The 56,019-nt window shown below is 63.8% G+C and carries 56 protein-coding genes (1 of these 56 only partly in view); 26 read left to right on the forward strand and 30 right to left on the reverse strand.

The genetic code is table 11. The features are described from left to right. Both D8Y22_RS02780 and D8Y22_RS02785 read right to left on the reverse strand, forming a co-directional pair. Positions 1-522: isocitrate/isopropylmalate family dehydrogenase (locus tag D8Y22_RS02780; protein ID WP_246084339.1), on the reverse strand; the 522-nt coding region annotated here is incomplete at its 3' end. A 249-nt stretch (positions 523-771) separates the two neighbouring features. Beyond that, a complete protein-coding gene (locus tag D8Y22_RS02785) occupies positions 772-1,101 on the reverse strand; it encodes a hypothetical protein (protein WP_141463197.1) in 330 nt (109 codons plus the stop codon). 334 nt (positions 1,102-1,435) lie between these two features. On the opposite strand from D8Y22_RS02785, the gene map reads away from it, so the two are divergent. Further along, positions 1,436-2,335: a type II methionyl aminopeptidase gene (gene map / locus D8Y22_RS02790; protein WP_141463198.1), complete on the forward strand. Its 900-nt coding sequence runs from the start codon at positions 1,436-1,438 to the stop codon at positions 2,333-2,335. Positions 2,336-2,367: 32 nt separating this feature from the next. Here map and D8Y22_RS02795 read toward each other — a convergent pair whose 3' ends face one another. Continuing rightward, positions 2,368-2,949 carry a DUF456 domain-containing protein gene (locus D8Y22_RS02795; protein ID WP_174811732.1) on the reverse strand — a complete coding sequence of 194 codons (582 nt, stop codon included), beginning with the start codon at positions 2,947-2,949 and terminating at the stop codon, positions 2,368-2,370. Positions 2,950-3,213: 264 nt separating this feature from the next. Between D8Y22_RS02795 and D8Y22_RS02800 the strand changes: the two genes are divergently transcribed. From D8Y22_RS02800 to D8Y22_RS02815, 4 genes are all read left to right on the forward strand, one after another. Continuing rightward, a complete protein-coding gene (locus tag D8Y22_RS02800; protein ID WP_141463339.1) occupies positions 3,214-4,563 on the forward strand; it encodes an Nramp family divalent metal transporter in 1,350 nt (449 codons plus the stop codon). Positions 4,564-4,786: 223 nt separating this feature from the next. Continuing rightward, positions 4,787-4,984 (forward strand): hypothetical protein, encoded by a 198-nt coding sequence (locus D8Y22_RS02805; protein ID WP_246084340.1) that lies wholly within the window; start codon positions 4,787-4,789, stop codon positions 4,982-4,984. Positions 4,985-5,039: 55 nt separating this feature from the next. Further along, positions 5,040-6,290, forward strand: coding sequence for a Glu-tRNA(Gln) amidotransferase subunit GatD (gatD, locus tag D8Y22_RS02810; RefSeq protein WP_141463201.1), 1,251 nt, complete (start codon positions 5,040-5,042; stop codon positions 6,288-6,290). 99 nt (positions 6,291-6,389) lie between these two features. After that, positions 6,390-7,343, forward strand: coding sequence for a GNAT family N-acetyltransferase (locus D8Y22_RS02815; RefSeq protein ID WP_141463202.1), 954 nt, complete (start codon positions 6,390-6,392; stop codon positions 7,341-7,343). A 63-nt stretch (positions 7,344-7,406) separates the two neighbouring features. Here D8Y22_RS02815 and D8Y22_RS02820 read toward each other — a convergent pair whose 3' ends face one another. Then, positions 7,407-7,703: a ubiquitin-like small modifier protein 1 gene (locus tag D8Y22_RS02820; protein WP_141463203.1), complete on the reverse strand. Its 297-nt coding sequence runs from the start codon at positions 7,701-7,703 to the stop codon at positions 7,407-7,409. A 150-nt stretch (positions 7,704-7,853) separates the two neighbouring features. Here D8Y22_RS02820 and D8Y22_RS02825 point away from each other — a divergent pair, with 150 nt between their 5' ends. Beyond that, a complete protein-coding gene (locus D8Y22_RS02825; RefSeq protein WP_141463204.1) occupies positions 7,854-8,252 on the forward strand; it encodes a hypothetical protein in 399 nt (132 codons plus the stop codon). A gap of 91 nt (positions 8,253-8,343) precedes the next feature. Here D8Y22_RS02825 and D8Y22_RS02830 read toward each other — a convergent pair whose 3' ends face one another. Then, on the reverse strand, positions 8,344-9,576 hold the full coding sequence (locus tag D8Y22_RS02830) for a TrkA C-terminal domain-containing protein (protein ID WP_141463205.1): 1,233 nt from the start codon (positions 9,574-9,576) through the stop codon (positions 8,344-8,346). Next, complete coding sequence (locus D8Y22_RS02835; RefSeq protein WP_141463206.1) at positions 9,573-10,835, reverse strand: potassium transporter TrkA; 1,263 nt, start codon at positions 10,833-10,835, stop codon at positions 9,573-9,575. Before D8Y22_RS02835 ends, D8Y22_RS02830 begins: the two co-directional genes overlap by 4 nt. A gap of 95 nt (positions 10,836-10,930) precedes the next feature. Between D8Y22_RS02835 and D8Y22_RS02840 the strand changes: the two genes are divergently transcribed. Further along, positions 10,931-12,118: an NAD-binding protein gene (locus tag D8Y22_RS02840; RefSeq protein WP_141463207.1), complete on the forward strand. Its 1,188-nt coding sequence runs from the start codon at positions 10,931-10,933 to the stop codon at positions 12,116-12,118. Positions 12,119-12,167: 49 nt separating this feature from the next. Here the strand turns inward: D8Y22_RS02840 and deoC are convergent, their stop codons facing one another. Then, a complete protein-coding gene (deoC, locus tag D8Y22_RS02845; protein WP_141463208.1) occupies positions 12,168-12,848 on the reverse strand; it encodes a deoxyribose-phosphate aldolase in 681 nt (226 codons plus the stop codon). A gap of 71 nt (positions 12,849-12,919) precedes the next feature. On the opposite strand from deoC, the gene D8Y22_RS02850 reads away from it, so the two are divergent. From D8Y22_RS02850 to D8Y22_RS02875, 6 genes are all read left to right on the forward strand, one after another. After that, positions 12,920-13,900: a ribose 1,5-bisphosphate isomerase gene (locus D8Y22_RS02850; protein ID WP_141463209.1), complete on the forward strand. Its 981-nt coding sequence runs from the start codon at positions 12,920-12,922 to the stop codon at positions 13,898-13,900. Between the two features lie 107 nt (positions 13,901-14,007). Then, positions 14,008-14,829 carry a DUF63 family protein gene (locus D8Y22_RS02855; protein WP_141463210.1) on the forward strand — a complete coding sequence of 274 codons (822 nt, stop codon included), beginning with the start codon at positions 14,008-14,010 and terminating at the stop codon, positions 14,827-14,829. A gap of 35 nt (positions 14,830-14,864) precedes the next feature. Continuing rightward, positions 14,865-15,746 (forward strand): carbohydrate kinase family protein, encoded by an 882-nt coding sequence (locus D8Y22_RS02860; protein ID WP_141463211.1) that lies wholly within the window; start codon positions 14,865-14,867, stop codon positions 15,744-15,746. Positions 15,747-16,075: 329 nt separating this feature from the next. Then, the gene (locus tag D8Y22_RS02865) at positions 16,076-16,378 is read left to right on the forward strand and encodes a HalOD1 output domain-containing protein (RefSeq protein WP_141463212.1); all 303 of its coding nucleotides are present in this window, start codon (positions 16,076-16,078) and stop codon (positions 16,376-16,378) included. 150 nt (positions 16,379-16,528) lie between these two features. Then, positions 16,529-17,305 carry a nucleoside phosphorylase gene (locus D8Y22_RS02870; protein ID WP_141463213.1) on the forward strand — a complete coding sequence of 259 codons (777 nt, stop codon included), beginning with the start codon at positions 16,529-16,531 and terminating at the stop codon, positions 17,303-17,305. Continuing rightward, positions 17,302-17,751 (forward strand): MaoC family dehydratase, encoded by a 450-nt coding sequence (locus D8Y22_RS02875; protein ID WP_141463214.1) that lies wholly within the window; start codon positions 17,302-17,304, stop codon positions 17,749-17,751. Before D8Y22_RS02870 ends, D8Y22_RS02875 begins: the two co-directional genes overlap by 4 nt. Before the next feature lie 89 nt (positions 17,752-17,840). On the opposite strand, the gene D8Y22_RS02880 is transcribed toward D8Y22_RS02875, so the two are convergent. Beyond that, entirely contained in the window at positions 17,841-18,659 is an 819-nt protein-coding gene (locus D8Y22_RS02880; RefSeq protein WP_141463215.1) for an HNH endonuclease, read from the reverse strand. Between the two features lie 149 nt (positions 18,660-18,808). On the opposite strand from D8Y22_RS02880, the gene D8Y22_RS02885 reads away from it, so the two are divergent. After that, the gene (locus D8Y22_RS02885; protein WP_141463216.1) at positions 18,809-19,810 is read left to right on the forward strand and encodes an AI-2E family transporter; all 1,002 of its coding nucleotides are present in this window, start codon (positions 18,809-18,811) and stop codon (positions 19,808-19,810) included. A gap of 130 nt (positions 19,811-19,940) precedes the next feature. On the opposite strand, the gene ligA is transcribed toward D8Y22_RS02885, so the two are convergent. From ligA to D8Y22_RS02905, 4 genes are all read right to left on the reverse strand, one after another. Beyond that, the gene (gene ligA, locus D8Y22_RS02890; RefSeq protein ID WP_141463217.1) at positions 19,941-22,073 is read right to left on the reverse strand and encodes an NAD-dependent DNA ligase LigA; all 2,133 of its coding nucleotides are present in this window, start codon (positions 22,071-22,073) and stop codon (positions 19,941-19,943) included. 96 nt (positions 22,074-22,169) lie between these two features. After that, positions 22,170-23,393: a M48 family metallopeptidase gene (locus D8Y22_RS02895; RefSeq protein WP_141463218.1), complete on the reverse strand. Its 1,224-nt coding sequence runs from the start codon at positions 23,391-23,393 to the stop codon at positions 22,170-22,172. 180 nt (positions 23,394-23,573) lie between these two features. Further along, entirely contained in the window at positions 23,574-24,845 is a 1,272-nt protein-coding gene (locus D8Y22_RS02900) for an amidohydrolase (RefSeq protein ID WP_141463219.1), read from the reverse strand. A 47-nt stretch (positions 24,846-24,892) separates the two neighbouring features. Beyond that, complete coding sequence (locus D8Y22_RS02905; RefSeq protein WP_141463220.1) at positions 24,893-25,228, reverse strand: uS10/mL48 family ribosomal protein; 336 nt, start codon at positions 25,226-25,228, stop codon at positions 24,893-24,895. A 276-nt stretch (positions 25,229-25,504) separates the two neighbouring features. Between D8Y22_RS02905 and D8Y22_RS02910 the strand changes: the two genes are divergently transcribed. Continuing rightward, positions 25,505-25,948 carry a bis(5'-nucleosyl)-tetraphosphatase gene (locus tag D8Y22_RS02910; RefSeq protein ID WP_141463221.1) on the forward strand — a complete coding sequence of 148 codons (444 nt, stop codon included), beginning with the start codon at positions 25,505-25,507 and terminating at the stop codon, positions 25,946-25,948. Positions 25,949-26,055: 107 nt separating this feature from the next. Here D8Y22_RS02910 and D8Y22_RS02915 read toward each other — a convergent pair whose 3' ends face one another. From D8Y22_RS02915 to D8Y22_RS02930, 4 genes are all read right to left on the reverse strand, one after another. Continuing rightward, positions 26,056-27,075: a GNAT family N-acetyltransferase gene (locus tag D8Y22_RS02915; RefSeq protein ID WP_141463222.1), complete on the reverse strand. Its 1,020-nt coding sequence runs from the start codon at positions 27,073-27,075 to the stop codon at positions 26,056-26,058. A gap of 205 nt (positions 27,076-27,280) precedes the next feature. Further along, the gene (locus tag D8Y22_RS23225) at positions 27,281-27,505 is read right to left on the reverse strand and encodes a hypothetical protein (protein ID WP_174811733.1); all 225 of its coding nucleotides are present in this window, start codon (positions 27,503-27,505) and stop codon (positions 27,281-27,283) included. A gap of 288 nt (positions 27,506-27,793) precedes the next feature. After that, positions 27,794-29,101, reverse strand: a complete 1,308-nt coding sequence (locus D8Y22_RS02925) for a glycosyltransferase (protein WP_141463223.1) — start codon at positions 29,099-29,101, stop codon at positions 27,794-27,796. Then, complete coding sequence (locus tag D8Y22_RS02930; RefSeq protein WP_246084341.1) at positions 29,098-30,441, reverse strand: prenyltransferase/squalene oxidase repeat-containing protein; 1,344 nt, start codon at positions 30,439-30,441, stop codon at positions 29,098-29,100. Before D8Y22_RS02930 ends, D8Y22_RS02925 begins: the two co-directional genes overlap by 4 nt. A gap of 163 nt (positions 30,442-30,604) precedes the next feature. On the opposite strand from D8Y22_RS02930, the gene D8Y22_RS02935 reads away from it, so the two are divergent. Together D8Y22_RS02935 and glnA are read left to right on the forward strand one after the other, a co-directional pair. After that, positions 30,605-31,723, forward strand: coding sequence for a DUF354 domain-containing protein (locus tag D8Y22_RS02935; protein WP_141463224.1), 1,119 nt, complete (start codon positions 30,605-30,607; stop codon positions 31,721-31,723). A gap of 419 nt (positions 31,724-32,142) precedes the next feature. Then, positions 32,143-33,498, forward strand: a complete 1,356-nt coding sequence (gene glnA, locus D8Y22_RS02940; RefSeq protein ID WP_141463225.1) for a type I glutamate--ammonia ligase — start codon at positions 32,143-32,145, stop codon at positions 33,496-33,498. Positions 33,499-33,757: 259 nt separating this feature from the next. Here glnA and D8Y22_RS02945 read toward each other — a convergent pair whose 3' ends face one another. Continuing rightward, positions 33,758-33,991 carry a MarR family transcriptional regulator gene (locus D8Y22_RS02945; protein ID WP_141463226.1) on the reverse strand — a complete coding sequence of 78 codons (234 nt, stop codon included), beginning with the start codon at positions 33,989-33,991 and terminating at the stop codon, positions 33,758-33,760. Between the two features lie 75 nt (positions 33,992-34,066). On the opposite strand from D8Y22_RS02945, the gene D8Y22_RS02950 reads away from it, so the two are divergent. Further along, positions 34,067-34,504, forward strand: a complete 438-nt coding sequence (locus tag D8Y22_RS02950; protein ID WP_342781887.1) for a hypothetical protein — start codon at positions 34,067-34,069, stop codon at positions 34,502-34,504. A 43-nt stretch (positions 34,505-34,547) separates the two neighbouring features. On the opposite strand, the gene D8Y22_RS02955 is transcribed toward D8Y22_RS02950, so the two are convergent. After that, positions 34,548-35,258 carry an SDR family NAD(P)-dependent oxidoreductase gene (locus D8Y22_RS02955; RefSeq protein WP_141463227.1) on the reverse strand — a complete coding sequence of 237 codons (711 nt, stop codon included), beginning with the start codon at positions 35,256-35,258 and terminating at the stop codon, positions 34,548-34,550. Positions 35,259-35,325: 67 nt separating this feature from the next. Further along, the gene (locus tag D8Y22_RS02960; RefSeq protein ID WP_141463228.1) at positions 35,326-35,775 is read right to left on the reverse strand and encodes a response regulator; all 450 of its coding nucleotides are present in this window, start codon (positions 35,773-35,775) and stop codon (positions 35,326-35,328) included. A 208-nt stretch (positions 35,776-35,983) separates the two neighbouring features. Between D8Y22_RS02960 and D8Y22_RS02965 the strand changes: the two genes are divergently transcribed. The 3 genes from D8Y22_RS02965 to D8Y22_RS02975 all read left to right on the forward strand — a co-directional run bounded on the left by D8Y22_RS02965 (position 35,984) and on the right by D8Y22_RS02975 (position 38,272). Then, positions 35,984-36,649 carry a glycerophosphodiester phosphodiesterase gene (locus D8Y22_RS02965; protein WP_141463229.1) on the forward strand — a complete coding sequence of 222 codons (666 nt, stop codon included), beginning with the start codon at positions 35,984-35,986 and terminating at the stop codon, positions 36,647-36,649. 202 nt (positions 36,650-36,851) lie between these two features. After that, positions 36,852-37,976, forward strand: a complete 1,125-nt coding sequence (locus D8Y22_RS02970) for a ComEC/Rec2 family competence protein (protein WP_141463230.1) — start codon at positions 36,852-36,854, stop codon at positions 37,974-37,976. Then, a complete protein-coding gene (locus D8Y22_RS02975; RefSeq protein WP_141463231.1) occupies positions 37,973-38,272 on the forward strand; it encodes a DUF3006 domain-containing protein in 300 nt (99 codons plus the stop codon). The genes D8Y22_RS02970 and D8Y22_RS02975 overlap by 4 nt, the downstream gene beginning before the upstream one ends. 7 nt (positions 38,273-38,279) lie before the next feature. Here the strand turns inward: D8Y22_RS02975 and D8Y22_RS02980 are convergent, their stop codons facing one another. The 7 genes from D8Y22_RS02980 to D8Y22_RS03010 form a co-directional block, all read right to left on the reverse strand. Further along, positions 38,280-39,545, reverse strand: a complete 1,266-nt coding sequence (locus D8Y22_RS02980; RefSeq protein WP_141463232.1) for an MFS transporter — start codon at positions 39,543-39,545, stop codon at positions 38,280-38,282. 63 nt (positions 39,546-39,608) lie between these two features. After that, positions 39,609-40,007, reverse strand: coding sequence for a secondary thiamine-phosphate synthase enzyme YjbQ (locus tag D8Y22_RS02985; protein WP_141463233.1), 399 nt, complete (start codon positions 40,005-40,007; stop codon positions 39,609-39,611). 21 nt (positions 40,008-40,028) lie between these two features. Continuing rightward, the gene (locus tag D8Y22_RS02990) at positions 40,029-40,712 is read right to left on the reverse strand and encodes a HEAT repeat domain-containing protein (protein WP_141463234.1); all 684 of its coding nucleotides are present in this window, start codon (positions 40,710-40,712) and stop codon (positions 40,029-40,031) included. A 147-nt stretch (positions 40,713-40,859) separates the two neighbouring features. Beyond that, entirely contained in the window at positions 40,860-42,890 is a 2,031-nt protein-coding gene (locus D8Y22_RS02995) for a SpoVR family protein (RefSeq protein WP_141463235.1), read from the reverse strand. Further along, positions 42,883-44,211 carry a YeaH/YhbH family protein gene (locus tag D8Y22_RS03000; protein ID WP_141463236.1) on the reverse strand — a complete coding sequence of 443 codons (1,329 nt, stop codon included), beginning with the start codon at positions 44,209-44,211 and terminating at the stop codon, positions 42,883-42,885. The genes D8Y22_RS02995 and D8Y22_RS03000 overlap by 8 nt, the downstream gene beginning before the upstream one ends. A 22-nt stretch (positions 44,212-44,233) precedes the next feature. Beyond that, the gene (locus tag D8Y22_RS03005) at positions 44,234-46,519 is read right to left on the reverse strand and encodes a PrkA family serine protein kinase (RefSeq protein WP_141463237.1); all 2,286 of its coding nucleotides are present in this window, start codon (positions 46,517-46,519) and stop codon (positions 44,234-44,236) included. Position 46,520: 1 nt separating this feature from the next. Beyond that, positions 46,521-48,593, reverse strand: a complete 2,073-nt coding sequence (locus D8Y22_RS03010) for a PrkA family serine protein kinase (RefSeq protein WP_141463341.1) — start codon at positions 48,591-48,593, stop codon at positions 46,521-46,523. A 517-nt stretch (positions 48,594-49,110) separates the two neighbouring features. Here D8Y22_RS03010 and D8Y22_RS03015 point away from each other — a divergent pair. The 5 genes from D8Y22_RS03015 to D8Y22_RS03035 all read left to right on the forward strand — a co-directional run bounded on the left by D8Y22_RS03015 (position 49,111) and on the right by D8Y22_RS03035 (position 53,077). Beyond that, the gene (locus D8Y22_RS03015) at positions 49,111-49,536 is read left to right on the forward strand and encodes a DUF5820 family protein (protein WP_141463238.1); all 426 of its coding nucleotides are present in this window, start codon (positions 49,111-49,113) and stop codon (positions 49,534-49,536) included. 25 nt (positions 49,537-49,561) lie between these two features. Beyond that, positions 49,562-50,008, forward strand: a complete 447-nt coding sequence (locus D8Y22_RS03020; RefSeq protein ID WP_141463239.1) for a UPF0179 family protein — start codon at positions 49,562-49,564, stop codon at positions 50,006-50,008. Between the two features lie 422 nt (positions 50,009-50,430). Then, a complete protein-coding gene (locus D8Y22_RS03025) occupies positions 50,431-51,339 on the forward strand; it encodes a hypothetical protein (protein ID WP_141463240.1) in 909 nt (302 codons plus the stop codon). A gap of 216 nt (positions 51,340-51,555) precedes the next feature. Then, a complete protein-coding gene (locus tag D8Y22_RS03030) occupies positions 51,556-52,617 on the forward strand; it encodes a glycosyltransferase family 4 protein (RefSeq protein WP_141463241.1) in 1,062 nt (353 codons plus the stop codon). A 49-nt stretch (positions 52,618-52,666) separates the two neighbouring features. After that, a complete protein-coding gene (locus tag D8Y22_RS03035; protein ID WP_141463242.1) occupies positions 52,667-53,077 on the forward strand; it encodes an HIT family protein in 411 nt (136 codons plus the stop codon). Positions 53,078-53,092: 15 nt separating this feature from the next. Here D8Y22_RS03035 and trpB read toward each other — a convergent pair whose 3' ends face one another. The 4 genes from trpB to pstC all read right to left on the reverse strand — a co-directional run. Beyond that, positions 53,093-54,244 (reverse strand): tryptophan synthase subunit beta, encoded by a 1,152-nt coding sequence (gene trpB / locus D8Y22_RS03040; protein WP_141463243.1) that lies wholly within the window; start codon positions 54,242-54,244, stop codon positions 53,093-53,095. Between the two features lie 64 nt (positions 54,245-54,308). Continuing rightward, positions 54,309-55,145 (reverse strand): phosphate ABC transporter ATP-binding protein, encoded by an 837-nt coding sequence (locus tag D8Y22_RS03045; protein WP_141463244.1) that lies wholly within the window; start codon positions 55,143-55,145, stop codon positions 54,309-54,311. Continuing rightward, positions 55,142-56,002: a PstA family ABC transporter permease gene (locus D8Y22_RS03050; protein WP_141463245.1), complete on the reverse strand. Its 861-nt coding sequence runs from the start codon at positions 56,000-56,002 to the stop codon at positions 55,142-55,144. Before D8Y22_RS03050 ends, D8Y22_RS03045 begins: the two co-directional genes overlap by 4 nt. Further along, positions 56,002-56,019, reverse strand: the 3' portion of a protein-coding gene (gene pstC / locus D8Y22_RS03055) for a phosphate ABC transporter permease subunit PstC (protein WP_141463246.1). Its footprint extends 924 nt past the window's final position; 18 of the gene's 942 nt are visible here — the last part of the coding sequence; its start codon lies beyond the right edge, outside the window; the stop codon is at positions 56,002-56,004. The genes D8Y22_RS03050 and pstC overlap by 1 nt, the downstream gene beginning before the upstream one ends.

The raw sequence follows: 56,019 nt of genomic DNA on the forward strand, positions 1-56,019 counted from the left end.
GACTTCCTCGACCTCGTCGGTGCCGGCTTCCCACTCGATGCCGGCGTAGACGTCTTCGGTGTTCTCCCGGAAGGTGACCATGTCCATCTGGCCGGGCTCTTTGACGGGCGAGGGGACGCCGTCGAGGTGGTAGGTCGGACGCACGTTAGCATAGAGGTCGAGCAGTTTGCGCAGGCCGACGTTGAGCGAGCGGAAGCCGGCGCCGACGGGGGTCGTCAGCGGGCCCTTGATGGCGACGCGGTGTTCTTTGATGGCCTCGACGGTCTCGTCGGGCAGGTTCTCGTCGTACTTCTCGCGGGCGCTTTCGCCGGCGTAGACGCGCATCCAGTTGATCTCGCGGCCGGTGGCCTCGGCGGCGGCCTCGAGGACCTGTTGGGCGGCCGGACCGACGTCGCTGCCGACGCCGTCGCCGTAGATGATCGGGATAATCGGGTTGTCCGGAACCTCGAGTTCGCCGTCGGTACCCTCTTTCAGCGTGATCTGCTCCCCGTCTTCGGGGACCTCGATCTTGTCGTAGCTCATCTCGTCTATACGGTACTTCGATGGGGGTAAAAGACCTACCATTTCCGTCAGCGAGGCCGTCCGGTTTTCGAACGTCGACCTTCTCTCCGTGGGATTCCTGGCGGAATCGGCGGCTGGGGCAGGTCAGGCGCATAAAACGACAGCAGCTGTGATCGCGGTCAGTCGACAGGCCTCGTGCTCGCATCGTCGATCGTCGTACGTCAAAATCGACAACTGTTGCGCCGACGTGACGAGACCGTCGGACCCCGCTCACTGGTTTGGACACTCGGTGTCGCTCTCGTCGGTCCGGTCGACCGACTCGAACGACGTACCGGGTCGGGGGTCGGTCCAGTAGTATCCGACGACGGCGAGACCGGCGACGGCGACAGCGGTTCCGGCTCCCCCCAGGAGTACAACACCGACAGTAATTCCGGATAACGTCTCGAATCCGAGCCACGAGCCCGTGAGGAGTGTAATGCCGAGAACGACGAGCGCCGTCCCGATTTCGACGCGGTCGGAGTCCTCACCACGAGCTATGTGGCCAACCGTAATCGCGAACATCGCCGCACAGAATAGCACGAGCAATGCAATCGGCGACATGTCGCCATTGGTTCACGAGCCCCGCTCCTAAGTGTGGGGGTTTCGACGACGGGTTATCGCTACGAACCGTTCTTTTTCGACAATTGTCGTATAGGAGTTTTATTATTGTCGTGTCCAATTGCTCGACCATGCTTCGACCACCGCAACAGCGCGTCCGGTCCTGTCCACACTGTGGAACGACTGTCTCGAACGTCCACGGCCTCGAGGTCTGTCTCGAATGCGATGTGCGTCCAACTCGCCGGGATCGGTGACCGGCGTCGCTGCTGGTGACGGGATCGGGTGCCAGTCTCCGGAGAGCGGAACCTCTTTTTGCCGACCGGTACAACCCCGATGCATGACCGATTCCGACGTGGACTTATCGTCCGAGCAGTACGAGAAACACCGCGAGGCGGGCGAGATCCTCGCACAGGTACGCGAGGAAACCGCCGCCCGCGTCGAGGTTGGGACGACCCACCTCGAGGTCGCCGAGTACGCCGAAGATCGTATCCGCGAGCTCGGCGGGAAGCCGGCGTTCCCGGTCAACATTTCGGTCGACGAGGAGGCGGCCCACGCGACGCCGTCGATCGACGACGAGACGACCTTCGGCGAGGAGATGATCAACTTAGATATCGGCGTCCACGTCGACGGCTGGCTCGCCGACACCGCGATCACGGTCGACCTCTCGGGGAATCCCGAACTCGCCGAAGCCTCCGAACAGGCCCTCGAGGCCGCCCTCGAGGTCGTCGAGCCGGGTGTCGAAACGGGCGAGATCGGCGCCGAGATCGAAGACGTTATCGACGGCTACGGCTACAATCCCGTCGTCAACCTCACCGGCCACGGGCTGGGCCACTGGGAACAGCACACGAGCCCGAACATTCCGAACCGGGCCGTCTCCCAGGGCGCGACGCTCGAGGTCGGTGACGTGGTCGCGATCGAACCGTTCGCGACCGACGGTGGCGGTAAGGTTTCGGAGGGCGCTACGGAGGAAATTTTCGCGCTCGATCGCGAGGGCACCGTCCGCAACCGACAGGCTCGCGACGCTTTATCCCAGATCAACGAGGAGTTCCGGACGCTTCCGTTTGCGACCCGCTGGCTCGACACTGACCGTGCGGAGATGGCGCTGCGACGGCTCAAACGCAACGACATCGTTCACGGCTACCCCGTCCTGCAGGAAGACGATGGGTTCCTCGTCAGTCAGAAAGAACACACGATCATCGTTACCGAAGACGGCTGTGAAGTGACGACGGCCCGGTGAATCGCACGCTTTTCCCCGATCGGTTTGAAACGCTACTCGATGTCCCGAAACAGCCCGTCTCGGAGGTCCCGACCGAAGTAGTAGCCGAGTACGGTCGCGAGCAGCCCGACGGCGGCCCCGACCAGCAACACCGTCCGCATGGAGCCAGCAACCGCCAGCATCGGCTCGGTAAGTACCGTCACGACACCGCCCGCCGTGGTGCCTGCGACGATCATCTCGAGATATCGACGCCTCGAGGTCACGAGCCCGACGAGGAAGGCGACGACGAGCAGTCCGATCGCGCCGCCGGCAAACGGCAACACAGTTCCGCCAGCGAAGACGGTCGCACCAAGCACCAAGAACAGGGCGAAAAATGCCTTCGGTGAGAAGTATTCGCCCGCGGAGCGGCTCGGTTTGAGGGCATCGAGTCGCGACGAGCCGCTCGAATCCGTCGCTCTCGTGGCCGTTCCACTGCGCGTTTCGGTACCGGGGTCGGTGCCGTCGGCTGGAGGGCTCTCGGTGCCGAGGCCGGACCCGCCGCTCGAGCCCGAGAGTAGCTGCTCGGTCTCCTCTAAGAGGTCGTCGGTCGAGCGGGAATCCCGACTCTCGGTGAGTTCGTCCGAGCGGTCGCTCATGTCAAAGACGTGTCCCGCAGGCACCATGGCCTTTTCCCTACACTCACGGCGTCGTGAGCGATGCGGGCCACGGCCTGTTTCGACTGAATGTACAGTTTCAGGGTGTCATTTGGCAGAAATATCGAACCATTGTGAAAGAGTATATGTAGGTGGTCTCCACTGTTGTCGATAGTATGCGTACGAGAACCATGGGGGATGGCCGGTCGCGACTGTTGGCGTCGACCAACCGACGGACACACCGACACCGAACACGGGGGACAGGCGATGGCGAGTGAGCCGGCGGATGGGGTGTCGGACGACCTCGAGTTGACGTATCCGGAGACGGATTGGCGGGGATTCTTTACGAACCATTTCGGCCCGTCGATGCTGTGGGCGCTGATCAGTATCGGGGCGAGCCACATCGTCCTCGCGCCGACGCTGGGTGGTCACTTCGGCCTCTACGCAATTTGGATCTTCGCGGTGATCTATCTCGCGAAGTATGGCGCCTGGGAGCTTGGAATCAGGTACAATTACGGCATCGGACGCAACCCGGTCGAGGCCTACGGCGACCTCCCAGGGCCAGGCAACTGGATGCAGTGGTTTACGGTGCTCGTGTTTACCGTGGCGTACTCCGGCATTACGGCCGCAGTCGGGATGAGTACGGCTGCGTTCGTCGCCGCGCTGACGCCGTTGTCGTTTACTTGGGCGTTCGTGGTCTTCGTCGGCTTGGCGGGGCTGCTCGTCTTTTTCACCCGGTACTCGCTGCTCGAGAAGATCCTGATCGGCTTTACCGTCGCGCTGGGGGCGTTTATCCTGATCGCGGTCGTCGTCGGACCGCCCTCGACGGAGGTCATCGCGGCGACGACGTTTACCTCGCCGGATCTCACCGGGCCGCTGTTCGTCGGGCTGTTCGCGGCGGCGGCCGGCTTTGCGCCGACCGGGTTCAGTACGAGCGTCCTCATCGGCAGTTGGAGTACGGCCAAAGGCGAAGGGGCGAACGAACTTCGGGCCAACGGACTCGATCCGACCGACGAGCAGTACCGCGAGTACATCGGCCAGTGGATCCAGACCGGGCGACGCGACTTCAACATCGGGTACGTCTTTAGCTTCGTGTTGCTCGTCGCGATGGTCGTTCTGGCCTCGAACGTCCTCTACCCGGAGCCGCCGGGAGACGACAACCTCGCGCTGACGATCGGCTCGATCCTGAGTGGCTCGTTCGGCGAGTGGTCCTACTACGCGATGGTCGTCGGGGCCTTCGCCGCCCTCTACTCGACGGTCATCACGCTGCTGGACGGCGCATCACGCGCGACTGGCGATGCGTTACCGCTGGCGCTCGACAAGCCCGATCTCGATAGCGAACTGATTCGGAAGGTCGTCGTCGTCGGCATCGTCGTCGTGAGCTGTTCGGTCGTCGTCACGCTCGGGACGGTGCCGGTCACGTTCCTCGTCTGGATCTCCGCGATCCTCGCGATCACGGAGATCGCGTTCTATCCGGCGAACTGGTATATCGTCCGCGAACACCTGCCCGACCGGTTCCAGCCGTCGACGACGTGGGTGATCTACTACGTGCTCAGTCTCGCACTCGTGCTGCTCTTTGGCGTCATGGGGGCGGCCTCGGAGTTTGGCTACGTTTGATCGAGGGAGCTCTTCTCATACGGATTACTGTACCGATCTACCGGCGGTGAGTCGAACTGTGTGAGACGAGTCTCGGTTGCGCAGCGAAGCGAGTCAACCGGCCCAGCCGCCGCCCGGGTCGCGGCTGGGCCGGAACTGACTGACAGTAACCCGTCTCAATTCCGTCTGTCTCACCGCCGGTCGGTGACCGTGTTTTATGCCGTCCGGGCTGGTATGGCTGCCAGTGAACGTCGAACTGGTTGTGTTCGGCGCTGTCTCGATCGCCGCGGGATTCGCGCTCGCGTATCTCTCGAGACACCTCTATCCGCGTCTCGAGCTTGCCGACGACGCGCTCGACTCGGTTCGGCTGTTGACCACCCTGATCGTCACGTTGTTGGCGCTTGCCGGACTCGGGCTCGTCGTGATCGGTCTCACCTGGTAGCGATCGGTGCGGGCGAAAGGGTGCCTTCAAGTCGCCCGCGGCGGTAGGCCCAGCCATGAATCCAGGCGATCGCGTTCGCGTCGACCGCGCGGATCGAACGCTCGAGGGCGTCTTGCTCCCCTCGAGTACCGACGAGAACCTCGTCGTGAAACTCGAGGGCGGCTACAACGTCGGCATCGACCGCGGTGAGGCAGACGTCGAGGTACTCGCGGAAGACGTCTACGAGATCGACGGCACTGGCTCGAACGGCGACGACGAAACGTCCGAGATCGCGTTCGACGACGATCTGCCGACGATCACGCTCATCTCGACCGGCGGGACGATCGCCTCGACGGTCGACTACCGGACCGGCGCGGTGACCGCGCAGTTCGACGCCGAGGACGTCCTCCGGGCAGTCCCGGATCTCGCCGGGCGGGCGAACTACCGGGGTCGCGTCGTCGCGAACATCCTCTCTGAGAACATGGAGCCGCCGATCTGGCAGGAGCTGGCCGCGGTCGTCCACGAGGAGATCGAGGCCGGTGCCGACGGCGTCGTCGTCATGCATGGCACCGACACGATGCAGTACTCCGCGGCCGCACTCTCCTTTATGCTCGAGACGCCGGTCCCGATCGTCTTTACGGGCTCTCAGCGTTCGGCCGACCGACCGTCCTCGGACAACGTGATGAACGCCGTCGCAGCCGTCGAGGCCGCAAAGAGCGATTGCGCGGAGGTGCTGGTCTGTATGCACGGCTCCGAGAGCGATGACATCTGTGCGCTCCACCGGGGCACTCGCGTCCGGAAGAATCACACCTCCCGCCGCGATGCCTTCGAAACCGTCGGCGCGGAACCGCTGGGGGCGGTCGACTACGAGAACGAAGCGGTCTCTTTCCGTCGGGACTACCAGGAACGCGGCGAAGCCGACCTGGCGCTCGAGTCCGATCTCGAGGCCGACGTCGAACTGCTGAAGTTCACGCCAGGGATGGACCCGGCCTTTCTCGACGTCGTCGAGGGCTCGGCCGGCCTTATCGTCGAGGGGACCGGTCTCGGCCACGTCCACACCGACCTCATCCCCCGCATCGAGGAACTGATCGACGACGGCACGACCGTCGTCATGACCAGCCAGTGTCTCGAGGGCCGGGTCTGTGACCGGGTCTACGATACCGGTCGCGACCTGCTCGAGGCCGGCGTCGTCGAGGCCGGCGACACCCTGCCCGGAACGGCGAAAGTGAAGCTGATGTGGGCGCTCGAAAACAGCGCGGACGTCGAAGAGGCGATGGGAACCTCGCTCGAGGGCGAACTACAGGAACGATCGGTTCCGTGGGAATAAGGACGAGAACCCGAACACCGACGTTCTGCGTTGGGCTTCGAAACGGGGAGACGCATCAAACCCAACGAATACGCGCTTCGAAATCGAAACAGACGACATATGAATATTCGGCGAGCGACGCACGACGATTACGAGGCCGTCCGGGCGTTTACGAGCGATATCTGGGCCGATCGCGGCGGTGACTACATCCCCGACGTCTACCACGACTGGCTCGAGGACCCCGACGAAACGGGTAAAAAGACCTTCCTCGCGGAGGTCGACGGCGAGGCGGCGGGCATCGTCCAAGCGGTGATGCTCTCGTCCGACGAAGCCTGGTTTCACGGGATGCGCGTCGCCTCCCAGTACCGACGCCAGGGCGTGAGTACGCGATTGAACGAGGCGACGTTCGAGTGGGCCCGCGAGCAGGGCGCGACGGTCGGTCGGGTGATGATCTTTTCCTGGAATACGCCCTCGCTCGGAATGGCACGGGCGAGCGGCTTCGAGCCGATCACGTCGTTTCGATTCGCCCATCCCGATCCCGATTCGGACGCCGCAATTCCGGCGTCGCGGACGGTCTCGAGCGATCCGACCGCGGCCTGGCGCTACTGGACCCACAGTGACGCTCGAGCGCACCTCCGGGGGCTCGGACTCGCACCCGAGGAATCGTGGTCGATGCGCGAACTCACACCAGCCGATTTCGAACAGTTCGCGGACGAGACGGCCGTCTTCGCCGTCGGCGGTGACGACAGATGGTCGGGCGTCGCCTACCGAACCCGTACCCTCGAGCGCGAACCTGACGACGACGCGAACTGCAGCGACGGGATCGATGAAGCGAGTGCCGACACCGAGACGATCGCCGAGTACGGCGTCGGCGCCTGGGACGACCTCGAGTCGGCCCGTGCGCTCTTCGGTGCGATCGCTCGTGATGCAGCGCGACTCGAGGCAGAGACGATACGCATCGTGATTCCCGAGACAGCCCGGTACGTGACCGACGCCGCGTACGCGGGCGCGAAACTCGCCGACGAACCGGATTTCGCACTTGGACTGGACCTGACTGGCGACGTGTGCGTATAGTAGTCAGCGAAATCATTCACACACTGATCGCAGCGCAGTCGTGCGTCGGGTGTGCAGTGACGTTCACTGACTACAACAGCCGCCACTGACCGGCGGGAACAGCGCCAGTTCGTCGCCCGCCTCGAGTTCGGTCTCGAGCCCCTCTTCCTCGACCAGAACGTTCGTCCCGTTGCGGAGGACGTTGATCTGTGAGCGCAACTCGCCGTCGTCGGTTTGAACGCGCTCTGTGAGTTCCGAGCGACCGTCGAGCAGTTCCTCGAGTGCGTCACCGACGGTATCGCCGGCCGACGCGTCGACCGTGACGTGTTTGTCCCCTGCGCGTTCGGCGAGGTCGGCGAACAGTTTCCACTCCGTGGTCATACGTGGCGATATCGGATCCGACGGCAAGTAGCTACCGTTTGGACGGACAGCCGCCGCCACTCGCCGTGCCCGCAACGCCAACGATTGCCGTCGGAACGACCGCCGTGAAGGGTCAGTAGATATATTTCCGCTACCACGCCTGTGTCTGGCATGGCACGCGACGTGTACGAAGAGACGAAAACACACACGACCTACTGGGACGACGAACTCGAGGCAGTCGTCCACAAGTGGAACAACTACGCCAAGGGCGAGCAGTTCCGGGAGGGCGCGGAGGCGATGATCGAGTGTACGAAAGAACACGGCGGATCGAAGATACTTATCGACCATCGCGATATGACCGGCGTCAATCGAGACGATCACGAGTACCTCCTCGAGGACTGGATCCCCCGTGCCGTCGACGCCGGCGCGGAGTATCACATGGTCGTCCACGAGCAAAGCACTATCGCGGAGATGAATCTAGACGACGTCGTCGACGCCGGTGACGTCGACTACACGAGCGACATGACGAGCGACATGGATGAAGCGCGCAAGTGGATCGCGAGCAAGTAACGTCATCGACCATTCGCGCCTCGGGCGATATTCGACCACGCTCCCCTCGTGACCGCACTATTCCCGTCCCGCGTGTCCGCCGCCGACCGTCTCACGATGCAGTTGCGCCTCCCAGCGGGTGTTGATGGGTTTCTAGTTGACGCTCGGTTACGCGACGCAGCGCATCCGGCCGACCCAGGACGTAGGCGATATCACCGGCCACGAACCGCGTTTCGGCCGCCGGCAGCGCGAAACGCTCGTCCCCACCGTCACCGGTTCGCTCGAGGGCGAGTACCTGGACCGGCAGCGAGCCGACCGTCGCCTCCGCGAGCGGATCGTCCGACCCGATAGAGACCGTGGTTACCGTCTCGTTGGCGGCCCGCAACAGCGAGACGAGGTCCCGCTGGTCGTCGGGATCGTCGGGCAGCGTGACGAGCCGGTAGTTCGCGTCGGGGTCGAGACGTCGCGCGTCGTCGGCCTCGAGTACGACGGTCGCGACGCCGTCGGCGACGCCCCGAAGTTCGCCGGCGGCAACCCGTCTGGCCTCGCCGCTTTCGTCGTCTCGCGTCCATATCCGAACCGCATCGCCGGGGCTCGCATCGACCGCCGGATCGCTCGCCAGCGCGACGGCGACGGTCCCCGGTGCGAGCGTCGGTCCGATCCCCGCAGGGCGGCGGCCGACCGCGAGATAGGTGACGGTCCCGTCGGGCTCGAGATCGATGTCGACGTAACTGATCCCGAAGTCGCGCTCGAGGCGGGTGATCAATCGCTCGCGCAACTGGTCGACGGAGAGTCGCCGCGGGAACAGGAACGTCCGCCCGGCCAGCGCCGCCGCGGTCGAGTCGTCGATGGGGTCGTCGCCATCGATAGCCTCGAGTTCGGCCGGTAGCTCGACGGTCGTCACTCGGCCCGCCGACCTGACGAGCTGGGTGACGTCGGTGATCGATCGGGAGGTCGTAGCCGACGCGTCCCGGGCGAGCGAGTCGCCGAGTCGTCGACCGGCGTCCGCAGCGATCGCGCTGCAGGCGAACGCGGCGAGCGTGTAGAGAGCCGTTCCCGGATCAGTCAACGGCGTCTCGCCGATAATCGCCTCCTGCAGTGCGGTCTTGGTGTTGAGCCAGATCGCCACCGTCGTGATGCCGGTCAGTACGGCGACGCCGTCGGGAAGTTCGCCGGCGCTGTACCACCGATACAGAAACGCCACGCCGGCCGCGGTCCCGCCCGCGAGCGCGGCGAAGCCGACGATACGGACCAGGACATCGAGCAGTGTCTCGACCTCGATCAACTGCGCGATCGAGAGGACGAAACCGTCGAGGGCTGCGACCGACAGGCCGGTGAGAGTCATCGGGCGACCGCCTCCGCGAACGTCTCGAGTGCCGGGTCCGGCCCCGCGACGAATATTTCGTCGCCGGCCTCGAGGGACCGATCGATGCCAGGAGCGAACACCCAGCCGTGTCGCTGGGCCGCCGTCTCAGTTCCCTGCCGTCGTATCGCAAGTATCGTGATGTCGGCTGCTGGCTCGGGTCCGTCGGGGTCGTCGATGTCGATCCCGTCGGCCGAACCGACGGTGAGCCGTCGGATACTGTACCCCTCGTGGGTGACCACCGCGAGCGCTTCGAACTCGCGGCTCGTCCCGCGAGACTGGACGACGAGACGCGGCGACGTCGTCTCGAGCAGTGGTTTGACATCTCGGCGCGCGACGGCGACGGTAACCCGGCCTCGGCCCCCGCCGGTCGCGGCGGTCGTGGCCGTCCGAGCTGTCCGATCTGGATTGCTGCCGCCGTCGGTGACTGCCGACTCGTCGGTTGACGGGTCCTCGAGTTGTGGTTCGGCGGCATGCTCGTCGTCGACTTCGGTCCGGGCACCGAGGACGGTTGCCGATAGCGATCGGTCGCCGGTCCGAATGGTAAGTTCGTCCCCGGGGGCCAACCCCGTGGGAACGAGCGTCTGGACTGTGACTGCCCGTCGACCCGTCCGGACCCGTTTCGAGAGACTCCCGGACGGCGGAGCCGCCTCGATCGTTGCTCGTCCCCGATCGTCGATCGTCACGGCCACGTCCGCCAGACCGTAATCAGTCCGCAGCCGTTCCTCGAGTCTGGTCTCGAGTTCCGAGAGCGGGAGATCGGCGGGGAGCCGCCAGGAGCCGTTCTCGAGCGTCTCTCGGAGAGACGCGGGGAGCGGTGGATACCCCTCTACGTCGCGGACATCGCCGGTGGAACGGACCGTGACCTGGCCGACCGAGCCGACGAGTTCCACGACGTCGGCCGACAGCGTTCGCTGTCGAAGCGTGGTTAGCGATAGTCGGTGTGGCAGCTCTGCGCCGAGTTTGTCGCCTCGGTTGTGCGCGTAGAGCGCGAGCATGAGGACGACGAGGACGGCGACCAGCAGTCGCGGAGAGTGAGCGATGCTGGGTTCGGCCAGGCCGAGCAGGCCGCCCTGAATGCTGGCGATCGATAGCGCGAGCACTAGGACGCCGAAGCCGGGCAGCGTGACGCCGGTGAAATATCGCACGAGAAAGCCGAGCGAACCGGCGACGAACGCCGGAACGATGCCGGTGAGCAGCCCGATATAGAGACCGAGTAACACTTCGACCGGGAGCGTCATTGTAGGTTTCAGTCCTGGACACAATAAACAAGTACCGACACGGCCGTCGACAATCGAACGGCGGTCTTAACTGAGACCACCACTCACAGGTGTGTATGGTCGGAGACGGGTCGCTTCGCGAGCGATTGCCGGCGAACTGGCGACGGCGAATCACGACGCGGGCGACCGTCGCCCTCGTCCTCGTCGTGGCGCTGCTCTCGGTCGTGACGGCGATCGTCAACATGACCTCGGATGTCGTCTGGGGGCCACTCGAGCCATACATCCCGGCCGTCGTCCAGAACACGGTGAGTTTCACCGGTGCGCTCACCGGCTTTACGATGGTCGCGAGCGCCCTCGCACTTCGACGCGGACTTCGCGTCGGCTGGTGGGCGACGTTAATTTTATTGCCGTTTACCGCAGTGCAGGCCGTGTTGCAGTTGAATCCGTACTCGGTGCCGCTGATCGTCCTCTCACTGGTGTCGATTCCGGCGCTATTGCTCACGCGAACGCGGTTTACCAAGCCGCTCTCGCTCACCACGACCCAGATCGCCGCCGGCGCAGCGCTGGTCGGTGTCCAGGCCTACGGCACGATCGGCGGCTACGTCCTCCGGGACGAGTTCGAGGCGATCGACACCATGCTGGACGCCTTCTACTTCACGTTGATCACCTCGAGTACGGTCGGCTACGGTGACGTGACGCCGGACACCGACTCGGTCGAGGCGATGTTGTTTACGATGTCCGTGCTCGTCCTGGGCGTAGCGAGTTTCGGTATCGCGGTCGGAGCGCTCCTCGGCCCAGCGATCCAATCTCGAATCACGAAGACACTCGGAAAGATGACCGATTCAGAACTCGAACTCTTGAGCGATCACGTCGTCGTACTCGGTTACGGCGAACTGACGGAACCGATCGTCGACGAACTCTCTGCCACCGACCGGGAGTTCGTCGTCGTAGCGAGAAACCGTGATGCCACTGACGACCTCTCGGATCGGGACATTCCCGTCGTCACCGGGAATCCGAGCGACGAAACCCCACTCAGGCGGGCGAAAGTCGGTCGTGCGGAGGCGATTCTGGTCGCCACGAACGAAGACGCTGAGGACGCTCTCTCGATTCTTACCGCCCGCCAACTCGCACCAGAGACGCGAGTCGTCGCCGCCGCGACCGACCGAGAAAATACGACGAAACTCGAGCACGCGGGTGCCGATACGGTCATCAGTCCCTCGCTACTCGGGGGAAGTCTCCTCGTTCGCTCGGCGCTTGGCGGCGACGACTCGGAGCTGATCGATCGTATCCTCGGGGGAGAGTGATCACAGCAAAACGGCCGTCGCTCGGGCGAGGTCCGTACTGGCTCGACGACTATGTCGACGTGGACGAATCGGGCGCGCCCTCGAGAATCGCCACGCCGCTCGAGGCCCCGATCCGTTCGGCGCCGGCTTCGAGCATGGTCATCGCGTCGTCGTAGCTGCCGACGCCGCCGCTGGCTTTGACGGGGAGGTACTCGCTCATCAGTTCGACATCTGGAACCGTCGCGCCGCCGTTCGCACGTTGTGTCTCCGAAACGACGCCGTCGGCAAAGCCGGTCGAGGTCTTGACCATCGCGGCGTCGGCCGCGGCGGCGGCATCGCACGCGCGATGTTTTTCCTCGTCGGTCAACAGCGCGGTTTCGATGATCACCTTCACGGGGATCGGGACGGCCGCGACAACCTCGGCGAGCTCGGCGCGGACGGTGTCGTCCTCGCCCGCTTTCAGCCGGCCGACGTTGATCACGATGTCGAGTTCGTCCGCGCCGGCCTTCCAGGCCAGGACGCCCTCGCGGCGCTTGACATCGTGGTCGTTCTGGCCGTGGGGAAAGCCGATCACGGTCGCGAGGGTCACGTCCGGTGCGTACTCGGTCGCCTCCTCGAGCGCATAGGGTGGAATACAGGCGTTCATCCCGTATTCGGCGGCGTCGTCGAGGACGGCACGGACATCGTCGGGCGACGTTTCGGGACCGAGGACGGTGTGGTCGATCAACGGGGCGAGCTCGTGGCGATCCATGGCGAACGAACTCACTCGACGGGCAAAAACCCGCCCGATTCCTTTTGTCGGATCGCGTGTAACACGTTGACATGGGAGAGTACGAGTCCGCGGTCGTTCCGGCGGTCGACTCGACCGCTGCGGACATCGCCGACATGCGAACGCGTGGTGCGGCTACTATCGCCGACGCTGCAGCCCAAGCCCTCGAGACGCAGGCTCGAGCGTCCGAGGCGACGACACCCGAGGCCTTCCGCAGCGAACTCCGTGCAGCCGCCAGGACGTTGTACGAGACGCGACCGACCGCGGTGAGTCTGCCCAACGCGCTCCGGTACGTCCTTCGGGGGATGGAGGGTGAGACGGTCCCGGAGTTGCGGGCCGCGACGATCGCTCGCGCAGAGGCGTTCCAGCGCGACCTCGCCCAGGCCCAGTCGACGCTCGGTGAGATCGGCGCGAACCGGCTTCGCGACGGCGACGTGGTGATGACTCACTGTCACTCGACGGACGCGCTGGCCTGTCTCGAGGCCGCCCTCGAGGACGGCAAGGCGATCGAAGCCATCGTCAAGGAGACCAGACCACGGAAACAGGGTCATATCACTGCTCGCCGGCTTCGCGAATTGGGCGTCCCCGTGACCCTGATCGTCGACAACGCAGCCAGACGGTATCTCGACGACGCGGATCACGTACTGGTCGGTGCCGATAGCATCGCCGCCGACGGCAGCGTCGTCAACAAAATCGGGACGAGCGGACTGGCGGTCAACGCCCGCGAGCGCGGCGTGCCGGTGATGGTCGCGGCCCAGACGATCAAGCTCCATCCGGATACGATGACCGGCCACACCGTCGAAATCGAGATGCGTGCGGCGGAGGAAGTGTTGTCCGACGCCGAGCGCAGCGACGTGACAGGCGGGAAGCCGGACGACCAGAACCTCCGCGTGGCGAACCCGGCCTTCGACGTTACCCCGCCACGTCACGTCGACGCTATCGTCACCGAACGCGGACAGTTTCCGCCCGAAAGTATCGTCACGCTCATGCGAGAACTGTTCGGTGAGACCACGGGCGAACCGTGGGAACCGTAACGGACGGCAGGCGCTCGAGATGGGAGTCGATTCGCTCGCGGTCGCCAACGACGAGACAGTCACGACCGACCGGAAAGTGTTAGTTGCTGGTCTGTCCCACTGGAGGCATGGTGCTTCCAGAGGGGTTCGTGTTGCCGCCGTGGTATCTCCTCGGGCCGACGCTCGTGGTGCTTGGCGGGGTCGTTGCGTTCCTGTGGTCGCTCGATCCGCCGGTCACCGATCGGACCGTGCTCGCGTTCACGCCGTGGATGATGCTCGGCGCGACGCTGCACGTCCTCTATCGGTTTGAGGCCTATCCAGCGTCGGTCGAGACGCTGTTTGCGACGCCGAGTGTCTATCTCGTCGCGGCGATCGCGACGGGGATCGCCTGGATTCTCGGCATCGTCCTCCACGCTGCGGGGATCCAACCGACGATCGAACGGGTCTTCGGCGGGTTGGGAGTGGTCTGTGTCGGTGCCGTTACCGGTTCCGTCCTCCTTGCGAGCGTCCAACAAGGGACGTTCGAGCCGTTCTGGCCCGTCATCGCGCTCGTTATCACGGTGGTCGTTACCGCGCTGGCCTGGCTCGCGCTCGGGCTCTGGTTTACCGACGTCGCGACGGTGACGGGACTTACTGGCGCGATTGTCGTCTTCGGCCACACGCTCGACGGCGTGACGACCGCTATCGGCTACGACGTGCTCGGGGCCGCCGAAGAGGTCCCGCTCTCGAGACTCGTGTTAGAAACCGGCGAAGCCCTTCCGACGTACGAGTACGTGGGCGCCGGCTGGCTGTTCGTGCTGGTAAAGGTCGTCCTTCCGCTGGTCGTACTCGGACTCTTTCGAGAATTCGTCGAGGAGGCACCGCGACAAGCCCGGTTGCTGCTCGCGTTCATCGCTGCGGTCGGTCTCGGTCCCGGCATCCACAACACGTTGCTGTTCATGGTCGGCTAGATTTTTCTCGCCGGCGTCCGTTGGTTCAACTCCGCATGTCTACGGTCCTCACTGCTGGTCACGTCAACTGGGACGTGACGCTTCGGGTCGACCAACTCCCCGAGGCCGACGGCGAGGCGTCGATCCGTTCACAACACCGCTCGGGCGGCGGCAGTGCCGCCAACGTCGCCGCTGCACTCACGGGTCTGGGCGTCGACGCCGGACTGATCGGCAGCGTCGGCGACGACGACACCGGCGACCTCGCCCGCCGCGAGCTCGAGTCCGCCGGCGTCTCGCTCGAGGGACTGCGCGTCGTCAAGGACGCCGACACGGCGGTCAAGTACCTGCTCGTCGACGACGACGGCGAGGTCGCCGTGCTCGGCAACGACGGCGTCAACGAAGCCGTCGGACCGGACGATATCAAGCCAGCGCGCGTTCGTGGTGCCGACTACGTCCATCTGACGAGCCAGCGGCCGGATACCGCCGCGAGGATCGCAACGATCGCCGACGATGCCGGCAACACCGTGAGCTTCGATCCCGGCCGGCGCCTCGCGCGTCGCGACTACGAGGCGACGCTCGCGGCGAGCGATATCGTCTTCGCGAACGACCGGGAGGTTGCGGCCCTGCTCGAGGACGAGTATCTCGGCTCCGATTTCAGTGATCGAACGCTCGTCATCAAACACGGCGGCGACGGTGCGAAAGTCCATACGCCGGCGGCATCGTACGATCATCCCGGATTCGACATCGATCCAGTGGATACGGCCGGTGCCGGCGACGCGTTCGCCGCCGGCTTTCTCGCGACGCTCGTCGACGGGGGCGGCGTCGAGCGTGCACTCGAGTACGCAAACGCCTGTGGCGCGCTCACTGCCAGTGAAGACGGCGCCCGAAGTGCGCCGACGGTCGAAGCGGTTAGATCGTTTCTACGCAGCCGGTACTGACGATGGCAAACGAGGTGTCTGCCGGTCGTGAAGCGGCCTCGTCGTGTGTCTCCTGTGCTGATACTGTCGGACAGAACGACGTGACGCCGATCGGTCTGCTAGCGTTGTCACCGTCGGCGACGACCCCGAATGCACGATCGGCGTCGTCTCGACTGCTGTCCGACAGTATGAGACACGATAGCGTGTCACATAATACCACGACGAATTGTGGCCGCATATACGCAATGACGAACGGTTTCGGGTTCTCATCAGGTGGCGTCTGACGGTAACTATATGAGCCGGGCCGTTGGTCACTCGAGTGGAGTGTCACGGCAACGTGACGGAGAGACATGACGGATCGAAGGATATGCGAGTCTCACGGGCGTGCATTCGGCCGCCACGTCCGCTACGACCGACGTGAGGGGGAATCGCCGAGTATTGCCGTTGCAACAGCGCTGGCGCAGTATTTCGACGAAGATGTGACGAAGGCGAATACTCGACTGTACGAGTACGTCGATCCGGAGGCGCTCGATGCGCTCTTTGCGAAGACGTACAGCGGAGCCGAACGCTCGGTGCGGTCTGTCGAGTTCACGGTCGACGAAACGACAGTCCTCGTTCGGTCGGACCGGATCGAAGTGAGCCCGACTGCCTGATACGGACTGGTGTCGGTCGGTACCGGTATTTGCTCGACCTGCTCGAGCGATCACCGAGAAAACGCGACCCGATCCGTATGCGCTTTCGGTATCGATGGAGACGGTCGAGTTCTCGAATGCTTTTTCTCGCCGCCCGCGGAAACAGCGGGCATGAGTACGCAACCACACTTACTCGTCGAGGAAGGCGACCTAACCGACATTGCACTCGTGCCGGGCGATCCGGGCCGGGTCGACCGTATCGCCGACCACTGTGACGAGGCCAAAACCGTCGCCGAAAATCGTGAGTACAAACTCGTCAACGCGACCTACGAGGGTCGCGAGCTGACGATCTGTTCGACCGGGATCGGCTGTCCGTCGGCGGCTATCGCCGTCGAAGAACTCGCAAACGTCGGCGTCGAGACGTTCCTGCGCGTCGGGACGACGGGCGCCCTGCAGTCGGATATCGAGATCGGCGACATGGTCGTCGCGACCGGTGCCGCCAAAAACGAAGGGACCACCAAGCGATACGAGGATGTCGAGTACCCCGCCGTTCCCGACTACGACGCCGTCTCGGCGCTCGTCGACGCCGCCGAAGCCAACGACGAGTGCGCGGCCGCCACGGGCGCGGATGAAACGAACGGCGGAGCCGCGAGCCGCGTCCACGTCGGACCGATCGCCTCCGACGATGCCTTCTACGCCGAGACCGACGAACACGTCGCCGACTGGGAGGACGCCGGCCTGCTCTGTGTCGAGATGGAGGCCGCCGCGCTCTTTACGCTCGCGCGGCGCAAGGGCCTTCGCGCCGGTGCGATCTGTACCGTCGACGGCAACCTCGTGGAAGGCACCCAGAAAGGAACCGACACCGAAGACGACGAACTTCCCGAAAAGGCGAAAAACAACGTCGGCCGCGCCATCGACATCACCCTCGAGGCCGCGACCCGACTATGACGCTGTACTACGAAGACCTCGAGCCGGGTTCGACGTACGAGTGTGGCTCGGTCACGCTGACCAAAGACGAGATCATCGAGTTCGCCCAGCAGTTCGATCCCCAACCGTTTCACACGGACGAGGAGGCGGCCAAAGAGTCGATGTTCGGCGAACTCGTCGCCAGCGGCCTTCACACGCTCTGTCTGTCCGTTCGGTTGTTCGTCACCGAGTTCATCCAGGGCGGCCACGACCTCGCGAACATGGGCGGACTCGGCATGGACGACCTCCAGTGGCACGAGCCGGTCCGACCCGGGGATACGCTCACGCTCGAGATCGAAATCCTCGACAAGCGCCGCTCCGAGAGCCGCGATGATCGCGGTTACGTCGAGTTCGAACGGCGAATGGTCGACGAGGACGGCGTGACGGTGCTCTCGCTTCGCTCGCACAACATCGTCGAACGCCAGTAACCTACCCTGCCTACTCCCTCGTTTTCGCTTTCCTTGAGAGAGAGCTTCGCGCCTGCAATCAGCTACATCGCCCTCGAGGACGTTTCGATTCAGCGATCGTTTCCGTCGCCCTTGAGCGTCGTCGCGACCGCCGTCGTTCGCGCGGTCAGGGCTTCGGTCGTCGCCGAGGCCGTCTGCAACGTTTCGTTGATCGCCTCGTACAGCGCCTCGAAGTCGACGTCGCCGTTGGCGGACCCACGACGCCAGTCGCTGACGTCGCGTCGCTCGAGACCACACGTCTTGCACTGTCGGTCGGCAGCCTCGAGCGGATCGAAGCAGCCGTGACAGCGCTCGAGGCCGGCGACGATGGTTTCGCCGAGAGCGACGATCCCTCGCAGTTCGGACTGGAGTTTCGTCGCCGTGCCGGTAAACTCGCCGACCGCGTCGTTGATCGCCGGCTCGAGTGCGTCCTCGCTGATAGCATGCAGCGAGTCCAGTTCGGTGTCGACGGACTCGATCGCGAGCAAGACCTCTCGTCGTGCTTGGCGGTACTCCGCGGCCTGGGCGTCGATCGACGCCCCGTCGGCAGCGGCCGCCTCGAGTTCGCTGGGCAGTCCAGTCGTCAGCGAGGCGAACGCAGCCACCGCCGAGACTGTGACGCCCTCGCGTTCGGTCGTCGTGCGCACGAGCGAGAAGCAGTCGTCCGCCTCGAGCGCCGGGATCACGTCCGTCTCGGTCCGAAGCGAGTTCCAACAACCGGCACAGACGGTGACGAGCGCGCTCTCGTCGATCGGTTCCGCGAGCGCGTCGTCGTCGACCCGATAGCACCGTAGCTCGGTCGTATCGTCGTCTGTGCCACACCGCCGACAGGTATGGCCGTCTCGCTCGAGGACGGTGGGTCGCTGTTGATAGCGCTGGCCTGCAGTCACGAGCGAGCGAAGACAGCGAACCGCTAAAAGAATACTGGTCGCTCGAGTGTCGATGGTCGATTCCTCGCGGGCCGGATCGAACCGTCGATAGTCATCGGTTCCTGGCAGTCGGGTCGCCTTTTATCTGCCCGTTCGTGGATGGCTCGTGTGTGAATCGAAGCAAGGGATTTCTCTTCGCGCTCGCTGCGCTCTTTGCGTACTTTTCCTGGCAGCTCGTGACGCCGTTTCTCCAGTACATCCTCGCGGCGATTCTTCTCGCGTTCGTCCTCTATCCGCTGCAACGCCGGTTCGAGGGACGATTGTCGGCCGGTGCCGCCGCCTTCTCGTTGCTCGTGCTCGCAGTTGTCGGCTTCATCGTGCCGTTTGCTCTCGTCGCTATCGTCGTCGCCGACGACGCGGCGACCATTCTCGGTGATATCGACCCACAGGATCTCGAGATCGCCGCCCTCGAGGAGTGGCTCGCCGACGAGGTCGGCATCGATGTCGATATCACGGATGCGATCGCGGATTCCGCCCAGCAGATCGGTTCGATGCTGTTAGAGCAGACGACGGCGTGGTTTAGCGTCCTTACGCACACGCTGATCGGACTCGGACTCCTGTTGTTCGTGCTCTACTACTTGCTCAAAGAGGGTGACCAGTTGCTTTCGTGGTTGCGCGAGCGGACGCCGCTTCCCGACGAGGTTCAGGACGACCTCTACGAGGAGCTCAACGAGGTCATGTGGGCGGTGCTGGCCGGTCACGTGTTGATCGCGATCGCCCAGGGCGTGATCGCAGGAGTCGGACTCTTCGCGACGGGAATCCCGAACGCCGCGTTCTGGACGTTCGTGATGGTCATCCTCGCACTCGTCCCGCTGATCGGGGCCTTTCTGGTGTGGGGGCCGGCGGTCGTCTACCTCTTCATCACGGGCGAACCACTGCTTGCGCTCGCACTTGGGATCTACAGCGCGATTATCGTCGGCGTCTCCGACGACTACCTGCGGCCGATCGTTGTCGATCGCTACGCCGAGTTGAGCCCCGCGATCATCATCCTCGGCGTGCTCGGCGGGATCTACGCCTTCGGCGTCATGGGGCTGTTCTTCGGCCCCGTCTTGCTCGGTGCCTTGCTGGCGACCGTTGACGTCCTCGACGAACACTACGAGGACCTCGAGTGATCACGCAAACACCACCCAGCGACGTATCCGAAGACGCCACGGTCCGTCTCATACGGATTGCTGTAACGATTTACCGGCGAAACCGCAGACGGGTCGCGGTTTCGCCGGTAACGACTTACAGTAAACCGTATCACTCGAGGTCGATCCCGCGATCCGCGAGCAGCTCCCGAAACTCGGCTTCCTCGAGCGTCGGCACGTCGTTTTCGTCGGCGTCGTCGCGTTTCGTCCGGCCCGGATTCGAGCCGACGACGAGGTAGTCGGTGTTGCCCGAGACGCTTCCCGTCGCGTTCGCACCGTGGGCCTCGACGGTCTCCTGGGCCTCCCCGCGGGTCGTGTCCTCGAGCGAGCCGGTAAAGACGAACGTGAGTCCCTCGAGTTCGTCGCCGGCGTCGGTGTCTACCGCTTGGGGTGAGACGTGTTCGAGCACGTCGTCGACCGCGGCGGCGTTGGCTTCGCTCGCGAAAAACTCGTGGACGTGGGCGGCGACCGTTTCGCCGACGTCGTCGACATCCTCGAGGCGTTCGGGATCGGTCGTCGCAACCGCACGCAACGCCTCGAAACTGCCGAACTCCCGGGCGACCTCGCGCGCAGTTGCCGGGCCGACGTGGGGAATTCCGAGCGCCGACAGAAAGTCGGCTAATGGCGGCTCGCGACTCGCCTCGAGTTCGGCGAGCAGATTCTCGGCGCTGGTCTCGCCCCAGCCCTCGAGGTCGGTCAGTGTCTCGCGCTCGAGGTCGTAGAGGTCGGCGATCGACTCGACCAGTTCGGCCTCGACCAGTTGTCGGACGCTCTGCTCGCCCAGCCCCTCGAGGTCGAGACCATCGTCGCTGGCGTAGTACTCGATCGACCGACGGAGCTGGGCGTCACAGGCCAGCCCGCCGGTACAGAACGCCATCGGCCCGTCGCGCTCGATCGCGCTGTCACAGACGGGGCAGTTGTCGGGGAGTTCGTAGTGGCTGTCGGGCTCGTTCTCCGAGTCTTTCTCCACGACCGCCTCGACGTAGGGGATCACGTCGCCCGCCCGCTGGACGCGAACCGTATCGCCGACATCGACGTTCTTCTCGGCCATCTCCTCGGGGTTGTGGAGGCTCGCTCGCGAGACCGTGACGCCGCCGACATCGACCGGCTCGAGCAAGGCGACGGGAGTTACCCGACCCGTCCGACCGATCTGGACGGCGATGTCGGCGATCGGCGTCACCTCCGCTCGCGGCGGGAACTTGTAAGCGAATGCGTAGCGGTCGTGTCGCGCCGTTCGCCCAAGCTCCTCGCGAGCCTCGCGGTCGTCGACCTTGACGACGGTGCCGTCGATCTCGTAGTCCAGGTCGTCGCGGGCCTCGAGCATGCGGTCCCGGTAGTCGATGGCGGCGTCGATTGCGGTTACCGGCGAGTTTTTCTCATCCGCCGCGATCTCGACGTGATCGGTCACCCGCAGTCCCCACTCGGGGAACCGCTCGAGTTCCGCGTGGTGGCTGTCCTCGAGGTCGCTAGCCTCGAGTACGTCGAAGTAGAAGACCTCGAGGGGCCGGTCGGCGACGATCGACGGATCGAGTTGCCGGATCGTCCCCGCGGTGGCGTTGCGGGGGTTTGCGAAGGGCTCTTCCCCGCGCTCGATGCGCTCGCGGTTGTGCGACTGAAAGGCGTCTTTGGGCATGTAAACCTCTCCCCGCACCGCGAGGAAGTCCGGGTAGTCGCCGTGGAGTTGCTGCGGAACGGAACCGATCGTCCGGGCGTTGCGAGTCACGTCGTCGCCCTCGCGACCGTCACCCCGAGTCACGGCGCGCTCGAGGCGGCCGTCCTCGTAGACGAACTCCATCGAGACGCCGTCGAATTTTGGCTCACAGACGTAGCTGACATCGTCGTACCCGCTCTCGCGCAGTTCCCGACGGACGCGCTCGTCGAACTCGCGGACATCCGTCTCCTCGCCGCTCTGGTCGATCGAGAGCATCGGCGCGACGTGTTCGACCGTTTCGAACCCCTCTATGGGCTCGCCACCGACGCTCCTGGTCGGGCTGTCCGGGTGAGAGAGATCGAAGGTGTCCTCGAGGGCGACCAGTCGCGAGAACAGCGCGTCGTACGTGCGGTCGGCGATTATCGGATCGCTCTCGACGTAGTAGCGGCGATCGTGGTGGCGAATCGCCTCGCGAAGCTGTGCGACCTGTTCGCGTGCCTTGCCTTCGGCAAGCGACTCGAGTGGATCGAACTCGGTCGGCGGATCGCGGAGATACGGGTTGTCCTCCCCGGCCTGCTGGTCACTGCGAACCATTGCTTGAGCGAGGGTTGGTCGCACTCCTTCTAAAGACCGCTGACTCGAGACGACACTCGCGGCCCACCGACTCGAGTAGCCATCCCGATCGATGACCTACGACTGCTTGCGAAGTCGCTCGATGCGCTTTTCGGTCGGCGGGTGAGTACCAAAGAGCGTCCGCTCGACGAAACGCCGCGTCCGATCGAAAAAGCGGTGTTCCTCCCACGGCGGCGGGACGATCGCGAAGGCCGTGCCGGCGCCGTGATCGCGCAGATCGGTCGATGGACGCCGCTCGAGGTCTCGATCGAGCGTCTCGAGGGCGCTGGCGAGGGCGGCCCGATCGCCGGTGATCGCGACGGCACCCTGGTCGGCGACGTACTCGCGGTAGCGACTGACGACGGCGACGGACCACCGCACCGCGACGATGACCACACCGCCCGGGACGGCGACGACAGGATGCTCGTAGCGTTCGATCTGTTTCCAGGCGTAGGCTGCGGGCACCGACAGTGCCGTCACCACGGCCAGGTCCCGGTTCGTTACGTGAGCGAGTTCGTGGGCCAGCACGGCATCGAGTTCGCGCTCCTCGAGACCATCGACGAGTCCCCGGGAGACGACCAGCGTCGAATTCGCGGCCCGGTAGCCGACGGTCGCGGCGGTCGGCGTCGGCGACGCACCGAGTCGAACGGTCGGCGAGGGCACGTCCGCCTGACGCGCGAGCCGATCGACCCGAGCCTGAACGGCCCCACGTCGCTGCTCGAGCTCCTCGGGTGGGGACTCGAGCACACGGACGGACGCCTCGAGTTCAGACAGCGCCGCGGTGTCGTCGGTCCACTCGGCGTGGACGACCCACGCGAGGTGGGCCAGCGTGCCGGCGAGGCCGACGACGGCCGCCGCTGCGAGCGGATCGACCGTCTCTCGCCACGCCGTCGCCTCGGTGACGCCGAACGCGACGAACGTGCCCACGAGCGCGGCGACGAGCCAGCTACACACCGTCGGCCACCCGGTGATCGGCCTCGAGTACAACAGTCCGTTCCCGATCGTTTCGACGACGTTAGCGACCCCGTCGTGTGCGACCCGATCCGAAACCGAACCCCGGGGATAGAACCGCCGTATCGGCGCCGTCCCGACGAGCCAGCCGACGTAGAGGCCAGTACAGAGCAACGCGAGGACGAACGCGTAGGCGAGCCACTCCTCGAGAGCCATCAGGAAGATGAGCGCCATAAACGCCAGCACGACGAATTCGAACGCGAGGACGACCAGCTGTCCGAACCCGGCGAAGATAGTCGCGACGGTCATCCGAACCCAGAGCCCGAGCTGTACTCGCGTCGGCCAGTTCATCAGCTGGCCACCTCGAGCGTGGCGATTCGGCCCCGAATTCGCTGGGCCCGGTCGACTGTTCGAGGGGGCACCGTTACGTATCCGTATTGAGACGGTCGGGAAGAAGATTCCGGACGCAGGTTCGAGCGTTCGGACCGGCGAAACACCTGGAGACGACCGTCGTACTGGCGAAATTGTCGATCAGTACTCGTCCCCGATCCGCTCGATCGCACCGGCGAGGACGTCGACACCGTGGCCGATGCTCGCCTCGTCGACATCGAACGTCGAGGTGTGGTGGCCGCCGGGGTGGTCCGTCCCGACGCCGACGTAGCAGGCCTGTCCCCCATTCTCCTGTACCGCCTGCATCAGGTAGGTGGCGTCTTCGCTGCCGCCGAGGTCGTCGCGCTCGAGGATGCGTTCCACGCCGTCGGTTTCACCGGCGACGTTGGCGACGATGTCGGCGAGTTTCGGGTCGCTCGTTGCACTCGGCGCTCGCGCGCCCGGCTCGAGGTCGATCTCACAGTCGTACATTTCGGCGGCGTTCCGAAACACGCGCTCGGCTTTTTCGTACATGTACTCCATCAGTTCGGTCGTCTCGCCGCGCACTTCGGCGACGACGCGGGCGTGCTCGGGGACGATGTTCGACGCGCTCCCGCCCTCGACGATGCCTGCGTTGACCCGCGTCGCGCCGTCGTCGTGGCGCGGAATAGCGTAGAGGTTCTGGACGGCCGTCGCCATCGCCTGGACGGCGTTTCGCCCCGCCTCGGGATGGGCGCCCGCGTGGGACGGTTCGCCGATAAACGTTGCCTCGAGGTGTGAAACGGCCAGAAAGCCGTCGATACCGGCGACGATCTCCCCGGTGGGATGGTCGAGCCCGACGTGGACCGCGAGCAGCTGGTCGACGTCCTCGATGTGTTCGCTCTCTGCCATCGGCTTCCCGCCACCGATGTTCTCCTCGGCCGGCTGGAAGAACACCTTCAGCGTGCCCGTGAAGTCGCTCTCGGCGATGGCCTCGAGGACGCCGATGCCGATCGTGGTGTGGGCGTCGTGGCCGCAGGCGTGCATCGCGCCCTCGTGTTCGGAGCGAAAGCCCGCGCTCGCGGGGTGGTGGGTCTGATCGTCGGCCTCCGCCTGCGGGAGCCCGTCGATATCGACCCGGAGACCGACGGTCGGGCCCTCGCCTTGCCCGAGGACGGCGACGGCGCCCGTATAGCCGCCCTCGAGTCGTTCGAGGACGCCCTCGTCGGCGTCGGTTTCGCGGGCTTGCTGGTACCAGCCCTCGAGGTCGCGTTCGTCGGGAACCGCCAGCCGGTGCTCGCCGGCGATGGCGTCGGGACCGACGTGGAGTTCGTCGAGGTCGAGTCGGGACTCGAGTTCGTCGACGATGCGTGCAGTGGTATAGAATTCTCGCCAGGCGGGTTCGGGTCGGCGATGGAAGTCACGACGGAGCGCGATCAGGTCGGACGAGGTCATATATCGCGTATCGTCGCGACGAGTGAAAAGTCGTTACCCTCGAGCGGTCAGTTGCTCCGTCCCGTCCCCTGCAACTGCTCGACCTCGGCTTCGATGTGGACCGAATCCGGGAAGTTCTGCGAGGCGATGTTGCGCGCGAGGTTGTCGTGGCCGTGAATCTCGAGTTCGCGGGTGAAGACGGTGTACTCCCAGGACGAAAAGCGCCGTTCGTCGTCGGCGTGGAGCCGGCAGTGCTGTGGAACCGAATGCTTCTCCGGCGGATGGGAGTGGGGACCTTTCAGCGCTGCCCCCTTTCGTTCGGCGGTCGTTTTGATGTCGTCGACGATGCCATCGAGGGCGGCACGATCGCCGCTCTGGAGCGTAAGGCGGGTAACGAAGGTCATCAGTTGCTGGTCACAACGTCACCGACCGGCGCGTAAAAACCTGCTGAGATTGGTCGGCAACTTCGCACGCGCCGAGAAACGTGTCGTCTTCGCGAGTGGCGTCGACGACGCTCGAGTGATTTCACACCGGATTGGGACGGACCGTTGGAAGTCAGTGTCGACGAACTCACAGACAGATCGTGGTTTCGCCGGGAGATCGGTACACCAGACCAAGATCAGTGTACGTGTGACGAACAGTCCGATATTCTCTTAACGTCGTATCTATTAGTTCGTGTAATGGCAGTCGAAGCTACGAGCGCAGGCGCAATCCTCTTCCGCGATACGCGGGGCCGGCGCGAGTATCTTCTACTCAAGAGCCGCCCAGGCGACTGGGAGTTTCCCAAGGGCGGTGTCGAAGGAGATGAAGAGCTACAACAGACGGCGATCCGCGAAGTAACGGAAGAGGCAGGTATCGAGGAGTTCCGGCTACTCGACGGCTTTCGCGAGGACTACAACTACGTCTTCGAGGCGAACGGCAACACCATCCATAAGACCGTTCACCTCTTTGTCGCGAAGTCCTTCGAGGCGAGTGCGGAACTCTCACACGAACATCGCGACCTCCAGTGGCGCGACTACGAGCAGGCGATCAACACCGTCACGCAGGACGGGCCGCGAGAAATCTTAGAACAGGCCCACGAGTTCTTGGACGAGCGCGAGGAGGAGAAAGCGGACGACGCGTAACGGCTCCTCGAGGCCGGCAGTCGGTCCTCGCTACGAAACCGCGTCGCATCCTGGGAGGACACGGTCGGGCTACCGGGCGCTACGGCCTGGCGATAGTCGCTCCCACGTCATTTCAGCGAACCGGCCACCTTCTTGTAGGCCGATTTCGCCACGGTCATCTCGAGGCCCGACGACTCGACCACGTAGTACGGTCGCAGTTCGCCGTTGAACTTCCCTTTGTACTCACAGAGTCGTTCGGTGTTGGCACCGACGAGGTCGTAGCCGGTCACCGACTCGAGGGCCGGATCGGTGACGATATCCTCGAGGATGACCCGGTGGAGGACGGTGTTGACGCTGACGTGGTCGTAGGAGGCGGTGACGCCGCCCTGCCAGTAGTAGGCCAGATCGTTCGAAAAGAGCGCGAGGATGCCGCTTTTGTACTCGCCGTCGGGAGTTCGGGCGACGTAGACGCGCCAGCGGTCCTCGGAGAGCGAGGCGAGCAGATCGCGCAGGAACGGTCGGGTCAGCGGCGCCGTATCGTCGTACTCCGCGTACTGCTCGACGACGTCGTCGTAGATTCGCATGGCTGCATCGATCCCTTCGGTTTCGACCTCGAGGTCGAGCTCCTCGTACCGGCGCATTTCGTTTCGTAGACTCTTCGAAAAGCCCGTCATGGCGTCCTCGATGTCGGTGCAACCCTCGAGATCGACGACGTAGGTGAACTCCGGTTCGACCGCGAAATCGTTCCAGCCGTAGGGCCGAGGGTCGTCGTAGCCGACGGGACAGGTCATCCGAAAGAGCGTCGATCGCTCCCCGACCTCGAGGTCGTCGACGACGCCGCCGGCCAGTTCGGCGTTGATCCGCTCCCACTTTCGACGTTTCGGACTGTTGGGGTCGATGAGCGGGCCCAGACGAGGGACGCCGAGCGAGACGGGCGGCGAGAAGACAGTTCGCCCGACCGCCTTCTCGTCGATGAACACCGGCAGTAGGCCGACCGCCTGCTGGCCCTTGTACGCCCCGTAGAGACGTATTTCGGCGTCGGTGTGAGCGTCGAGTACGGCAAGCGCGTCGGGATCGTGAAAGATCTCGAACCCGCTGTTGGGGAGGGCGTTCCGCCAGGCCTCGAGATCGATTCGTTCGATATCCATGTGCGTGTCCGATCGGTGACCGATCGTTTTGTTATCACGGTAGTACCAGCCTCGTCGCGTACTCGTGGCGTCGTAAACGAGTTCCTAGACGCGGTAGGGGGAGCGTGGAGCCCTCGAATTCGGACGATGGAGCCGTCGACGGCTGGCTTCGGATTTTTTGGCAGAAGAACCGTTATGGCACACACCTCGAGCGCCGGCTTCGGGGCTATCCAGACCACGGGTCCCTCGAGACGGCCGCGACGACGATCCTGCGCGTCGCCGAGCGACGCGGCTCTTCAGTGCTCGCCTGTGACGCGAACGTCGTTCCGCTGTACTTCGAACTGCTCGAGGACGAGCGGGCCGCCCGGATCGTCGACTCGTTGGCGTCCCTCGAGACGGCTCGCGGGCTTCGAATGCGTGCACGGCCGTTCACGTATCGGGTGGTGCGCACGGAGTTCTTGCTCTACCGGGATATCACTACCACGTCTGGCCCTGGAACAGCTTCGCGTACGCGAACGGACCCTGCCGGTACGGCTACGCGGATCGGGCGCGCCGAGAAGTCGCACGGATCGAACGCTCCCTCGAGCGCTACGGCACCTTCCTCGAGGTATTATCGCTCGACGGTGGTCCCTACGTCAAACGCGGTTACGCGAGCGCCGCGGACTTCACCGCCGCGGCCGCGCTGTGGCTCGAGTTCCGGCACGCGAGCGATCGCCCGGATCGGCGCTCCGGCGCGGAGTCATGACCGCTCCTCGAAGGTCGCCAGAATGTCCGCCCAGTCGGTCGCTGCCCGCTCGAGCGAGCAACTGTCGCGAACGTCGGTCGCGTTCGCGCCGAGGCGCTGCCGTTCGTCGACGCTCTCGAGCGCTCGTGCCATCGCCGCGGCGATCGTCGCCGGCTCGCGATCCGGAACGACGATCCCGTTTTCGCCGTCGGTGACGACGTCTGCAATCGAACCGACCCGCGGAACGATGGGCGCGAGCCCGGTCGCCATGGCCTCGAGCATGACCAGCGGCAGCGCGTCCCGCTTCGACGTGAGCACGAACGCATCGGAACGCCGGTAGTAGGTCAGGGGATCGTCGACCCAGCCCGGGAGATCGACGCGGTCCTCGAGTCCGTAGGCACGACAGTCGCGAGCGACGGCCGACCGCAGCGGGCCCTCGCCGACCATCGCTGCGCGAACGTCGTAGCCCGAGCGCTCGAGGGCTGCGAGCGCGGCGACGAACCGCCTCGGGTCCTTCTCGGCGCTGAACCGGCCCACCCAGACGAAGTCGTACTCGGTGTCGGGGAGCTCTGGTTGGGCGGTCGGTCGGTCGTCGTCACCCCGATCGTCGACGGGCGGTTTACCGGCGGCCTCGAGCGGTCGATAGGTCTCGATGTCGATCGGGTTCGTCAGCCGTGCGATCCGGTCGGGGTCGACGCCGGCTCGAGCCAGTCGCTTGGCGTGATCGCTCCCCGGAACGGAGACGACATCGAAGCGCCGGAACAGCCACCGGGGGAGCGGGCCGTACCACCGGCGGGCGTGGTGATCGAGATCGATTCCGATGATCCCGAGGTGAGCGGGGTAACCGTAGACGGCCCTGCAGACGAGCGCGTAGATCCCGTAGGGAACGAGCGAGATCGAGACGACCGCGTCGTACTCGTTTCGATACCCCTCGTAGAGAGCGACAAAGAGCAGGGCCACGACGCGGAGAATCCGGGGTCCAACATCGGGCACGAAAACGTGGCGCGCGCCGTCGATGTCGGTCGTCGGATCCAGACAGACGAGCGTCGTCTCGCCGGCGACGGCTGCGAGGGGCCCGTAGTGGCGGTCGTTCTTGTGTGCGAGCCCGGTGATGACGAGGACGCGTTCGTCCGTGGTCGCCGATCTGGCGGTCTCGTCGCTGGACTCACGAGCGTCGTCTTCGGCCGTCGGATCGTGTCCGTGTCTCCCGCTCGAGGAGTCGGTCTCCTGGCTGCCCATTGGGCTCGAGCCAACCGATGGCGCTGTTTCCCGTCGAGAGTCGTCGGCCTCATCCGTCTCGGGCTCGGTCGCTGGCTGGCTCATCGGTTCCTGGCGCTCGGGGGCCGGTGGGAATCGCCATCGACGGCCGCGGTACCCTGCTGGGCGTTACCGTCGTCTCGCCGAGCACTCGCCAGCAAGAGTTCCGAGAGCGCGTAGCTCATCCAGCCCTGGCACCACCGCATCAGCGTGACATGCTTCGTGTGGTGGCGGAACTTTCGATAGTAAAACTGTCCCTCCTCGACCTGGAGGTTCGCGAGCACCCACCGGAGGATCCGCTCGGCGAACTCGAGGTCGCCCTCGCGAGTGAACACGAGCATTCCCTGCGTGCTGGCGTGGATGTCCCGCGGGTAGGCATTGGCTTCGTCGAAGTTCGGCGCGCCGTCGAGTTCGAACAGCTCCTCGCGGTAGAACCGAAGGGCCGACTCCAGAGTGTCGGCGTACCGGTCGGCGTCGACGGTGTCGCGATAGCGCTGGAAGGCCTCGATGACGAACCCGTTGTGATGGCTGTCCATCGAGAGATGCGACGCCGAGGCGGGCAGCCGATAGGGCCAGCCGCCGCGGTCGGTCTGGTTCGTGGCGATGTGATCGAGGATCTTCGTCGCACGCTCGCGATAGTCCTCGTCGCCGAAGTAGTCGTAGAGGTCGACCAGCATACCCGCTCCGAGCGCGGCCGAATTGATCGTATAGGAGTCCTCGGGGTGGTTCATGTGGTAGTCGATCTTCGCGCCGTCCTCGACCTCGCGGTAGTGTAGATCCTCGACGAGGAAGTCGGCCGCCGTGCGGGCGAGGTCGGCGTGGGCGGTTGCACGGTCGGCATCTACCCGATCCGACCCCGTCGCGAGTCGGGCACGCTGAAGGAGCGCGTGAACGGCGTAGGCCGTCGAAACGATGTCGGGATCGCTCGGTACCCCTTTGGTATGGAGGTGCTGAATCGGATGGCGGTGCCCGCCACAGAAGCCGCTGTAGTCGGTGATCCGTTCTTCGACGAGCCAGTCGGTGAGCCGGTCGGCTTCCCCGACCGGATCGAAAGCGTTCGCAACCGGCGCGTCCGTACGCGCCAGTTCGTGATAGTTCAGATTCGCCATCGCAAACAGCGCCGTACCCTTGTAGTTGCGCCGCTGTTCGACGCGAAAGAGCGGCCTGACGTCGACCGGCGCTCGCTTGACTGTCTCCTGGACGGCCAGGTTGAGAAATCGATTCTCGAACGGCAGCGCCTGCAGGAGCTGGCTGCTCAGTCCGTCGCCGTAATCCGGGCCGACGTACTCCCGACGGCGGGCGTACGCAAGCGTCGAATCCAGTACCTGTCCGTATCGCTCGAGCGCCCGACTGTTTACGGTCGTCTCGGTTCCCCCAGTGCGGTCGGGAACGCTGTGGGTCTGCATCGACGGCAGCCTCGAGTCCGACGGCCATTATTATCCGTTCGCTACCCGGACGCCGGTGGTGGAAGGTCGCCGGTACGCGCGCCGGTTCCGGTCGCTGTGGCGGGTATGGGGCTGATAACAAATTCCGCCGGGAGCGCACTGGCAACGAGAGGTGTCTGTCAGCATGCACTATCTGTTCTTTACGAACACGCCGGCCCACGTCCACCTGTACAAACACGCCGTCAGACGGCTTCGTGAGCAGGGCCACGAGGTGCTCGTCCTCGCACGGGACTACACCTGTACCGTCGACTTGCTCGAGTGGTACGACCTCCCCTTCGCGGTCTATGGCGCCTGTGACACCTCGAAAGGCTCGCTGTTGAGCCGGCTGCCGGCCCACTACGTCAACGCGATCCGACGGGCTCGTCGGTTCGACCCGGACCTGATCTTCGGAATGGGCGGCTACGCGGCTCACACCGGTGCGGTAACCCGAACCCCGACGGTCCTGCTGATTGACTCCGAGCCAGCGTCGTTCGATCACTCGATTTCGACGCCGTTCGCGCGGACGATCCTCACCCCGAACACGTTCCGAAAGGACCTCGGCGAGGACCACTACGTCTTTCCGGGACTCAAAGAGTGCGCCTACCTCCATCCGTCGGTCTACGAGCCGAATCCATCGGTCCGTGACCGCCTCGGCGTCGGCCCCGACGAGTCGTATGCCATCCTCCGGCTCAACGCCTTCGGCTCCCAGCACGATGTCGGCAAGCAGGGACTGACGGGCGACGATCGCCGTGAAATCGTCGCCCGTCTCGCCGAGGACGCGACCGTCCTCGTCTCCGACGAAGGCCAGGACGCCGACCTCGAGGGGCTGGCGGCTCGTTCGTTCGATCTCCATCCTGCACTGCTACACGACGCGCTGGCGGAAGCCTCGCTGCTGGTCGCCGACACCCAGACGATGGTCACCGAGGCCGCCCTGCTTGGCACGCCGGCGATCCGCTCGAACTCCTTCGTCGGCGAGGACGACATGGGAAACTTCGTCGAACTCGAGCGCCAGGGCCTGATCCACAACGTGACCACGACCGAGAAGATCCTCGAGCGGGCGGGCTCGTTGCTCGGCGACGACGGCGTCGAGGGCACCTGGCAACGGCGCCGCCGGGAGTTTTTGGCTGATACCGTGAACCTGACGGATGTCGTCGTCGAGGTCGCACTCGCCAACGGCTACGTCGACGACCTCGAGTCGGTCCGACAGTTCGACCGATCCTCGCGGCCGGACGCCGCCGACTCCATCGGTATCGGCGGCGATTGATACACGAGATCCGTATGAGATGGTGTGTTGTAGCTACAGCGAGTTCTCGAGATCGACCGGCGTCGTCAGGGACTCGGTCGCGGGTTCGGTAGATCGTTCGCGCAAAAATCGGTGAGAGCCGAGGCGTTTCGAATATATATATATATATTCCACCGAACCAGTCCGATACCGTGGTCGCTCTACTCGAACAATGGGCGAATTCGACACGAGCGATGTGATTTCCGACCAATGTAAACTCGTCGTCGGTGAACGTTCTGTACGTTCTCTAGCTCGGGCCGGAAGATTTCGAACGGAGTCAAACCTATCCGCCGATGTGAACCAGATTATATCTAGAATGTCCAATTCTGAGTTGATCTGCGTATATTCGCCCACAACAGTAGAGCTTTAATAGTAGAATCCATTGTCCTACTCGATAGAAGATGACAGGTGGAAACCTGACTACCGCAGAAGAGGAGGTACTGAACGAGATCGAAGAAGAAGATGTCGACTTCCTTCGATTACAGTTTACCGACATTCTTGGTACGGTCAAAAACGTCGCCGTCCCGGCCCGACAGGCCGAGAAAGCCTTCACCGATGGCATCTACTTCGACGGCTCCTCGATCGAAGGCTTCGTTCGCATTCAGGAGTCGGACATGCGTCTCGTGCCCGACCCCGACACGTTCGCCATCCTCCCCTGGAGACAGGGCGAGGAAAGCGCGGCCGCCCGGATGATCTGTGACGTCTACGACACCTCGACGGACGAACCCTTCGAGGGCGACCCACGTCGCGTGCTCAAGAATGCCCTCGAGCGCGCCGAAGAGATGGGCTACGAGGTCAACTTCGCGCCCGAACCCGAGTTCTTCATGTTCGAGGAAGACGAGGACGGCCGCGCGACGACCGACACCGCCGACCACGGCGGCTACTTCGACCTCGCGCCGAAAGACCTCGCCAGCGACGTGCGCCGCGACATCATCTACGGGCTCGAGGACATGGGCTTCGAGATTGAAGCCAGCCACCACGAGGTCGCCCGCGGCCAGTACGAGATCAACTTCGAGTACGACGACGCGCTGTCGACGGCAGACAACGTCGCGACCTTCCGCACCGTCGTCCGGGCCATCGCCGCCCAACACGATCTTCACGCAACCTTCATGCCCAAGCCCATCCCGAAGATCAACGGCTCGGGGATGCACACCCACATGTCCCTGATGACCGAGGACGGCGAGAACGCCTTCCACGACGAGAGCGACGAGTTCAACCTGAGCGACACCGCACACTCCTATCTCGCTGGCGTTCTCGAGCACGCGCCCGCGATCACGGCCATCGCGAACCCGACGGTAAACAGCTACAAGCGCCTGGTCCCAGGCTACGAGGCACCCGTCTACGTCGCCTGGTCCGACCGCAACCGCTCGGCGCTCGTGCGCAAACCGGCCGCACGTATCCCTGCCGCCTCGCGCATCGAACTGCGCTCGCCCGATCCCTCGTGTAACCCGTACCTCGCGTTCGCCGTCATGATTCAGGCAGGTCTTGACGGCATCGAGCAGGACCTCGAGTGTCCGGACCCGGTTCGGGAGAACATCTACGAGTTCGACGAAGCAAAGCGCGAAGAGTACGGCATCGAGACGCTGCCGTCGAACCTCGGCGAAGCCGTCGACGCCTTAGAGGAAGACGAAGTCATCTACGATGCCCTCGGCGAACACGTCGCACCGAAGTTCGTCGAAGCCAAGAGCCAGGAGTTCGAGGAGTACCTCGTCGACGTCTCCGACTGGGAGCTCGATCGCTACCTCGAGACGTTCTGATCGACAGTAGACGAGGCGCTACTCTCGAGCGGCTCGTTGCCTCCTCACTGAGGGATTATCGTCGGGGTTCATAGATTTCTCGACCGGGGATCGAAACACAGTATCATACGGCTTACTGTCCCGATGTACCAGCCCAGCTGCCGCCCGGGTCGCGGGTGGGCCGGAACTGACGGACAGGAAACCGTATCAATCTCTGCGAGGCGACACATCCGGTTGGCTACGATAATCCCTAACTGTTGTGTGCGAACGCGGCGAGGCCCTAGTTCCTAACGACGTACTCGTCGCCCGATTTTTCGACGAGACCCTCGCTTCTCAGGGACTGCAGGATGCTCAGAATGTCGATTTTCTTCGTGGCCAGCGACTGCTCCAGGTCGTCGACGGTTGCGCCGTCGGTCGCGTCGAGAAACAGATAGACGAGTTTCGCCTGTGCCGACTCGAGCGTATCTGGAATCGGGTCGGTCGATGGCGCCGTCCGTGGCTTCTGTGAATTCATTGTCACTCGGTGCGTCCACGTTCTCGTATAAAAGAATCGCTGCGAATGAGATTATATCTCCCGGAGATGCCTAATATGTGTATCAGTGACACCGTCGCTCGAGACAGTCGGGGGCTACTGGGCGGCGACGGATGGCTTTACAATCGTCCCCGCTCGAGCGTCGAGCGGATGACCGATATCGGCAGCGAGCCGCCCACACCACCGGACGAACTCGACGAGGACCTCCGTGAAGCACTCGAGATACTTGCCGACCGAGAGCCGGCGACCCTCGAGGCGGTGGCGACGTACGCGACCGAGCTGGCGAGGTGGGCCGAGTCGACGGATCGGGCGCGGTCACAGCCTGTGACCGAACGCGACAGCCTCGAGGATGGAGAGACTGCTTCCTCGTCGGTCCCCGACGACGTTCCGGAAGGGGCGACCGTCTCGAAGACGGCTATCGCGGGCACGACCTACCGATACTATCAGTGGCGCGAGGGCGACGAGATCAAATCGAAGACGGTCGAGCTCGAGTGACCGAGACCAGGTCCCACGCACCGTTTCGACGGGCGCTCGGATATCAGGCGTCGCCGTAAACCGGCACGGCAGCGCCGCTGGTGACGGCCGTCGCGTCGCTACAGAGCACGGCCATGACATCGGCGATAGCCGCCGGATCGACCCACTCGTCGTGGTCGGCGTCGGGCATCATCTCCCGGTTCATCGGCGTATCGATCACGCTTGGTAGCACGCAGTTGGCCCGCACAGTGTCTCGGTTTTCCGCGGCGAGCGTCTCGGTCAGGATGCGGATCCCCGCCTTCGTGATCCGGTAGGGGCCGTCACCCTCACCACCCTCGAGGCCGGAGCGCGCGCTGACGCTAACGATCGCTCCCTCGCTGTCCTGCAGGTGAGGGAGGGCGTGTTTCGAGGCCAGAAACGCCGTTTGCAGGTTGATATCGAGGAGTTGCTGGAACGTCTCGAGGTCGGTCTCCTCGATCGGCGAGCCTCCCTTCCAGGTGCCCGCGATGTTGAGCAAGTGGTCGATCCGACCGTGGTCGTCGACGATATCGTCGACGAGCGTCGAGACCGCGGCTTCGTCGGTCAGATCCGCCTGGTAGAAGGCCCCATCCGAACTCGAGTCCTCGAGAAGACTCCCATCGGGCTCGACGACGTCGACGGCACAGACGGTCGCGCCAGCGCGTCGAAAACGCTCGACGGCAGCACTTCCGAGCGCTCCGCTCGCGCCGGTGACGATAGCGACGGTTCCCTCGAAATCGATGTCGACGGTAGACATAGGTGTTCGTGCACCGGCCGGACAAATCAATGGATGGGGCGCGACGGTCCACGGGGAGGCGACTGTGTTACGCCGGCAAGGACGGCAACGCCACGTACTCGAACCAGAACTTCGCGACCGATTCGACCATCGCGGCGTACTCGTCGGGATCGGTCGGCTTGGTCAGGTAGGCGTTGGCGGCCAGTTCGTAGCTCTCGAAGACGTCCTCGCAGGCGGTCGAACTCGTCAAGACGAGCACCGGGAGTCGGGCGAGGATGGGATCGTCCTGAATGGCCTCGAGGAAACCGAACCCGTTCATTCCCGGGAGATTGAGATCGAGTAAGACGAGATCAGGAACCGTCGCTGGGTCGTCGTGGCGACGGCGTGACAACACCTCGAGCGCTTCGATACCGTCGGTCGCGACACAAAGCTCGATGTCGAGCTCGACCCCCTCGAAAGCGAGCTGTGTGAGACGAACGTCACCCGGATTGTCTTCGATGAGGAGGATTTCGACAGGTTGGTTGGGGCGGCGGCTCATCAGTTGCAGGAGCTACCATCTCGTCGTGGTGGGTGGTCTGTCATTCGGCTCTCTGGGCGAGTGTTGCTATGGTACCCGGTTAAACGTATTTGCTAAAGGCTTTGGGAGTTCATGGTCGCCCGCCAGCCGACAGCCACGCGGTCGTGCGATTCGAGGGCACGGTCGACCGGCCGAGAGTATAACATCGTTCGCCACGACGTCTAGACGAATGCGTCTTATCGCCCACCGGGGATTCGCATCGACTGCACCGGAGAACACGATCGCCGCCATCCAGACGGCGGCGGAAGTCGCGGACGCCGTCGAATTCGACGTTCGCCGCTGTGGCTCGGGCGAACTCGTCGTCGTCCACGACGAGACGATCGATCGCATCACCGGCGGCGTCGGCACCGTCGCCGACAGCCCGCTCGCGGAGCTCAAGACCCACAGCGTCCTCGAGTCGGGCGAGCAGATCCCGACGCTCGAGGAGATGCTCGCGGCCGTACCGACGGACACCGAAATCAACCTCGAGATGAAAGCGCGCGGGATCGCCGACGACGTTCTCATGGCCCTCGAGGGCGTGGAAAATCGCGTCGTCACCACGTCCTTTCTCGAGGACGAACTCCGGGACGTTCGCGCGCTCGACCCGGCCCAGCCGACGGGGCTGCTGGTCCGTCGCGATCTCGAAACCCCGGTGACGACGGCGATCGAACTGGACTGTGACGTCATCGGCGCGAACTACGCTCGCTGTCTGGGGACGCGGCTCGTCCCGCGAGCGAAAGCGCTCGGGCTCGAGGTTCACGCGTGGTCGATCGAACGGCCGCTGGCTGCGAGGCTACTCGGCTGGCGCGGCGTCGATTGTGTCTCGGCCGATCGGCCTATCGAGCTGCCATCCTGACTGCGATCGATATCTCTGGCGCATCGAGTGTGGATATGCAGTGACCGAGATTCAGTAAGCGCGAAAAAGTGCCAATTGGATTTTATGATTTTCAATAAAGGCTAGTAGTAGCAGATACTGATGCCTCACAACTAATTTTTAATCGGTCAGATCTCTTAGCCGACCGGAACGATCATGCGATCACGCCGGCTCCTGGGACACGATGAAACGGCTCGTGTTGCTCGGGGTCGTCGTGACGATGCTTTTCGTCGGTGGGTGTGTCGATGGGACGGGACAGGACGAGGGCGCCGTCTCGAGCGACGGGACTGACGAACTTGTCGACCCGGACGCGGCGGGCGAACCGGCGAATTCCGAGACCGAGGACGAGCCAACAGCCACAGACGGCGGTGACGAATCGACTGCTCCGCCTGCCGACTCGGAAACCGGCGTCGACGGCGAACTCGAGATTCATCACATCGACGTCGGCCAGGCGGATGCGACGTTGCTGATCGAGCCCTCGGGTGAGACGATGCTCGTCGACTCGGGCGACTGGCGAGACGGTGGGGACGGCGTGATCGCGTACCTCGAGGCACAGGATGTCGATCGTATCGACCACCTCGTCGCGACGCATGCACACGCGGACCACATCGGTGGTCACGATACGATAATCGAACACTACGAAACCAACCGCGAGGGGGTCGACACCGCGTACGACTCCGGCGTCGCCCACACGAGCCAGACGTACGATCGATATCTCGACGCCGTCGAAGCCCACGACATCGACTTGCTCGTCGTCGAGGACGGCGATAGCTTCGCGTTCGGCGAGGCCGCCGTCGACATCTACAACCCACCAGCCGAAGAATCGGGAACGGATCTCCACTACAACAGCGTCGCACTCGCCTTCGAGTTCGGCGAATTCACGTATCTCACGACGGGCGATGCGGAGGCCGACGCCGAACACCGCATGATCGACGAACACGACGACCTCGAGGCAAAGGCCTATCAGGCCGGCCACCACGGCTCTTCGACCTCGTCGACCGAGTCGTTCCTCGAGCACGTCTCACCCGCTGCTGTCGTCGTCTCGAGCGATCACGACTCCCAGTACGGCCATCCACACGACGAGGTCCTCGAGCGCTTTACCGATCGAGGCGTCGAGACCTACTGGACCGGCGTCCACGGCGATGTCGTCGTGCGGACCGACGGCCAGGAGTACGGTATCGAGACCGAACGCGAGTTCTCGACCGACCCGATGGCTCTCCTCGAGGCGAAACCGGCGGTCGAGAACGACACACAAGAATCGATCAGTCCGTCGATCGACCATACGGAGAGAACCGCTTTAAGGACATGACTGCGACGTACACTGCCACGGTCGATCGCATCGTCGACGGCGAGACTGCGGTGGTCTTGCTCGAGAACGACGGCGACGCCGACGACGAATCTGCCGGCGATCCAGTCGACCAGTTCGACGTAGACGTAGGCGAATTGCCGGACGAGGCCCGCCACGAGGGGGCAATCCTCGAGGTCGTCGTCGACGAGGAGGAAATTCGCGATGCGACGTATCGACCGGAACTGACGCGGTCACGTCGAGCGGACGCCCAGGATCGCCTGGACCGACTGTCGGAACGGCTGTCCGACCAGGACTAGTTGCGGGTCAATCGACGAGCGACAGCGTGAGGAACAGCAGGGCCAGCACGACGCTTACACCGGCGATCGCCGGGAACGCAGCGACGACGCCCCACTCCGTCGCGAGTACCCCAAACACCGCCGGACCGCTCGCACTGCCAAGCGCCGACCCCGTCTGGATGACGCCGAACAGGCTCCCGCTCGAGGCTTTCTCGGCCTGCTTCGAGACCATCGCGTTCTTGACGGGGTAGCTCGCGTACATCATCGCGCCGATGATGGCGAACCAGACGGTAAGTACGACCGTCACGGCAAGCAGGGAGAGCCCATCGGTGACGGCCGTCGCCGCAAGCGTTCCGGCGACCAGGAACGCGGTGGCGATCGAGGCCCCGATACCGAGGGTGACCCGATCGAATCGGTCCGCGAGATCCCCTGCGTACAGCGACGCGAGACTGCCCCCGACCAGCAGTGCGAAGAAGGTGATGTTGCCGACCGACACGGACGAACCGGTCTCGGCGGTGACGTAGGACGTCGTGTAGGTTTGGATCGCCCGGTGTTGCATCGACAGGACGAGCGTCACGAAAAAGAGCACGACGATACTCGGCGTGAGACGAAGATCGACCGGACTGCCGATCGACCGAACCCGTGCTCGAAGCGACGGTTGGTCGTTCCCACCATCGGCTCGAGGCGACGGATCGTCCGCAGCCGTCTCCGCCTCGGCGGTCACGTACAGGTACGTGACGACCAGCGTCGCAATGGCGCCGATAGCAACGCCGGCGACGAGCGCGAGCCGCCAGCCGGCGACGACGGCGACGCCGCCGACGACGACCGGTGCCGTCATCGTCCCGAGTGCGCCGCCGAAGCCGAAGATCCCCATCGCTTTCCCCTCGGTCTCGTCGGTCTCGGCATCGCTGACCAGCGCCATCCCGGTGGGGTGGAACGTACTCCCGCTGATGCCGGCGATCGTTTGCGCGAGGAGCAACGTTTCGTAGCTGGTCGCGACGCTTGCAACCAGAATGCCGACGGCCATTCCGAACAGCCCGCCGAGGAGAAGCCGATCCTTGCCGACGACGTCGGCGAGAACGCCGGCAGGCAGCTGGAAGAGCACGTACATGACGAAAAAGACCGTCACTAACAGTCCGGCCTGCCCGTAGGTAATCCCGAGATCGGCGACCAACAACGGGATGATCGGCGGAATAACGATCGAGAAGAACTCGTTGACGCCGTGACCGAGGGTGGTCGAGCCAACTATTCGCGGGCGAGAGACGGCCTGCAATCGACTGAAGAGACCGGACACGTCACGTAGCGGTCGGGCCGAGAGCGATAAAAATGTGTGGATGGCAGGGAACCTCGCCCCAAATCAGTCGACGGTACTGCCGACAGTCGTCACCGTCACCGTCCGCGTCCGTGGCCCATCACACTCGAGCAACAGCACCGACTGCCAGCGGCCAAGCGCCGGACTGCCGTCGGTGACCGGAATCGTCACGTCTGGCCCGAGCAACGTCGCTCGCAAGTGTGAATCGGCGTTTCCATCGAGTTGATCGTGTTTGTGGCCCCCGTCAGGGACGACATCCGCGAGGAACGCCTCGAGATCCTCGCGCAGCCGCGGCTCGTTCTCCTGGACGACCAGACCCGCGGTCGTATGTTCGACGAAGGCCGTACACGTCCCCGACTCGAGGTCGTCGGGAACGGCTGCGGCGATACGATCGGTCACGTCGATGGTCGTGAGACGGTCGTCAGTTTCGACGGTGAACGTCATACCGGTCGCTACGAGCGCGAGTCAGGAGAGTCGTTCGACCGCCCGCGACGCGTGTTCCCGAACCGTCGAATCCGGATCGTCGGCCGCCAGCGTCTCGAGTCGGTCTCGTGCATCTGTGACGTTCCCGTGACCGAGAGCCAGACAGGCACGCGATCGAACGACCGCGTGATCGTCCGCGAGCAGTTCGATCAACCGTTCGTCGGCGCCCTCGAGCGTGGCGTCCGTACTGGTCGCGATCCGAACGAACAGTGCCCCGATGCCGGCGCGGACGTCCGGATCGTCACACGCGAACCCGCTGGCGAGTTCTGCGACGTGCCCGGTGAGAGCTGCTGGTCGCACCGTCGCGATAGACTCGAGACAACGGACGAGTATCGGCGTCGCTGCGTGGGCGGGCTTGTCCGCGACGAACGCGACGATCGAGTCCGTCGACGGCGCGACGTCGGTCGGCGAGTACGCCGCCAGTTCGGCCAGGCAGGTTGCGACCTCCTCGTGGCAGTCGGTCGACGGCTCTCCGAGCAACGTCCGTAGCTTCGGAACGGTCGCCAAACAGGCGTCGGGCTGGTCGTTGACGTGTGCGGCGATCGTTCGTACGGCTTGCTGTCGCTCAGCTGGCGTTCCACTCTCGAGATTCGCAAGCAGTGTCGGAACGTCGAACGAGCGAGACGTGCGACACTCTTCGATAGCGCTCCCCACATCCCCATCCATGGTGTTCGTCCCATCGGAGAACGATAGCAAAAACGTTCCGACAGTTAATGACGTTCACTCCTGGAAGAAATATAGTCACACGGGCGTGAACGAGCCTCGATTGCCTGAGCGAGTCTTGCTCTGCCAGGGAACAGCTCGCACTCCCGCTCACGCGAGCCACTCGTCAGGTTTCGTGTCGTAGTCGACGTCGTCCGCCGCCAGATGGTCGACCTCGTCCCAGGGAATGTCTTCGACGGTAATCTCCTCGCCATCGTAGCGGATCAGTTTGCCGCGCTCTTCGGGTTCGGGCTCGCGATTGCGTCGCTTCGCGACTTCCACATCGTGTTCGTTGACCTCACTGACGATCGTCAGCAGGTTCACGGGTCGTCCCCACAACTCGAAGAGGCGCTCGAGAGTCGCCTTGGCCTGCGCGATGTCGAGCATGACGCCGTTGTACTGGTGGCCACACAGGAGTTCGTTGGCGTTGTTGTAGTTGCCGTCGTAGACGGCGATGGTCGGCTTCCCGAAGTTGGTGAACTGGAGAAGTAACTTCTTTTTGACGTCTTCGGCGGCGTCACTGGCGACGTGGAATTGCCCCGTCGCCGTCGAATGTTCGTACGTGAAGTAGTTGTTCGTCGTGATGAACTCCTCGGTGAGGTACTCGTCTAAGAACGTCACGTCGTTGTGACTCTCCCGGACATCGTAGAGCCGGTCCCAGCCCGCGGTAAACTCGACATCTTCGAGCGCCGCCTCGATTGAGTCGTACCGGGCGTCGTCGAAGAGGTAGCGCCCGATCTGTTCGACATCGTTCTGGCTGACTCGAGACAGAAACCCTCGGTGCTGGCGCTTGACCAACGAGTAGTGTCTGCGTGCCAGCCCCTCGTAGGTCAACACCTTCCAAGGGTAGCGATCGACGTCGATCTCGCCATCGCGAGCGGCCTCGAGCGCCTCGCGGTCGACGTACGCTTCGGGCACCGCCTCGAGGGCGTCGAGCGAGTCGCTGGTGATCGTCTGGATCGCGTCGGGCGCCTCGAGTTCGGCGAGGACATCGTCGAAGTCGACGACCTCGGTGAGATTTCGCCAGGAGATTCCCTCGACGCGAAGCAGGTTCTCGAGGACTTCCCGGCGGTTCGTCGTGTTCTCGACGTACTCCCACAGCTCCATGCCGAGGCTGTAGGGGTTGAGCCCGCCCGAGGCGAGCACCTTTGCCATGTGATCGGCGTAGTTCATGAACTCGTCGTCGCCGGCGAAGCCCTCGTCGGTCATCATCGTCGACTCCCAGTAGGCGGCCCATCCCTCGTTCATCACCTTCGTCATCTTCTGGGCGGCGAAGTAGTAGGCCTCCGCGCGCATCATGTCGAGGATATCGCGTTGCCACGGCTCCATTTCGACGGCGCGGCCGGCCTCCTCGTCGTAGCGCTTGCCGTGCTCGCGGACGAACGCCAGGATATCCTTCTGGGGTTCCTCGGGGAAATTCACCTGGCTCTCGCCGTTCTCGAGCGTTTCCAGCCACTCGTCGTCGAACACTTCGCCTTTGATCTCGTCGGAAAGCTCGAGTTCGTCGAGTTTTTCCGCGAGGTCGTCGTCGATCGCCTCGGCCGGCGGCCCGTCGACCTCGAGGCGGCGCTCGAACACCTGATGTTGGTCGATATTGTCTTCCAGACTGAGACAGTGGTCGATCCACTTCTCGACCTCGGCACGGTCGATCTCGGGATCGGACATGTACTCGTCGATTGCCCGCGCGTGGCGCTCTAACATCGCCGCGGCGTTGACCTGGCCGTCGTCGGCCCGGCCGCCGGTAAAGAGGCCGAACCAGTCGTTGTTCGCGAAGAAGTCCGAGTGGGCCTCGACGTGGGTGATGACGGCCTTCTGGTCGGCCATCGTGTTCGACTCCTGGAGGAACGCGTGGGCCGGGTTATCGTTGTTGACGATCTCGAAGGCCTTCCCGCCGCCGTACTGCCCTTGCTTCTGTTGTTTGTCGTACTGCATCCCCCACCGCCAGTGAGGGTATCGCGACTGGAAGCCCCCGTAGGCGATGAGCTCGTTCATCTCGTCGTAGTCGATGATCCAGTAGTTCACCGGATACGGCTCGAGGCCGAGTTTCTCGGCCAGGTTTCTGGCTTCGGTGACCGGTTCCTCGAGGTCGGTCGCGATCGCCTGTTTGCGGAAGCGATCCGCGTTGGAGTTGCGTTTACTCATCGGTCTCTCCCTCCGTCGAGAGGATCTCGTAGATCGCGTCGGTCACGTCGTCTTTGTCGTTGACGTAGGCCACCGCGACATCCTCGGCGTCGGTGCCGAAGTGGCGCTCGAGTTCCTCGGCGTGGGTGGCGTTGATCGCGTTGCCGCTCGGCTGGGTCTCGACGTAGGCGTGGAGGTTCGCGGGAATCTCCTCCATTAGCGGGATGACGCGCTCTTCGGTGTCGTTGCTCGAGTTTTCGGAGTCGCCCGCGGCGAAGACGTAGCGGTTCCAGTCGGTCCAGGGGTACTCCTCTAACAGCTCGGCGGCGAGTTCGTAGGCGCTCGAGATCTTCGTCCCGCCGCCGCTGCGAATGCCGAAGAAGTCGTCGCGCTCGACCGCCCAGGCGTCGGCGTCGTGGGCGATGTAGACGAACTCGGCGTTGTCGTACTTGCCCTGGAGATACCAGTCCAGCGGGGTGAACGTCCGCTCGACGAGTTCGCGTTTCTTCTCGCGCATCGAGCCCGAGACATCCCGGATGTTGACGACGACGACGTTCTTCTCTTTCTCCTCGATGATCTCGGGGTGACGGTAGCGTTCGTCCTCGCGGCGGAAGGGGACCTGTTTGATCCCCTCCCGGCGGATCTGCTGCTGGATGTTCTCCCGTTCGACGTTCGCCTCGAGTTGGTCGATCGAGTTCCACGTCCCGCGCTCGTCGGCGGGAATCTCGCCGTAGGCCTCTTCGATCCAGGCCATCGAGACGGGGAGGTTCTCGCCGCGAGCCCACTCGAAGACGTCTCGTGGCTCGAGTCCCTCGACTTTGCAGACCTCGCGGACGAACTCCTCGTCGAAGTCCATCGCGAGCTTGCGTTTCAGCCCTTCCTTGAACATCCGCTCGAAGTCGAGCGTACTGTCGGGGCCCGTGCGAGTGAGGTCCGTAAACGGCCCTTCCTTCTCCTCGACGACCTTCTTCCCCTTAGGGTCGAGCTCGAGGCCGAGTTCCTCGTCGAGTTCTTCGGCGAACTCCTCGGGATCCATCTCGTAGTACTCGTGCTCGCCGCCCTCCTCGCCGGGCTCACCCTCCTCGCCGTCGTCGTCGCCCGGCTGTGGCTGGGGCTGACCGACCGGCTGGCCGACATCGGGCGTGTCGCCGTCACCCTGGCCGACGCCACCTTTGTCGCGCTGGTCGTACTCGAACTCCGGCAGCGAGACGATCTTGACCGGAATCTTGATTTCGCCCGGCCGACTCTGCCCGAGATCGCCGTACTGGATGAACTCGGCCAGATCCTCGCGGCGCTGTTCGCCCACCTCGCGGAATCGCTCGAGATCGTCTCTTAGTCCCATGATCGCACCTTGCGGTTAGTTGTCAATCCCATCTGTAGCTCACCTGTCCCATGACGTGCCTGCTGGTCAGTTCGGCGGATGCCTTGGAGTAGTCGAATTCGTCGACCATCGTCTCGATCGTGTTCGCCTTGACGCGATCGGTCTCGGTCCCGCTCGGTGGGTCGTCCCACTGGCGAGGATCGAAGTCCTCGAAGGTGCGTTCGACGTCGTCCCAGTCGTGGCTCTCGAGGACGGATTTGATCACCGGAATCGCCGTCAGATCGACGTTCTCGGCGGCGAAGTCCTCGTCGCGGTGCTCCCAGGCGTGGCGATTCAGCGACGTGATGACCTTCTCGCGACGGAAGTTACGAACGCGTTCCCGGGGAAGGTTCCCCTCGTAGTCGTCCTCGCCGAACCGCCCGAGGTGTTCGACCTCGAAGAGCTTCATCTTCAGCGGGTCGGGCTCGACGCGTTCGCCTCGGTCGTTGTACAGCGGCTCGTCGGTTTCCCAGGCGTAGACGTGTTCGACGTACTCGGCGACGGTCTCCTCGTCGACGCGCTTGTCGTGCATGATCGCCTCGATGACATCGGCCTCCTGTCGGTCGTAAATGTAGTTTTTCACCGGCACCACGCGGTTCTCGAACTCCGAGCGCTCGCCCGAGGAAAAGACCGGAGCGTCGACCAGTCCCTCGACCATCGCGTTCAAGACATCTCGCGGCATCACGACATCGCCCACTGGCAGGTCCTGGTGGTGACGGTCACGATCGGTCTGGAGTAACTCCGCGAGGGTATCACGAGTGTAGGTCACCGGGATCCCGTGATCGCCGTCGGCGCCGTCGTCGTCGAAGTCGAACTCGTCTTTCTCCCGGCGGCTGTCGCCCTCCTGGAGGTAGCCCTGATCGTAGATCTGGGCTTTATCGACCAGATCGAGTCCGTTCGGCAGGTCACTCTCGTCCAACCGCGTGACGACGGCATAGAGGGCGGCCGCTTCGATCGCGTGGGGTGCAAACTCCTCGGTGTGTGTCTCGCCGTCCTGTCCTTTGATCGTTACCGATACCGGCTCCCTGATGCGTTGCTCGAGTTCGTCGTAACTCGTCGCCTCCCACACGTTCGTCTCGTTGGTGAGTTCGCGCCGGATGAGTTCACACTCGAGGCTCAGATTCGTCAGGTAGCCAAAGCGGTGCTTGTCCAGACGGCGCTTGAGCGCCTTCAGCGGATCCATCCCGTTTCGGTCGGCGTGTTGGTTGAGTTGGGCCTCGAGGTCGGGGTTGGAAATGATCAGCAACTGGGTGTCGACATCCATCCCGATGCCCTTGTCCAGTTTCACCGATTGTTCGTCCGGGACGTTGAGCAGTTTCTGGAGCAGGTCGGCGTGCTGGGCGGCGTCCTCGACGATGGTCAGGACGCCGTTGCCCTGCGAGAGGACGCCATCGTAGGAAAAGGCCTGCGGGTTCTTGCGTCCGCGGGAATCCAGTTCCTGGAGCATGCCGTGCATCCACGAGCCGACGAGCCGTTCCTTGGGCTGGCCGTCGTCCTCGCTATGGAGGACGCCGACGCCCTGGCCGACGTCGACGACGTAGTTTTTCACCCGGAGGTGATCGTCGTCCGTGATCGCCGAGAACAGGTTGTCGACCCCGCGGCGACGATACCGCTCCTCGAGGAAGTCGTACGCCTCTCGGGAGAACGGATCGAGATCGGTGTCGACCCGCGTCGGAACGTGATCGTCGAGCCCGTCGTTCAGGTCGGCGAGCAACTGCTGGCGAATCTCGTCGGGGAACGCCGACAGCGGGTGGGCCTGGACCGGGCTCTCGTACCAGTGCTGGTCGTCCGAAGCGGTCGGATCACCGCCGTAGCTCAGCCCACGTTCCTCCGCGCTTGCGGTCGTTACGTTCCACTCGAGGGTGTACCGGCGCCCCTCGGGCGTCTTCGAATACTCGCGCAACCCGTTGACCAGACAGCGTTTGAGTTCGGACTTACCGGTCGCGGTTGGGCCCTCGAACCAGATGATCTTCTCGTCTTTGGCTCGGCCCGCGGCGATCGACCGGAGATCGTCGACGAACTGGTTGAGGACGGCCGTATTCCCGAGGATCGCGTGCTCGCCGTCGTTGTGCGGATCGTCGAAGAAGCGATAGCGCTCCGTCTCTTCGCCTTCCTCGACGACGGTGCGCGTGCCGGCCGACTCGATCGCCTCGAGCAGATACTTCGAGGCGTGGGAGGCGATCGTCGGGTTCTCGAAGAGTCGGTCGACGTACGCCGCGAGGCTCATCGGCTCCTCGTAGGTCTCTTCTAACGCGCGGTCGGCCTCGGTGACGTAGTCGTTGCCCGTCATGTTAGTCTTCGATCTCTGCTTTGGCGACCTCAGCGCCGGCAAACTCGAGTACTTCCTTCGCGCCGTCCTCGGAGTAGCCCTGTTCCATCAGCGCGTCGATCCAGGCGGAGCGTTCGTCGTCGTCGAACTCGTTGGCCGACACCAGCGCCGAGAAGTTGATGTTGTGTTTCTTGTCCTCCCAGAGCTTGCGCTCGAGTGCGCGGCGCAGGCGCTCGTTGTCCTGCGGGTTGAACGCCTCGCCCTCGCGAGCCCGCCGAGACACCCAGTTGCTTACCTCCTGACGGAAGTCCTCCTTGCGATCCTCGGGAATGTCGAGTTTCTCTTCGACCGAGCGCAAGAACGTCTCGTCGGGTTCCTGTTCGCGGCCCGTGAGTTCGTCCTCGATGGTGTCGTCGTCGATGTAGGCCATCACGTGATCCATGTACTTCTCGCCCTGGCGCTGGATCTCGTCTAGGTCGTAGGCCAGTGCGTGGCGGACGTCCTCGATCGCGCGTTCCCGGTACTCCTCACGGACCGTCTCGAGGTAGCGGTAGTACTTCTCGAAGTTGTCCTCGGGGATCGAGCCGTGGTGTTCCAGGTTCTCTTCGAAGAAGTTGAACACCGTCAGCGGCGAGAGGAAGCCGCGCTGGCGGTGTTTCGAGTCCATGATGGCTTCGGCGATCTCGTCGCCGATGAACCGGGGCGAGATGCCGACCATCCCTTCGCCAATCTCGGCCTTCTCAGCGGCCTCTTCACGAAGCTTCTTGGTGTCGATGTCGTCGCTCTCGTCGATCTCGCCGTTGTAGGCTTTGGCCTTCGAGAGGAGATCGACGGTTTCGGTGTCGGGCTCCTCGACCCGGGTGAGTACGCCGAAGAGACCGGCCATCTCGAGGGTGTGGGGCTCGACGTTGATGTCGGGGACATCGGCGTTTTGCAGCATCTTCTCGTAAATGCTAGCCTCGTCCTCGTAGGACAGCACGTACGGGAAGTCGATCCGCTTGGTGCGGTCGTTGAACGCCTCCATCTTCTCGTCGCCTTTCTTGTCCTTGTATTCGGGCATGTTCGTCCGCCCGACGATCACCTGGTCGATGTCGATGCGGGGGTTGTTCTTGGGCTTGATCGTCTGCTCCTGGGTCGCGTGCAGGAAGTCGTAGAGGAACTCCCGCTGGAGTTTCAGGAGCTCTTCACCGCTGAAGATGCCTCGGTTCGCGTTACAAAACGCCCCCGAGTAGTCGAACGCGCGCGGATCGCTCTCGCCGTAGATGGCGATTTTCGAGTAGTTGACATCGCCCGTCAACTCGGTCTCGTCCTGGTTCTTCTTGTCCTTGGGCTCGAACGTCTCGAGGCCCTGCCGTTTGTTCTCGTCGGCGACGAACCGGACGATCTCGACGTGGTTCTCGAGGACCTGCTGGAGATCGTCGTCGTAGTACGCCAGCAGCTTGTCCATGTAGAACTCGCTTTCCGGATCGAGCGACTGCTCGTTTTGGATCGTGTAGGGCGCGTCGAGGCGTTCGTTCAGGTCGTCGATCACGCGCTGGCGCTGCTCCAGGGGGATGAGGACGAGCGGATCCTGGTTCATCGGCGATCGAACGACGTCGTCGGCCGGATCCTGATCCTGAACGACGTCACAGAGGTTCGTCCACTTGAACGTGTACATCCGTCCCTCGTCACGGAGGGTGTAGTCCTCGAAGTACTGGCGAACCTGCTTGTCGAGGTGTGATTTGCCCGATCCGACCGGCCCGAGCAGGAGTTTGATCCGTCGTTCGGGCCCGAGTCGCCTCGCACCGGATTTCACCTTGTTGACGAACTCGTGGATCGACTGGTGGATCACCTTGCCGTAGAAGGTGTTCTCGCCGTCGTTGAGCGGATCTTCGCTGGCCAGATGATACTCGACGACACCTTCGGCCTCGTCGTAACTGGTGCCGTAGAAATCGAACATGTCCGCGACCCGCTGGTGGGCGTTGCGGGCCACCGCCGGCTCCTCGTAGACCGTCTCGAGATACCAGTCGAACGATCTGGTATCCCGCAGGTCGGCGGGAATCGATTCCTTGTACTCTGTACTGAGTTCCTCGAGCGTTTCGATGTCACCGGTCATGGTATCGTTGGTCGTCGTTAGTCCCCCGGTCGTCGGTCGTCCTGCCGATCGGTCGTCCGCGTGTCGGACCACGGGCGGCGTCGGTCGGTCGTGCCACAGCGTGCCACCACTCTTCAGCGTGCGCCGGGGACGGGCGCAGAGTGGATCGGTGTGATGGATGGATACCGATAGTATTTAATGAGTGAGTAATCCAGCCACTTAAGCCTATCCTCAAAAGATATTTACCAGGATCTATTTTCAGGCAATATCGTCCAAAATAGTATGCTGGTACCAGCCACCACACCCGACGGTCGACAAACGTCGGCATAAGTTTCCGGCCTGCATAACCGCGTCGTGCTCGGGCGCGCATCGCTCGCGGCTGTGGCTGCTGGGCTGTGGCTGCTAGTCCGTCCGCGGGCAACGGTTATTTATACGGATTCCTGTACCGATGTCCCGGCCCAGCCGCCGCCCGGGTCGCGGCTGGGCCGGAACTGACGGACAGGAAACCGTATTAGGGGTCCCGACGCTATGGCTCGGTATGGTCGATCCGAGCGAGTTACCGGCAGGATGGGAACTGTGGAACGAGGGTGACGACGGCCGACTCGTCCTCGCGTACCGTCCCGACATCTTCGACGCGGGGGCGTTTCCAGCGCCCTGTCTCCCCACGTTGTACGTCACCCACGGCAAGCGGACCCGACGACCCGGGCGCAACCCGACCGATACGACCGCCACCAGCGACTGGTTCGTCACCCTCTATGCCGAACCCGAGGTCCCCCTCGAGACGGGTCGTCAGTTTTCTACGCGAGCGGACGCGCTCGCGGACGCGATGACACTCGCCGACCGATTCGGCGCCGGGGAGATCGACTATCGTGGTGCCTACCAAGTTCCTCGAGAGCCGTATCTCGAGCAGTTAGACGAACTCACTGGCCGGGACGAACTCGATACCGAGACGCGTGAGGCTTAACCGCCGGTAGCTGCTACACCGCAGCATGTCGACCGTGACGCTCATCGGGTCCCGACTGGCCGAGCCCGGGACCGAATTCGTCTACCAGGGAGAAGCCGACGGCTGTGCCGGCTGTCCCTATCGAAGCCAGTGTCTCAACCTCGAGCCCGACACGAAATACCGGGTGACCGGAGTCCGTGAAAACGCCCAGACACTCGAGTGTGCAATGCACGACGAAGGCGTCCGTGCCGTCGAAGTCGAACCCGTCCCCGTCCGTGCAAACATTACATCGAAGGGTGCTTTCGCCGGGAGCAAAACGAGTCTGCCGGGCAGCTGTCCCTACGTCGAGTGTCCGAGCCACAAGTACTGCGAACCCGAAGGGGTCTCCCTCGAGGAAGAGTATCGCATTCGAAACATCGTCGGCGAACCACCACACGATATCTGTCATCTCGATCGCTCGCTGGAGTTGGTCGAACTCGACGTCGAGGACTGATCTCCAGCGCTCGCATCGACACGCTCGCCACGTCCCCACTGTCCTCACATCGGCACTCTCGCTGCAACGTCGCTCACAACACCAGCAGTCCCGACGGTGATGTCGGTAACGCCGTGGCGACAGCCACACACTCGACCTATAGGACCAACCGCAACGATGTACACACTGGTCGTACAGCTTTCGTGCGATCAGGTGTGCAGTGACGTGCAGTGGCTACGATAGGTTCGAACGCGAGGAGCGCGACCGTTTCAGTGCGATCAATGGCGCCTTGCCGCCGCCGTAGTCCACTCGAGGCGTCGAACGCGAGGCGCCACCAGAGTCGGTCGCGCTCGAGCGACGCCGATCGCCAGCCGTCGGTTGCCCTCGTTGTCTGGCGCGCATAACAAAGCATGACTGTCGCGTCTAGCTGGTTCGCAGAACCTATGAGAGACAACTCGCCGACGGATCTACAGTGGGGAACAGCGGGCGTAACCGAACCGAAATCGGTACTCGTAGCGCTTCTCGTGGTGCTGGTCGCCGTCGGGCTGACGGTCGGAGCGACGGGCGCATTGGCATCCTCCTCGGGCGACGACGGCTACGCACCGGCAGACGAGGCGTACGAACAGTTGATCCTCACGGCCGACTGTGACGAGAAGGAGGGCAGCCTCCTCGAGATCGAGAACCCGAACGACGAGGCGGCGTCGGTAGCGATCGCCTGGGCGAGCGACGATCCGTCGCTGTCGGTCCAGAGCGACGGCCAGATCTCGACGCAAGTCCAGACCTCGAGTCAGGCGACGGCCTCGGGCACCGAGACGGTCCAGACGCTCACGGCGACGGTTCCCGGTGACGAGACGGTCGCCATCATCGGCTTGCAAGACGGTACTTACGACCTCTCGGCAGCGATCGACGAAACCGAGATCGGCATCGTTTACGACGAGGACGACGACGCCTTCGACCGAACCGACGCAGGCCACGTCGAACTCACCCTCGAGTGTGACGCGACCGAGGAGTCGGCACCGATCTTCCTGACCGTCGTCGACGACCACGATGAGACGACCGACGGTGACGTGGCAGCCACCGACGACAAACACGCGGACAAGACGGACACCGATCCACTCGAGACGGACGAGAAAGCGGACGAAACGGTCGACCACGACGCCAAGAAAGAGAAACACGAAGACACTGACGGGAAGCACGACGACGACAAGGAGGACACCGACAAGGACGACGACGGCAAGAAAGACGGAGAAACCCAAGACGATACGAAGGACGACGGTAAGGACGAACACGACGACAAGAACGACGGAAAGAAGCACGACGAAAGCTACGAGAACGACCACAAGAAGCACTAGCCCCCCGACTCGAGTCCTCGAGCGGCCTCGTCGCCCGAGGACCGATTCATACGGACCGTTGTAGTTCTTTACCGGTGATCGCCGACCCCGTCCGGGTGATCACCGGTAAAACGCTACAACAATCCGTACCAGTGTTCCGGGCGGGACAGTAGAAGGCGGGACAGTAGAAAGCGGAAAGAAGTGACTTTTTATCCCGCGGCTTCATCTCGAGAGCATATGCGAATCGCCTTCGTCTCGTTCGAAACGGTCCATCACGAGGACTCCGAGACGAACCGGCGACTGCAGACGATCCTCGAGTTGTTCCGCGACCAGGGTCACGACATCGAGGTCTTCTGTGCCCAATTCTGGGAGGGCGAGCGCTCGAAGATTCAGCGCAACGGAATTACGTACCACGGCGTTTCCGTCGGTCTCGACGCTCGCGCGTCGTTTCTGGTTCGTCTGCCGTTCGTCCTCGCAGCCACAAAACCGGACGTGATCCACGTCGGTGCAGTGTGGCCGAAACAGGTGTTTGCGGCGTCTTGGGGTGGGACACTCGCTCGCGCGCCGACCGTCCTCGAGTGGTACGGCGACGGGGGGATCGACGAGGGCCGGTGGCCGCGTCGGGCGGCGAAGTGGGCCGATCGAATCGTCGTCCCCTCCGAACTCGTCGCGACCTGGGTCCGCGAACGCGGTGCGGAGATCGACAGTATCGATGTCGTCCCGAACCCGATCGACTGTGAGCGCGTTCGAACCGTCGAGCCCGCCGATCCGGTCGAGGTCGTCTACGCGCGTCGTCTCGACGCCGACGCCAACCTCGAGAGTCTGTTTCTGGCGCTCGCCGAACTGCGGACCCGCGAGTGGCAGGCCACAGTCGTGGGTGACGGCCCGGAGCGGGCAACCTACGAACGCCTCGCGAGCGATCTCCGGATCGACGATCGGCTCACCTTCGCCGGGGACTGCTCGCTCGAGGGGCGTCTCGAAATCTATCGCGGGGCGCACGTCTTCGCCCAGACCGCTGAACACTGCGTCTTTCCGACGGAGATGCTGTGGGCGCTCGCGGCCGGCTGTGTCGGCATCGTCGAATATCACGCCGACTCGAGCGCCCACGAACTCGTCGAAGGCTGGGACCGAGGCTTTCGGACCACCAGCGAAGCGGAACTTGCGGATGCAATCGTCAACGCTGGCGACTTAGAACACCGCGAGTTCGACGACCGATTCGAACCCTACGACGAGACGGTCGTTCGGGATCGGTATCTAACGATGTATCGAACGCTGCAGGATTCGGGCGGCTTGCTGTGACGTTTCAGCGACGGTACACTTATATACGGGCTCGCACGAGGCATCGAGTATGAGCGAGACGTGTACATTTTGTCAGATCGCCGCCGACGAGAGGGACGCATACGTCCTCTACGAGGACGAACAAACGGTCGCGTTTCTCGACGAGAGCCCGGCCGCCGAGGGACACACGCTCGTCGTTCCACGCGTTCACGAAGAGCGAGTGCTGACGGGCGACGACGAGACCGCCCGTGCCATCTTCGAGACGACTCGAACCGTCTCGGACGCCCTCGAGCGAGCGCTCGAGCCGGATGGGTTCAGCGTCTTTCACACCGCCGGCCCGCTCGTCGGAAGCGTCGAACACGCCCACGTCCACCTCGTCCCACGGTTCGAGGACGACGATGTCGCGCTCGCGCTGTCGCGACGCGGGCTCGATCACGACGTGGCTACAACCCTCGCTGATCGCGTTCGAGACGCACTATAGCGTCGCTGTGCGATGCTATAGCTCGAATTTCGAGGCGGCCGTCTCCATATCCTTGTCACCACGGCCGGAGAGATTTACCAGAATCGTCTCGTGTTCGCCGTCTTCGGCGAGTTGGATCGCCCGCGCGATGGCGTGACTGGACTCGAGGGCCGGAATGATGCCTTCCGTCTCGCTCAGTTCGCGGAAGGCCGCCAGCGCTTCCTCGTCGGTGACGCCCTGGTACTCACAGCGACCGACAGCCCGGAACATGGCGTGCTCGGGGCCGACGCCGGGGTAGTCCAGTCCCGCAGAGACGGAGTGGACATCGACGTCGTTGTCGATGACGCGCGTTTTCATGCCGTGGATAACGTCGTCCGTCCCGTTTGCCAGCGGCGCGGCGTGTTTGCTCGAGTCGGCGCCGTCGCCGCCGCCTTCGGCACCGTAGAACGCCACGTCATCCTCCCGGAAGGCGTGAAAGAGCCCGATAGCGTTCGATCCGCCACCGACGCAGGCGACCGCGGCATCCGGGAGCTCCCCGGTTCGCTCCCGGATCTGCTCGCGGGCTTCCTCGCCGATGACCGACTGGAAGTCACGGACCATCCGCGGGAACGGATCCGGGCCGACGACGCTGCCGACGAGGTAGTGTGTATCGTCGACGTTCTTTGCGAAGTCCTCTAAGGCGGCGTCGACGGCGTCGGCTAGCCCCTCACCGCCGCGGGTGACTTCGTTGACCTCGGCGCCCATCAGGCGCATCCGGAAGACGTTCATCTCCTGGCGCTCGACATCCTTCTTTCCCATGTAGATCTCCGTCTCGAGGTCGAGTAGGGCCCCGACCATCGCGGTCGCGGTGCCGTGTTGACCCGCCCCGGTCTCGGCGATGAGCCGATCGCGGCCGGCGCGTTTGGCCAGTAGCGCCTGTCCGAGCGCGTTGTTGATCTTGTGGGCCCCGCCATGCAGCAGGTCCTCGCGTTTGAGGTAGATCTCGGCGTCGTAGCGCTCGCTCAGATTGGACGCGTGGTACAGCGGCGTCGGTCGACCGGCGAACGCCTCGAGCAGCCCTCGAAGGTCGGTCTGGAACTCGTCGTCGGTTGCGATATCGTCGTAGGCGCCTGCAAGTTGCTCGAGTGGCTCGAGCAGCGGTTCCGGAACGTGTCTCCCGCCATAGCCGTCGAACGTGCCGTTGGACATATCTCGAAGGGTCGAAGACGGCGCATAAAATTGTTCGGAGTCGGGCTGTCTCCCGACGGTCCGCTCAGCGGTTCGGAGCGACTGGTTCACCGGCGTTGGCGTCGGATTCGGACTCGGTGTCGGCGTACTCGACGGCGGTGTGGCCCTTCACGAACTCCTGTGTGCGCTCGTGTTGGGGGTTCTCGAAGAACGACTGGGTATCGTTGGTCTCGACGAGTTCCCCCAGATAGAGAAAGACCACGGTGTCGGCGAGTCGTTTTGCCTGATCCATGCTATGGGTAACCATGACGATCGTGTACTCCGCCTTGAGCTCTTCGAGGGTCGCCTCGACCTGCTCGGCCGAGATGGGATCGAGTGCGGAGGTGACCTCGTCACATAGCAGGACCTCGGGCTCGACGGCCAGCGAGCGAGCGAGACAGAGTCGCTGAATCTGGCCGGTCGAAAGCTCCGCACCGGGCGTCTCGAGTCGGTCCTCGACCTCGTCCCAGAGATTGACCTTGCGGAGGTAGTGTTCGACCTGGTCGTCGAGTTCGGCCTTCGAATCGTACTCGCCGTGGATCTTCAGCCCGTAGGCGACGTTCTCGTAGATCGACAGCGGCAGCGCCGTCGGCGTCTGTGGAACGTAGCCGATCCGTTTCCGGAGTTCGGGCGTCGGTTCGTCGGTGTTGTAGATCGACTGATCGCCGAGGACGACATTGCCGGCAATGTCGACGTTTGGCTGGATCTCGTGCAGTCGGTTCAGCGACTTCAACAGGGTCGATTTCCCACAGCCGGAGGGACCGATGATGGCGGTCAACTGATTTTCCGGAAACTCGAGGGAGACGCCTTTGAGCGCCTCGACTTCGCGGTTGCCGGTGTACGTTACGGCGAGTTCGTCGGTGGTGAGTACAGCGTCTGTCATGAGTGGCGTCCTCCTGGGGTGTATCTGGCGTAGCGGCCGGCGAGGATCTTCGAGGCCAGGATCAGCCCGAGCACGACGACGATGAGGACGAACGCCGCCGCGTAGGCGTGGGATCGGACTTCGGCGTTGAACGACATCGCCTGATCAAAGATCAGCACCGGCAGGGTCGTCGAGGGTTCGAACAGCCCGCCTGGCATGTTCGTCGAGCGGCCGGCGGTAAAGAGTACCGTTGCGGCGTCACCGATCCCGCGGGCAAAGCCCATGATGACTCCCGCGATGACGCCCGGTAGCGCCGCGCGAACGGTCATGATCGCGGTCTCGAAGCGGGTCGCACCGAGGCCGTAGGTCGCCTCCCTGACCGTGTCGGGCGCCGATCGCAGCGCCTCGTCGGTGTAGCGTGTCATGATCGGATACTGGAAGATCGCGATGGCGACGATCCCGAAGAACAGGCTCGTCTGGGCCCCAACTGCGATGATGACCGTCAGGACGAACACCCCGTAGACGATCGGCGGGGTCCCCCAGAGCACGTTGAGGAACATGTTCACGACATCGGAAAACCGTTCGCTCGAGTAGTCGCTCTGGAGGTAGATCGCCGTCGAGACGGCGAGCGTCATCGAGACGAGCGTCGCGGGACCGACGATGAAGACGCTCCCCAACACGGCGTGCAGGAAGCCGCCGTCACCCTCTAACATGTATCGCGATCCGGGCGGCGTAAACGCGATCGCCGGATCTGTCAGGAAGACGACGCCGCCTCTGACGATCGTCACCGCGACGACGAGGATCATCACCGCGACGACGAGCGCGGCGGATCCTTTGGCGAGCGCGCTGAAGAGTCGTTGTTTGGCGTAGCGGTCCATCAGTACTGCCACCTCCG

It is taken from the genome of Salinadaptatus halalkaliphilus (assembly GCF_006543045.1).
GTDB classification, from domain to species: domain Archaea; phylum Halobacteriota; class Halobacteria; order Halobacteriales; family Natrialbaceae; genus Salinadaptatus; species Salinadaptatus halalkaliphilus.

Bases quoted from the DNA above. Each gene is read 5' to 3' on its own strand.
- D8Y22_RS02785 (WP_141463197.1), bottom strand. From the start codon at position 1,101: ATGTCGCCGATTGCATTGCTCGTGCTATTCTGTGCGGCGATGTTCGCG.
- map (WP_141463198.1), top strand. From the start codon at position 1,436: ATGACCGATTCCGACGTGGACTTATCGTCCGAGCAGTACGAGAAACAC.
- D8Y22_RS02795 (WP_174811732.1), bottom strand. From the start codon at position 2,949: ATGAGCGACCGCTCGGACGAACTCACCGAGAGTCGGGATTCCCGCTCG.
- D8Y22_RS02800 (WP_141463339.1), top strand. From the start codon at position 3,214: ATGGCGAGTGAGCCGGCGGATGGGGTGTCGGACGACCTCGAGTTGACG.
- gatD (WP_141463201.1), top strand. From the start codon at position 5,040: ATGAATCCAGGCGATCGCGTTCGCGTCGACCGCGCGGATCGAACGCTC.
- D8Y22_RS02815 (WP_141463202.1), top strand. From the start codon at position 6,390: ATGAATATTCGGCGAGCGACGCACGACGATTACGAGGCCGTCCGGGCG.
- D8Y22_RS02820 (WP_141463203.1), bottom strand. From the start codon at position 7,703: ATGACCACGGAGTGGAAACTGTTCGCCGACCTCGCCGAACGCGCAGGG.
- D8Y22_RS02825 (WP_141463204.1), top strand. From the start codon at position 7,854: ATGGCACGCGACGTGTACGAAGAGACGAAAACACACACGACCTACTGG.
- D8Y22_RS02830 (WP_141463205.1), bottom strand. From the start codon at position 9,576: ATGACTCTCACCGGCCTGTCGGTCGCAGCCCTCGACGGTTTCGTCCTC.
- D8Y22_RS02835 (WP_141463206.1), bottom strand. From the start codon at position 10,835: ATGACGCTCCCGGTCGAAGTGTTACTCGGTCTCTATATCGGGCTGCTC.
- D8Y22_RS02840 (WP_141463207.1), top strand. From the start codon at position 10,931: ATGGTCGGAGACGGGTCGCTTCGCGAGCGATTGCCGGCGAACTGGCGA.
- deoC (WP_141463208.1), bottom strand. From the start codon at position 12,848: ATGGATCGCCACGAGCTCGCCCCGTTGATCGACCACACCGTCCTCGGT.
- D8Y22_RS02850 (WP_141463209.1), top strand. From the start codon at position 12,920: ATGGGAGAGTACGAGTCCGCGGTCGTTCCGGCGGTCGACTCGACCGCT.
- D8Y22_RS02855 (WP_141463210.1), top strand. From the start codon at position 14,008: ATGGTGCTTCCAGAGGGGTTCGTGTTGCCGCCGTGGTATCTCCTCGGG.
- D8Y22_RS02860 (WP_141463211.1), top strand. From the start codon at position 14,865: ATGTCTACGGTCCTCACTGCTGGTCACGTCAACTGGGACGTGACGCTT.
- D8Y22_RS02865 (WP_141463212.1), top strand. From the start codon at position 16,076: ATGACGGATCGAAGGATATGCGAGTCTCACGGGCGTGCATTCGGCCGC.
- D8Y22_RS02870 (WP_141463213.1), top strand. From the start codon at position 16,529: ATGAGTACGCAACCACACTTACTCGTCGAGGAAGGCGACCTAACCGAC.
- D8Y22_RS02875 (WP_141463214.1), top strand. From the start codon at position 17,302: ATGACGCTGTACTACGAAGACCTCGAGCCGGGTTCGACGTACGAGTGT.
- ligA (WP_141463217.1), bottom strand. From the start codon at position 22,073: ATGGTTCGCAGTGACCAGCAGGCCGGGGAGGACAACCCGTATCTCCGC.
- D8Y22_RS02895 (WP_141463218.1), bottom strand. From the start codon at position 23,393: ATGAACTGGCCGACGCGAGTACAGCTCGGGCTCTGGGTTCGGATGACC.
- D8Y22_RS02900 (WP_141463219.1), bottom strand. From the start codon at position 24,845: ATGACCTCGTCCGACCTGATCGCGCTCCGTCGTGACTTCCATCGCCGA.
- D8Y22_RS02905 (WP_141463220.1), bottom strand. From the start codon at position 25,228: ATGACCTTCGTTACCCGCCTTACGCTCCAGAGCGGCGATCGTGCCGCC.
- D8Y22_RS02910 (WP_141463221.1), top strand. From the start codon at position 25,505: ATGGCAGTCGAAGCTACGAGCGCAGGCGCAATCCTCTTCCGCGATACG.
- D8Y22_RS02915 (WP_141463222.1), bottom strand. From the start codon at position 27,075: ATGGATATCGAACGAATCGATCTCGAGGCCTGGCGGAACGCCCTCCCC.
- D8Y22_RS02925 (WP_141463223.1), bottom strand. From the start codon at position 29,101: ATGAGCCAGCCAGCGACCGAGCCCGAGACGGATGAGGCCGACGACTCT.
- D8Y22_RS02930 (WP_246084341.1), bottom strand. From the start codon at position 30,441: ATGCAGACCCACAGCGTTCCCGACCGCACTGGGGGAACCGAGACGACC.
- D8Y22_RS02935 (WP_141463224.1), top strand. From the start codon at position 30,605: ATGCACTATCTGTTCTTTACGAACACGCCGGCCCACGTCCACCTGTAC.
- glnA (WP_141463225.1), top strand. From the start codon at position 32,143: ATGACAGGTGGAAACCTGACTACCGCAGAAGAGGAGGTACTGAACGAG.
- D8Y22_RS02945 (WP_141463226.1), bottom strand. From the start codon at position 33,991: ATGAATTCACAGAAGCCACGGACGGCGCCATCGACCGACCCGATTCCA.
- D8Y22_RS02950 (WP_342781887.1), top strand. From the start codon at position 34,067: ATGTGTATCAGTGACACCGTCGCTCGAGACAGTCGGGGGCTACTGGGC.
- D8Y22_RS02955 (WP_141463227.1), bottom strand. From the start codon at position 35,258: ATGTCTACCGTCGACATCGATTTCGAGGGAACCGTCGCTATCGTCACC.
- D8Y22_RS02960 (WP_141463228.1), bottom strand. From the start codon at position 35,775: ATGAGCCGCCGCCCCAACCAACCTGTCGAAATCCTCCTCATCGAAGAC.
- D8Y22_RS02965 (WP_141463229.1), top strand. From the start codon at position 35,984: ATGCGTCTTATCGCCCACCGGGGATTCGCATCGACTGCACCGGAGAAC.
- D8Y22_RS02970 (WP_141463230.1), top strand. From the start codon at position 36,852: ATGAAACGGCTCGTGTTGCTCGGGGTCGTCGTGACGATGCTTTTCGTC.
- D8Y22_RS02975 (WP_141463231.1), top strand. From the start codon at position 37,973: ATGACTGCGACGTACACTGCCACGGTCGATCGCATCGTCGACGGCGAG.
- D8Y22_RS02985 (WP_141463233.1), bottom strand. From the start codon at position 40,007: ATGACGTTCACCGTCGAAACTGACGACCGTCTCACGACCATCGACGTG.
- D8Y22_RS02990 (WP_141463234.1), bottom strand. From the start codon at position 40,712: ATGGATGGGGATGTGGGGAGCGCTATCGAAGAGTGTCGCACGTCTCGC.
- D8Y22_RS02995 (WP_141463235.1), bottom strand. From the start codon at position 42,890: ATGAGTAAACGCAACTCCAACGCGGATCGCTTCCGCAAACAGGCGATC.
- D8Y22_RS03000 (WP_141463236.1), bottom strand. From the start codon at position 44,211: ATGGGACTAAGAGACGATCTCGAGCGATTCCGCGAGGTGGGCGAACAG.
- D8Y22_RS03005 (WP_141463237.1), bottom strand. From the start codon at position 46,519: ATGACGGGCAACGACTACGTCACCGAGGCCGACCGCGCGTTAGAAGAG.
- D8Y22_RS03010 (WP_141463341.1), bottom strand. From the start codon at position 48,593: ATGACCGGTGACATCGAAACGCTCGAGGAACTCAGTACAGAGTACAAG.
- D8Y22_RS03015 (WP_141463238.1), top strand. From the start codon at position 49,111: ATGGTCGATCCGAGCGAGTTACCGGCAGGATGGGAACTGTGGAACGAG.
- D8Y22_RS03020 (WP_141463239.1), top strand. From the start codon at position 49,562: ATGTCGACCGTGACGCTCATCGGGTCCCGACTGGCCGAGCCCGGGACC.
- D8Y22_RS03025 (WP_141463240.1), top strand. From the start codon at position 50,431: ATGAGAGACAACTCGCCGACGGATCTACAGTGGGGAACAGCGGGCGTA.
- D8Y22_RS03030 (WP_141463241.1), top strand. From the start codon at position 51,556: ATGCGAATCGCCTTCGTCTCGTTCGAAACGGTCCATCACGAGGACTCC.
- D8Y22_RS03035 (WP_141463242.1), top strand. From the start codon at position 52,667: ATGAGCGAGACGTGTACATTTTGTCAGATCGCCGCCGACGAGAGGGAC.
- trpB (WP_141463243.1), bottom strand. From the start codon at position 54,244: ATGTCCAACGGCACGTTCGACGGCTATGGCGGGAGACACGTTCCGGAA.
- D8Y22_RS03045 (WP_141463244.1), bottom strand. From the start codon at position 55,145: ATGACAGACGCTGTACTCACCACCGACGAACTCGCCGTAACGTACACC.
- D8Y22_RS03050 (WP_141463245.1), bottom strand. From the start codon at position 56,002: ATGGACCGCTACGCCAAACAACGACTCTTCAGCGCGCTCGCCAAAGGA.